Genomic DNA, 45,928 nt, shown 5'->3' with positions numbered 1-45,928 from the left:
TCTAACGGCAACCCCGCGACCGACGCCAGCTCGCCGACGCGGCCGGCGTGCCCTCCCCTACCCCGCGCGGGCTCGTGACCGCGCGGCCCGGCCGGCTGCCGGCCCACCACACCACCGGTCAAACGGTCTGTCATTCTGCGGCGGCCCTCCGGGCTTCCCCGCTCTCCGCGCCAGCCGCCGGGCGTCAGGCGTGACGGCCGCAGAGCGACAGCGGAAGCGGCCGGCGCGCGCCCAGGCGGCGGCGCGTGCGGCCCGCTCAGGGCCGCCTTGAAGACGTACAGAAACTTTGAACAACACGCCGACAGCCGGCCTGTCGGGTCTCAGGACGTCCGTGACAGAGGAGTCTCGGAACGTGGGTGACACTTCCGGCTAGCGGGGCGGTGACGGCGGTTCGGGTGGGCGTCCTCGGGCGCGGGCTGTATCGGATAGGGCGATCGCGGCCAGGACGAGAGCAGCGGCGATGGCGATCACCAGCCGCGGCGCTCGGATCATCGCGGGTGAGATTGCGGCGAGCACGAGGACGCCGATCAGCCGGTTGCGGGACACGCGGGCGAAGACCGCGTACTCGAAGATGCCGCGCCCGGCCAGGAACAGCGCGGGTCCGCCGAGGATCATGGCGATCCAGATCGGCTCTGCGTGTCCGAACGGGTGGTCGAGGACGTGATCGACGCAATTGGCGGTGATGACGATGCCGGCCACCATGATCGGGTGGGAGTAGGTCGCCGCGATGCTGAGGCGGAGCGGATCGGGGGCGGCTGCGATGGCTTCCTCCAGCAGCTGCCCAGCGCGGTAGATATAGATTCGCCACAACAGCACGGTGGTAGTGAAATACACCAAGGCTGCAACGCTGTGCTCGGCCCCGAAGCCACTGGTGCCGAACGCCAGACCCGTGACCAGGATCAACTCGCCGAGCGCAATGATGAAGAACTGCCGGAAGCGCTCGGCCAAGTGCTCGCCCAGGATCGCAAGCTCCGATCGCGAAAGGCGACCCAACCCCGGTGTGGGCAAGCGGAGTGCGGTCGCCGTGTAGTCGACGGCCACCGCGAGCGTCCACAGCGCCAGACGCGCCGTATCGTGCGCGACGGCTCCCGCGATCCATGGCACGGCGGACACGCCGTACCAGAAGAATTGCCGCAGGAAGGCGCGCTGCGCCTGGTGGCCGCGCAGCAGGAGCACGAGGACGACGCTGGCGCCAATCCGAATGGCGACGTACGCGCCCGCGAAGAATAGGCCTCGCTTGCCGAACGCCTCCGGCGTCGCGGCGGCCATCACCAGGATGCCAAACATGGACGCGATGACCAACAGCTGTATCGGCGGTCGTTGCGGATCGAACCTGTCGGTTGTCCCCGCAACGCGGGACCAGACCCACCACAGGGCCAGCAGCAACACCAGCGTCCGGAGGGTGCCGATCCACGTCAGATTCTGGAGCAGCCCCTGCGTGAGCCGGAAGAGCGCGAGGACGAACACCAGGTCGAAGAACAGTTCCAGGTACGTTGACTGCTGCGGCTGCCCGGGTCTCCGCAGCAGCCCGCCCGCCCTACTCGTCGCCATAGGCTCGCCCGCTTCTGCCGTTATTGTCGTTCTTGAAGCAGTCGTACCACGCTGCGGCTGTGGTGGATGCGGATGTGCTGCCGTGACCCGGGTCGAGTGGCGGCGTGCTGCAGGCTGGGAAGTGTCAGCCAGGTCCTGATACCGATCCGTCACGTAGGTCCTGAGACCGGACACGCCGGCAGCCGGCCTGTCCTCCGTCGACTGATGCGCAACACTCGTCCGCCGGCTGATCTGCGACACCTAGCGCGCGGATCGCGGCAGATCCGGATATCCGACCTTGATGACCGCGCGTCAGCGTTCTGCCTCCTTTACATACAGTGCACCATTGTGCAGGTACGCCGTCCACCTGTGCGCCCTGTCGAGCCAGGTCGGGTTCGCGTGCTCAAGGTCTACGCCAGTTGCATCGATGGGGAAGAGGCCACCGTCAACAGTCGGATAGAGGAGGCGTTGACCGGTGTGGCCTGGCCCGTATGATGGTCGCCATTCCGGATCTTGCCCCGGACACCCAGGCTGACCTGGGCAGACGCCTTCAAGATCATTCCGCGCATGTTCCGCGACCTACGACAAACGGCCGCATCCAATGGCCTATGGCTGCACACGCGAGTCAATCGAGCCCTGTGCGTATTGCCAGCTCAGGTGGCATTTTCGCTGATCTTTGAGGTGCCCCCGGCAGGATTCGAACCTGCGACACACGGTTTAGGAAACCGATGCTCTATCCCCTGAGCTACGAGGGCGCGAGGGCCCAGTCTAGCGACCGGCGCGTCGAGCCGGGGTGGCAGGGAGTGGCCTGTTCGCTCCCACGCTCCCTGCGCTGGCCCGGCCGGGCCACACCCGGCGGCGATCCCTCGTACCCTCCTCATGATCTTGGTCGTCCATCACGGTGCTGTCCACCCGGCACGGTCAGGTTCTTCTGATCAGGGGCGGGCACCTCGGCTTCCTGGAGTCCAAGTGCTCGTCGAGCAGACGCTCTCGGCCGATACCGCCGAGACGAGCACGATCGTGTCACTGCGGGCGGTTCTTCCCCGCTACCCGCCTCGGTTTCCCGACGATGGAGTCCACGAGTGACTACGAGAGTGAGGGGACGATCGACATGAGGCGTCAGCAGGACAGGAGACGGCAGGTCTGGCAGGCGGCGGCAATGTCGCTGACCGCGGCGGCGGTTGCGGCGGCCGTGGTGCGGGCCATGCGCCGGACTTCCGGCGACCAGGCGGGCAGCGAGAGCCCTGCCCTGCAGGATGCTGCATTCGGCGGGGGTGCCACGTACGCGTCGCCGCCCGGCGGGAGCACCGAGGCCGCCCGATCGGTAGCGGCCACCCGGTGAGGATGTCGACCGCCGGCCAGGACCGCAGCGAGGACGGCGCCACGTCGCGGTGACGAAGCGGCGGCTTCCCGGTGCGCCACGCGGTTGCCGCGCGTCGGTATTCATTCAAGGGGATGAACGTGGAGGTGAATAGGGATGGATGACGTGTCGAAGGGTGCCCGGCCAGCCGCCGGGGCTGGGGAAGAGGTTCCGGTCGCGCAGCTGGTCCAGCGTGCGATGGAGCAGATAACCCAGCTGGTGCGCGACGAGCTGACCCTGGCCCGTGCGGAGCTGACCGCGAAGGGTCGGCACGCCGGCGCCGGTGCCGCGATGTTCGCTAGCGCGGGCGGGGTGGCGGTCTACGGCGGGGCTGCCCTCGCCGCCACGGTCATTCTGATCCTCGCCGAAATCATGCCGGCGTGGGTGGCCGCGCTGGTGGTGGCGGTGATCCTGTTCGCCGTGGCCGGTCTGCTCGCGCTGTCAGGAAAGAAGCGGACCCAGCAGACCATGCCCCTCAAACCCGAGTCGACGCTTACCAGCGTGCGGGAAGACGTGGAATCGGTACGGCAGGCCGCGAAGGAGGGCAGGAAGCAATGACGGCGAACGGGAGCAGCGACCCGGACCGCGTTCGTGCGGACATCCAGAAGAGCCGGGATGACCTGGGCGCCACCGTGCAGGCGCTGGCAGCGAAGACGGATGTGAAGGCACGGAGTCAGGACAGGGCCACCGAGGTCAAGAGCCGGATCGAACAGGAGATGAAGGGAAGGACCCAGGAGACGCGAGCAAGGGCGGCAGGCGCCCTGCAAGGGGTCCGGGCAAGGACGGGCGCGAGTCTCGGCGGCGTGGCGCGGTCCGTGCGGCAGCGCGGGATGGCGCTCGGCCTGGGGACGACCCGGAGGGCGCCCGCCATCATCGGCACGATTTCCGGCAATGCGCCACATCAGGATGGATCCATCGCTGGTCGTGCCCGGCCGCGTGCGGTGGCCGCGGTGCGATCGACCATTCGCCGACGTCCTGCCATCGTCCTCGCCACGGCGGCGGCCGTTGCCGCGGTGGCGGTCGGTGCCGTCGTGGGACGTCAGGTCAGGCTGGGCCCCGGGTTCGCCATTCGACGCAGGTGCTGACGCGGGGGCGTCGCCAACCCGCGCCCGACGGAATCAGCCGCCGCCGCGCCGGATGGCCAGGCGGTGTGGGGAGCGGCTCGGACGTGGCGCCGCAGCGTCAGCGGATCGCCACGTCCGACCGCGGTTCACGGGCTGCGATGCCGTCCAGGTGGCGCAGTCCCTCCGCCCAGGAGCGACCCAGACTGGTCTCGTGGTAGTCGATGTCGTGTTCCGCGCAGAACCGCCGGATCAGTGGCCGGGCGCGGCGCAGGTTGGGGCACGGCATGCTCGGAAACAAATGGTGTTCGATCTGGTAGTTCAGGCCGCCGAGGGCGGTGTCGAGAAACCGCCCGCCGCGGACGTTGCGCGAGGTGCAGACCTGCCGCCGCAGGTAGTCGAGGTTGTTCTCGGTGCCGAGGATGGGCATGCCCTTGTGGTTGGGGGCAAAGGAGCAGCCGAGGTAGAGGCCCAGCACGGCCTGGTTGACGAGGATGAACGCGATCGCCTGCAGGGGGCTGAGCACCAGGAACACGGCGGCGAGGTAGCCGCCCAGGTGCAGGGCCAGCAGTCCGGCTTCGGCCGGTCGACGCGCGAGGCGGCGCCGGGTGAGTACCGCCCGCACGCTGAGGGCATGTAGGTGCAGGCCCTCCAGGAGCAGCAGCGGAAAGAAGAGGTACGCCTGGAGACGAACGAACACCGCGCCGAGGCCGCGCCGCCGCCGGGCCTGGTCGGTGGTGAAGGACAGGGGTGCCACGGTGATGTCGGGGTCCTTGCCTTCGGTGTTCGGGTGGGCGTGGTGCCGGTTGTGCTTGTCCACCCACCAGCCGTAGCTGATCCCGGTCAGCAGGTTGCCGTGCACCATGCCGATCAGGTCGTTCGCCCGGCGCGAGCGGGCTATCTGCCGGTGCCCGGCGTCATGGCCGACGAACCCGGCCTGCGCGATGACCACCGCGAGGGCCACCGCCACTGCGAGCTGCCACCACGACTCACCGAGTCGGGCGAAGAGGGCCCACAGGCCGGCGAAGGAACCGACGACGAGGCCGATCCGCACCGCGTAGTAGCCAATCCGCCGCTCGAGCAGACCCGCCGCGCGGACCTGACGGGACAGGTCGGCGTAGTCGCTGCCCCGCTGGTCGGCGCCGAGACCGGTGTCGCTCAAGATGACCCTCCCGCTGGTCCTGTGGCTGGTCGCTCGCCGGCCGACTCCCGCGTCACTCCCCCTTCATTTTTCGGCACTCGCCGAACCCGTGACGGTGGATTCGGTTGATTGCGCCGATCGCGGCCGCCTCAACCGGCATCATCCTTTTGGCTAGTAATTGGTCAAACTTTCGGGTAGCGTTCGCGCCATCACCCGACATGACGCGGCGGCGGGGCCCGTGGTCGTGGCCCTTGCGACAGCGCACCTGCCCGTACGTGCGCTCCGGCGGTAGCCGGTTCGGAGATCTTCCGGTCGATTCGATCGACGGGCACGTGCCGGAAGGACCATCTGATGGCCACCAACACCTTCGAGCCGACCGCCAACACCCGCTTCGGCCAGCGGACCAGCGAGCAGAGCGCCGACCGCGCCGAGGACCTGCTGGCCGCGCTGGCCGCCACCCCGGCCGACGACCCGCTCCAGCCGGCGTTGCGCGAACGCACCATCGAGGCGTGGTTGCCCCTGGCCCGCCACCTGGCGCGCCGCTACGCCGGACGTGGGGCCCAGGACGAGGACCTGGCCCAGACCGCCATGGTCGGGCTCATCAAGGCCGTCGACCACTTCGACCCCAGCCGGGGCGTCGACTTCACCGGGTACGCCATCCCGACCATCATCGGCGAGATCAAGCGGTACTTCCGCGACCGCACCCGGGCCGTGCGGGTGCCACGCCGCCTTCAGGAGCTGCGCCTATCGATCAGCGAGGCGAACAGCACGCTGACCCAGACGCTGGGTCGCTCGCCGAGCGTGGCCGACGTCGCGACCTACCTCGACGTGTCGGAGGAGACCGTCCTGGAGGGGCTGGAGGGGGCCCGGGCCTACCGGACGACCTCCCTGTCCACCCCCACCGGCGCCGACGGCAGCATGGAACTCGGTGACACCCTGGGCGCCGATGACCACGCCTTCGACCTCGTGGAGATTCGCGTCGCCCTCGGTCCGGCGCTGGCCACGCTGCCGGAGCGCGAGCGCAGGATCCTGAGCCTGCGCTTCCACGGCAACCTGACCCAGGCCCAGATCGCCGACCGGATCGGCGTCTCGCAGATGCACGTCTCCCGGCTGATCACCCGAGCGCTGGCCTCGCTGCGCCGTCACCTCTCCGGCGACCGCGAACTCGCCGAGGTCGGCAGCCGCTCCGTCCGCAACGCCTGATTCTTCCCACGCCGCCGCCTGGTCGCGGCCCAGGGACCGGAGTGGTGCGGGGGGGTGCGCCAGGGAACCGGTCCGAGCAGCGCCATCCTCAGGGGGACGGCTCGTCGGCCAGGTCGGCAGGATCGAGACGCAGGGTGGCGAGCAGCCCGGCGTGCTCAGCCGGGTTCACCCGCTCCGGCAGTTCGCGCTCGACCCAGTCGGCCCGGGCCAGCTGGCCGCGGTCGCGGAGGGCGGTAACGATCTTGTGCCTGGCGATCCTCATCGGGTACTCCCTGGTAAAGCCGTCCGGGACGGTGGCGCTCACGGAGGGCGGTGTGAACGCGCGGGTCGGTTCCCACCACCGGCTGTCGGGCGAACCCGAAGGCGCGGTGACCGGCAACTCCGTGGCCGGGACGTGGTCGGCCCTGAACCAGCACGACGAGCACGGTGGCGGCGATGGGGATGGCGATCGTTCAACGCCCCTTGTGGGCTGGTGGCGACGGCATCTGGCGACCACCGGGAACCCGGGCGACATGCTCACCGTACGCCCCCACCGCGTGGGTCTGCACCTGCACCGGTAGCCAGGCCTTCCGGAAACTGCCTGCACAGCGGTGCCGACGCAGGAGGCGTACCTGACGGTGTCGCACGAGGCCCGCGAGCATCCGCCTCCTCGGCGCGCTCGGGTCTGCGGCAGGCATGCCAGATGTGTGGATGGGGGCTTGGTGGTCCGGACGTGCGGGCCCCGCGCCGGTTCAGCGGTAGTGACCTAGGTCACTCGGAATGAACTTTCACCCGCCGGTCACGTCCGGAGCACCTGGATACCTCTCGCGTTCATCCAGGGAGAATGATGCGTTCAGTTCGCAAGATATCGGCGCTGGCACTGCTGGTGCTGGGCGTCTCGGCGGTGGCTCCGGGCGGTTCGCCGGCGTCGGCGCAGCCGCAGGCCGCCGCGAAGCCGGCGACCACACCCCCCGCGGTCGCGTCCAAGCCCCGGACGGTCACTCTGCTCACCGGCGACACCGTCCACCTCAGCACGGTGGACGGCCAGACGGCTGTCCAGGTCGTGCCGGGCAAGGGACGGGAACGGATCCCGTTCATCACTCACAGCGCCGGCGAGGACGTGCGGGTCATCCCCGCCGACGCCGTCGGCCTGCTCAACCGGGGCAAGCTCGACGAGCGGCTCTTCGACGTCTCGATGCTGGTCGGCTTCGGCTACGACGACACCCGGGCCACCCTGCCGCTCATCGTCAAGCACAGCGGCGCCGCCCCCGCCGGCCTCGCCGGTGCCCGGACCACCCGGAAGCTCTCCGGGGCGAGCGCTGTCGCGGAGAGCCGCGCGGACGCGGTGTCCTTCTGGAACAACGTCACTTCCGCCGCGAGTGGCACCGAGCGGCAACTGCGGGCCGGGTTCGACAAGATCTGGCTCGACGGGCTGCGCCGCCCCACCCTCGACGTCAGCGTCCCGCTGACCGGCGCGCCGCAGGCCTGGCAGGCCGGCTGGACGGGAACGGGGGTGAAGGTCGGCGTGATCGACACCGGCATCGACCAGACGCACCCCGACCTGGCCGACCGCGTCGCCGCCGCGGAGAACTTCACCTCGGACCCGGACACCCTTGACCGGGTCGGCCACGGCACCCACGTCGCCTCCACCATCGCCGGCACCGCGGCCGCGTCGCAGGGCCGTTACAAGGGCATGGCGCCCGGCGCGACCCTCTACAGCGCCAAGGTCTGCGTCGAAGAGGGCTGCCCGGAGTCGGCGATCCTGGCCGGCATGACCTGGGCGGCGCAGCAGGGCGTCAAGGTCGCCAACATGAGCCTCGGCGGACCGGACAGCCCGGAGACCGACCCGATCGAGGCGGCCGTGGCCGACCTCACCCACCGCTACGGCGTGCTCTTCGTCGTCGCCGCGGGCAACAGCGGCGAGGCCGGCGAGTCCACCGTGAACTCGCCCGGCAGCGTGACCGAGGCGCTGACCGTGGGCGCCGTGACCAAGACGGGATGGCTGGCCTCGTTCTCGAGCCGTGGTCCGCGCGCGAGCGACGCCGGCATCAAGCCGGACATCACCGCGCCCGGCGTCGGCATCCTCGCCGCCCGCAGCTCGACCTCCGGCCTAGAGCCGTACTACGAGAACCCGCAGTACACCAGCCTCAACGGCACCTCGATGGCCACGCCGCACGTGGCCGGCGCAGCGGCGATCCTGGCCCAGCAGCACCCGGACTGGTCGCCTGAGCAGATCAAGTCCACGCTGATGGCAGCCGCGCAGCCGAACGCCGCGACCGGCGTCTACGAGCAGGGCGCGGGCTTCGTCAACGTGAGCCGGGCGATCCAGCAGACCGTCACGACGAGCCCGGTGAGCGTCGCCTTCGACCGGACCGCCACCGCGCAGCAGCGCACGATCACGTACGCGAACAGCGGCTCCTCCGCCCTCACTCTGGCTGTGTCTCTCGACGCCAAAGACGCCGACGGCGCCCCGGCGCCGGCCGGCCTCTTCAGCCTCAGCGCCTCCTCGGTGACGGTCCCGGCCGGCGGCACGGCCACCGTGACCGTCAGCGTGCAGGCCGGAGCCGACCTGCCCGACCGCTACTTCGGCGGTGAGGTGACCGCCACCGGCGGCGACGTGCAGGTGCAGACCCCGGTCGCGCTCGACATCGCCCGCAGCGAGCTGACCCTCAAGCTCGTCGGGCCGGACGGCGGAGCGCCCACGCCCGAGCAGGGCTGGGTGACCATCCTGACCGACCTGGACCGGAATGGCATCCTGGTCTTCGACAACCCCGCGGTCACCAAGCACCGGATCCGTCCGGGCCGTTACCTGGTCCAGACCTATCTGTTGACCGGCGACCCGTACCTCCCGGACGTCGCTTCGCTGATGCGCCCGAGCCTCGACCTGACCACGGACCAGGCGCTCACCATGGACGCCCGCCTGGCGAAGCCGATCGCGGTGTCGGTGCCGAACCCGAAGGCCACCGCGGTTCATCAGGAGTTCGGCTGGACGATCCGGATTGAGCAGCCGCAGATCTGGGGCAGCAACGACCCGTTCGGCGTGCTGATGGGCATCCCCTTCGACCACCTGCGAACGGCGCAGATCGGGGCCGGCGAGACGACCGGCTTCGTCTCCTACGTGAACGGGATGTGGGGCCAGGTGCGCCAGGGCAGCCTGCACAACAGCCCGTACGTCTACCGGGTCTACCTCTATGAGCCGGAGAAGATGATGACCGGGCTGACCCGCAAGCTGGGCGCGGACGACTTCGCCACGGTCAACTCGCAGATCAGCGCGGACGTGGCCGGCGTGCCGGTTGCGCGGACCGCGGTCGCGCACGCGCCCGGCAACTCGCCGATCTACCGGGACGAGCGCAACGTCCCGCCGAGCTTCAGCTACGACGTGCCGAGCACCATCACGGAGTACTACAACCAGGACAAGCAGGCGGTGTGGCAGTCGACCTCGTCCCAGCTGAGGTACACGTACTACCAGTCGGCGTGGACCAGCTTCCAGCCCGGGCGCACGTACAACGTGAAGTGGGCCAACGCGGTGGCCGGGCCGGTCTTCCCGGAGCCGAACTTCGGCCAGCAGTTTGCCACCCGGTACTGGGGCGACCTGATCGGCGGGCCGGGGCCGCTGCACGGCGACGGCACCGGGCACATGGGCTTCCGGCATGTCCGCGGCGGTAGCGTCGAGGTGAACCTCTACCGCAACGGGGTCAAGGTCGGCGACGCGAACCAGGTGCCCTGGGTGTGGGAGGTGCCTGCGGAGCCGGGTGACTACCGATTGGCCGCGACCTTCCGCAGCGACCCGGCGTTCACCCTGTCGACGGTGGTCGACGCGGAGTGGACCTTCAAGTCCGGGCACGTGGGCGACGGCGAACTGGTGAAGCTGCCGATGACGGCGATCCGGTACACCCCGGAGCTCAACATCAACAACCGGGCGCCGGCCAACCGGCTGTTCGCGATCCCGGTCTCGCTCGACCGTCAGGTCGGGGCGGAACCGGGCCAGACCAGCGCCTTGACCGTCGAGGCATCCTTCGACGACGGCAAGACCTGGCGGCAGCTGACCGTGCAGCGGTCCGGCGAGCAGGCCGTCGCCTGGGTGCACAACCCGGCCGGCACCGGCTTCGTCTCGCTACGGGCCGCCGCGACGGACACCAGTGGTAACACGGTCAAGCAGACCGTCATCCGCGCCTACCGGTACTGAGGGTGGGCCCCGGACGCGGCGCCGACCGGCGCCGCGTCCGGGTCACCGGTGCCAGAGCAGCCGGTCGCGGATCCGCCGGGCCATCGGCGAGTCCGTCCCGTCGAGTTCGGCGAGGGCCTCGCTCCACGCCTGCCCGGCCAGGGCCGGGTCGCCGTTGGCGGAGTGGAAGTCGCCGATGGAGACCAGCACCTCCGCGGTGTGGTGGGTGGCCCGGGCGGCGCGGAAGATGTCGATCGCCTGCTGCCAGGTGGCCATCGCGTGCGGCAGGTCGTCGATCATCGAGTACGTGTGCGCCAGCCAGGCCTGGGTGGTACCCACTCCGTGCAGGTCGCCGAGGGCCTCGAACTGCCGCCGCGCCTCGACGAACATGCCCAGCGCCTCGGCGTGCCGGCCGAGCCAGCCCTGTGCCCGGGCGATGGCGAGCAGGGCGTTGGTGGCGCCCCGCACATTGCCCTCGGCGCGAAAGAGCGCCCGCGCGGCCTCGGCATGCCGGATCGCCTCGTGGTAGCGCCTCTGGTCCAGCCGGATCTCGGCGATGTTGTTCTCCACGTGGCCCTGCTCGGTGCGCCGGCCGAGTCGGTCGAAAAGCGCCCGGGCGTGCTGCAGGTGCGACAGCCCGCGGTCCAGATCGGCCAGGAAGTAGCAGGCGCCGGCGAGGCTGCGGTGCAGCAGAGCCTGGGCGGCGGGGTCGTCCCCGGTCGCGGCGAGGCCGGTGCTCACCGTTGCCGCCCACTGCTTGAACTGCGCGGTGTCCTGGAAGAAGTTCTGCAGGGCCAACGCGATCTGCCAGGCCGTGCGAGGCCGGCCGCGCTCCTTGGCCTGCGCGACGATGTCGGTCAGCACCCGCTGCTCGGCGGTGAACCAGGCCATTGCGTCGGCCCGGCTGGTGAAGCCGCGCCCGGTGACCCCGCGCTCGGACGGCTCCGGCTCCGGCAGCGGCACCTGCGGCAGTAAGGGCAGATGTGCCGCGTACGCACTGAGCAGGTAATAGTCGTAGACCCGCTCGATGGCAGCGTCCCGCTCGGCGGCGTCGTCGTGCTCCTCCCCGAGCTCCACGGCATAGGCGCGCAGCAGGTCATGCATCCGCCACCGGCCGTCGGCGGGCTGGACCAGCAGCTGCGCCCCGAGCTCGGCGAGCAGCCCGCGGGCGGAGCGCAGGGACAGGCCGCCCAGGGCGGCCGCCGCTTCCGTGCTCACCTCCCCGGCCGGGTGCAAGGGCAGCAGCCGGAAGAGCCGGGCTGCCTCGGGAGTCACGGCCCGGTAGGACCAGGAGAAGATCGCCGCCAGATCGGCGTCTGCGTCCCCGAAGCCGGCCAGCCGGCCGTCGGCCTCGGCCAGCTCACCGGCGACCGCGGGCAGGCTGAGCCCGGGCCGGCCGACGCTACGGGTGGCGACCAGCGCCAGGGCCAGCGGCAGCCGGCCGCACCGCGCGATGATCTCGTCGACGGCGGCCGGGTCGGCGGCCGCCGCGTCGCCGAGCCGGCGGGTGAGCAGCTCGCGGGCCTCGGCGCCGGTCAGCAGGTCGAGGTGCAGCGGGTGGGCGCCCCCCGGGCCGGCCACGCCGGTGATCCGGCGGCGGCTGGTGGCGATGACGAGACTGCCGCCGGTGCCGGGCAGCAGGTGCCGGATCTGGTCCCAGTCGCGGCAGTTGTCGAGCAGGATCAGCATCCGGCGCTCGGCCAGGATGCTGCGGTAGACACCGGCCTGGGCGTGCAGCTCGGCCGGGATGGCAGCCGCCGCGACCCCGAGGGACCGCAGGAAGCCGCGCAGCGCCTCCGCCGGTGTCATCACCGAGTCGCCGGAGTCGAAACCGCGCAGGTCCGCGTGCAACTGCCCGTCGGGGTAGCGGTCGGCCAGCTGATGGGCCAGGTGCACCGCGAGGGTGGTCTTCCCGACGCCGGGCATTCCGTCGATGACCAGTGCGGTGGCCCGCCGGTCTCCGGCCAGCAGCTCCTCCGCGGCGGCCAGGACGCCGCGGCGGCCGGTGAAGTAGGGGTGGTCGGCCGGCAACTGCGCCGGCGGCTCGGCCCGGGTCGACTGCGACAACTCCAGCTCGGCTGGCGGCCATAATTCGGCCTCCGCGCCGCCAGGTGGCGCTCCGGGCCGAATGAAGGCCGGTCTGACGCCGCGCCGCGACCTGGAGCCGGCGGCCGGGGCGTCGTGGTCGAGCAGGCTGTCCCGGGCCGCGCGCAGTTCGCCGCCCGGCTGGATGCCCAGCTCGTCGGCGAGCCGATGCTCGATGTCGGCATAGGCCGCGAGGGCCTCGGCCCGCCGGCCGTCCGCGGCGAGCGCGAGCAGCAGCCGCGCCTGCAGTGCCTCGTCCAGCGGCTCGTATTCGGCGGCCAGCCGGATCGCGGGCAGCACCGCGTGGACGCACCCGGCCCGCAAGGCGGCGTCGGTCGCCGCCCGGGCGGCCGCGAACCGCTCGCCGTCGACGGCGACGAACTCCGGATGGGCCCGGCCGCCGGTTTGCAGGCCCGAGGCGCACCGGTCGCGCCACAGCGCCAGCGCCTCCCGGTAGAGCTCGACGGCCGGCTCGCCGGAGCTGCCAGCGGCCTGGGCGACCAGGCGCCGGAAACGCAGCAGGTCGAGCGACTCCCCGTCGATCCGTAGCCGGTATTCGGCGCCGTCGCGGATCAGCACCGAGCCCGCTGCCCGCGTCGGCAGGCCCGGCTCGAAGCGCCGCCGGAGCATCCCGACGTGCCGGTGCACCACATTGACCGCGCTGGATGGGGGGTCGGACTCCCAGAGCAGGTCGACGAGCTCGGCGACGCTGACCGCGCCGCCGGCCCGGGCGAGCAGCAACGCCAGGATCAGTCGCTGCTGCCGGGTACCCAGGTCGATTTCGGACCGGCCGCGCCAGGCCCGCACCGGGCCGAGAAGGGCGAAAGAGAGCGGGCTCGTCATCTTGAAGCGATCCATGAACGGCTGGTTGCCACGATCGCCATAGCATCACAGGGCCCGCGCCGCGAGTTGGGCGCACGTTGCGGCAATGTGAGATTCGACTCAGCGGCCGGATCGCCGCCGGCGGAGTCGTCCCCGCTCAGGCCGCCTCGAGGCCGGTGCGCAGGGCGCGCAGCGCATAGTGGGTCCGGGACTTCACCGTGCCGATCGGCACTCCCAGCCGGCCCGCGACCTCTGCCGGTGACCGCCCGACCAGGTAGACCTCGGAGAGCAGACTGCGCTGTGCCGGGCTCAGCCGGCCGAGCGCGTGCCGGATGGCGTGCGTCGCCAGCGCGCTGCCCGTGGTGTCGTCACCGGCGGGAATCCACGTCATGTCGACGAGATGAACCTCGGCCGGGCGGCCCCGTCGCAGCCGGACGCCGTCGATGACGAGCCGCCGGGCGACGGTGCAGAGCCACCGGCGGGCGGCATCGGGCTCGGCCGGCACCGAGTCAAGGTGTCGCCAGGCCCGCAGCATCGTCTCCTGGAGCAGATCCTCGGCGGTCTGCCGCTGGCCGCGGGTCAGCACGAGCAGGAGACGCAGCACGGCACGGGAGTGGTCCGCATGCAACGCGGTCATGCGCTCGGCCCGGCCGGCCGGTGATTCGTCGGGTGCCCGCAGCACGATATCTCCCCCACACGCAGGAGCAACGGTGAATGAGGCAGGAGCCTAGGGACGATCGATGCGAATGGACTGACACGCAAGTGCGGATCGAGTGCCGTCGCCGATCGCAATCGGTCACGGACGCGATGTGACCGCCGCGAGCAGGCCGGCCAGCCGCCGGCCGGTCCGGGTCTGCGCGTACGGGATCAGGGCCAGCGCCTCCTGCCACGCCCGCACCGCGGCGTCCTGGTCGCCGGCGGCGGCGAGGGCGTCGCCGAGCAGCGCCAGCACCTCCGCGGCCGGCGCCGACGCCGAGGCCTCCTGGTAGGCGACGGCCGCCTCGCGCCAGCAGTCGACCGCCTTGCCGATCTCCCGGCGGGCGGAATGCACCTGGCCGAGCACCTCCCACGCCTCGGCGATGCCCAGCCTGTACTGCGCTCCGCGCGACAGCGCCATCGCCTGCTCGGCGCAGCGCACGGCCTCTTCCTCCCGGCCCAGTTCGGCGTTGCTCGCGGCCATGATCACCAGGGTGTCCGCGAGCAGTTTGTCGTCTCCGGCCGCCCATGGCCCCAGCGTCGCGGAAAGCGCCCGGACGACCTCCTCGTGTCGGCCCTGGGCACCCAGGATCATCGCCCGGTTGATCCCGGCCCGGATCATCTCGCCGTGCAGCCCGACCCGGGCGAGCAGCTCGAGCGCCTGGTCGAGATGCCCGACCGCGGTCTCGTGCTCACGCCGGAAGTAGGCCGCCCCGGCCAGGCTGCGGTGCATCCGGGCCTGCCCGACCAGGTCACCGCCCGCCCGGGCGGCCTCGAGGGCCATCTCGCCGGTCGTCGTCCAGTCGGCCCACCGGCCGCTGAGATCGAAGAAGTGCTGCATGCCCAGGGCGAGCTGCCAGGCCTCGGTGTGCCGGCCCTGCCGGGCGGCTCGGCCGACCAGCGCGATCAGGACCTGCCGCTCGGCGGTGAACCAGCGCATGGCGTCGCCGTGGCCGGCGAAGCGCAGCGGGGTCTCGCCCGGCCCCGGCTCGATCATCGGTTGGTACTCGGAGGTCAGCAGCCGCCGGTGCGCCTGATAGGTGGTGGCCCGGTAGACCTGCAGGCAGCGCAGCTCCGCGGCGGCGCGCTCGGCCGGGCTGTCGTTCTCCTCGCCGAGCTCCCTGGCATAGGCCAGCAGCAGGTCGTGGGTGCGGTAGCGGCCCGGCAGGTCCTCGCTGATCAGGTGCGCGCGGCTCAGCTCGCCGATCAGCGCACGCCCGCTCCGCAGCGGGACGCCGGCCAGGCCCGCCGCCCCGGCGATCGAGATGTCGGGGCCGGGATGGATCGGCAGCAGCCGGAAGAGCCGGGCCGCAGGGGCGGAGAGAGCCTGGTAGGACCAGGAGAAGACGGCACGCAGGCCGGTCTGCGGGTCGTCGCCGTCGAAGCCGTCCAGGCTCCCGGGCGCTTGGGCCAGCTCAGCGGCGATCTGCGCCGGTGGCATCCCGGGCAGGCTTGCCGCGCGGGCGGCCACCACGGCCAACGCGAGCGGCAGCCGCCCGCAGCTGGCGATGATGGCGTCGATCGCGGCCGGGTGCGCCGCGACGCGGCCGGCGCCGAGCGGCCGCAGGAGCGCTGCGCGGGCCTCGTCGACGCTCGGCAGGCCGACCGGCAACGGGTGGGCACCGGCCGTGGTCAGCAGGGTGCTGAGCCGGCTGCGGCTGGTGACGATCACCAGACAGCCGGGGCTGCCCGGCAGCAGGTGCCGGATCTGCTCGGCGTCCCGGCAGTTGTCGAGCACGATCAGCAGGCGCCGGCCGGCAAGGCTGCTGCGGTACATGCCCGCCTGGGCGTGCAGCTCGGCGGGAATGGCCTCCTGGGGCACCCCGAGCGAGCCGAGGAAGCCGCGCAGCGCCTCGGCCGGGCTCATCGCCGGCTCCCGCCCGTCGTATCCGCGCAGGTCGACATACAGCTGCCCGTCCGGGTAGCCGGCGGCGAACCCGTGGGCGAGGTGGACGGCGAGGGCGGTCTTGCCGATCCCGGGCATGCCGTCGATCGCGAGCACTGCCGGCCCGCCCGGGCGCGACACCGCAGCGCGGGCCTCGGCGATGAGGTCGTCCCGGCCGCTGAAGAAAGGCAGGTCCGGCGGCAGCTGCGCGGGCCGGGGGAGTGGCGACGGCGACTCGGTACGCGCCGGCTGGGTGCGCTGGTGCAGCAGCCGGTCGTACGCCTCCCGCAGCTCCTCGCCCGGATCGATGCCCAGGTCGTCGGCGAGCCGGCGACGCACCACCCGGTACATCTCGACGGCTTCCGCCTGGCGGCCGTCGGCGGCGAGCGCCAGCAGCAACCGGCTCTGCAGCGACTCGTCGAGCGGGTGCTGCTCGGCTGCCTGCCGCAACGGCGCCAGCACCGCGCTCAGCCGGCCGCAGCGCTCGGCGGCGTCGGCGGCCTCGCGCACGGCCTCGGCGCGTTCGGCCTCCACCGCCAGGAACGCGGGATGCAGGCGGGAGGCCGGTTCCAGGCCCGCGGCGCACCGGCCGCGCCACAGCCGCAGCCCGTCGAGGGAATGCCGCAGCGCCGATTCCGGATCGCCGTCCTGCAGGCTCCGGCCCGCCAGCCGGCTCAGCGACCGGAACTTCAGCAGGTCAAGGGACTCCTCGTCGGCGCGCAGCCGATAACCCGAGAGATCCCGGAGGATGTGCCGGCCCGCCGACCGGGTGGGCAGGCCGGGCTCGAGCAGCCGCCGGAGCACCCCGACGTGCCGGTGCACGACGTTCGCGGCGCTGGCCGGGGCCTCCTCGTCCCAGAGCAGGTCGACCAGCTCGGCCAGGGAGACCGGTGAACCGGCCCGGGCCAGCAGCAACGCAAGCACCAGTCGCTGCTGGCGGGCGCCCAGATGCAGCTCGGCGCCGGCGCGGACGACCCTGATCGAGCCGAGCACCGAGAAACCGATCGCCTCGCCCGCCTCCGCCCGCACACCGGCAACGGTAACCGGCCGATCCGCCACCGGAGCTTGCGACCACAGCCAGGTGGTCCTGGTGGCGCACGACGCGTCAGGCGCTCCACGGTCTCGTTGAGGCGGTCATGGGCGATCTGCGCCGTTCGGCCGCCGGCTCGTCCGAGCTGGTGATCAAGGTTCCGATTGAACAGCACTGACGGGGGGATGTAGCCGGGCATGAGGGTCACCTTCGTGTCAGTAGGAGCAGCCCTGGCTGTATTGACCGTGGGAGGGTGCGGCTCGGTGACCGGCCGCGGTGACGCGGCGGCTGCCGTCGCCGTGCGGATGCTGACCGCCATCACTCAGCAGGACGGAGCCGGCGCCTGCGCCGCGCTGGCCCCCGACACCGCCGCCGAGCTCGAGCAGTCCGCCGACAAGCCCTGTGTCGAGGCGATCCTCGACGAGAACCTGCCAGCACCCGGCCCGGTGTCGGCCAGCCACGTCTACGGCCAGTGGGCACAGGTCCGGCTCAGCGGCGACACCGTCTTCCTCGCCGTCTTCCCCGGCGGCTGGCGCGTGGTCGCCGCCGGCTGCACCGCTCGCGGGGACCGGCCCTACGACTGCCTGCTCCAGGGAGGCTGAGTCATGCGAGTCCAGTTCATTCTGCTGCTGCTCGTGGTCGCCGCCGGCCTCGTCTACTTCTCCACGTTGGGGGTGCTGCACCGGTGAAGAAGTTCCTACGCGAAAACTCCCTGGGTCTGGCTTTCGGTCTGTTGTTCCTGGTCGTGCTGATTGGTGAGGCGGTCGCCGGGCACGCCGACTTCAACCAGCGGCAGCTCAGCGAGGGCCTGCAACCGATCTCGTTCGACCGGTACGTCACGTCGGCGAGCTTCGCCGTCGACGTCACCGAGAACTGGCAGTCGGAGTACCTGCAGTTCTTCCTCTACATCTACCTGACCGTGTGGCTACTGCAGAAAGGCTCACCGGAGTCCAAGGAACTCCACAAGCCCGGCCGTGAATCCGACGAAAACCAGATGGTCGGCGCGTACGCCACCGACACCTCGCCAGCGTGGGCGGGCGCCAGCGGCCTGCGGCACGCGCTGTTCTCCCACTCGTTGGGCCTGGTCATGGGCGCGATCTTCCTGCTGTCATGGCTGGCCCAGTCCATCACCGGCGTCGCCGCATACAACGAGCAGCAGCTCGGCAAGCTCGAAGACCCGGTGTCCTGGGGCCAGTACCTGCTCGAGCCCGATTTCTGGAACCGCACCCTGCAGAACTGGCAGTCGGAGCTGCTGGCCGTGACCTCGATGGTGGTCCTGTCGATCTACCTGCGGCAGCGGGGATCATCACAATCCAAGCCGGTTGGCGCCGCGCACGCCGCCACCGGAGTGGAAGGCTGAGCTTGCGAAAGCCCCGTCGCTCAGCTGGCGACGCGCGCACCCGACAGGATGACATCGGGCTCGTCCGAAAGATGCCTCCAGAGGCGTTTGGGATCCTACGGTGAGTTATCTACCGAATACCCGTACGACGAGCGGGAGGAACCCGTCATGCAGACGACCGCGACCGACAACCACGCCGTCGCCCAAGCGGTCCACGACGTCGGATCGGCGTTGTGGTTCGGCGGCACCGTCATGGGCGTGGCCGGGGTGAACAAGTCCGGCAGCGACCTGACCCAGGGCATCGACCGCATCCGGGTCGCCGAGTCGGCGTGGAGCCGGTTCGGCCCCGTGCAGTGGCTCGGCATCGGCGCGACCCTGCTGGCCGGGTTGCAGCTCACCCGGGTGGGTGGCCGACGGCTGGCGTTGCAGAAGGGTTTCGCGTCCGTGGGGGCCGCGAAGGCCGGCGCGGCGGTGCTCGGTGCCGCCGCCACCGCCTACGCCGCCTACTGCGGCACCCGCATCGGCCGGCTCGCCGAGGAGAGCCAGCAGCGGGGCGAACAGCTGGAGGTCAAGGACGCCACCATCCCGACCGGGAACACCCCGGACGAGATCGCCACCTGGCAGCGCCGCCAGCGGCTCGCCCAGTACACCGTTCCCGTGCTGGCCGGCGCGAACATCGTGCTCGGCTCGTACCTTGTGCAGTCCTACCGCAGCGTCGCCACCGCCAAGGGCGTCCTGCGCCGGCTGCTGCCGGACTGAGCACTGCCGCCGGCCGTTGAAAGTGGCGGAATCACCGGACCGGCTCTACGCTCGTCCATGGGTCAAGCCACGCGCCCGCCTCGTCCACCACGGGAGGTCGGCTCGTGATTCCCCATTCATCAACGGCAGGCTCGCAGCGGTCACCTCATGCCGACATGCATGTCGTCCATGCCACGGGTGAGATCGACCTCGAGACCGCTCCCGCCTTGAGGGCGGCGCTGACGGCGGCCGTCCAGGGCCATCCCTCGGTCTGCTGCGACCTCAGCGGCGTCACCTTCTGCTGCGCCGCCGGCGTGACCGTCCTGCTCGAAGCCGCCCACGAGGCGGCCCGTGCCGGGCGTCGGTTCAGCGTCGAGGGAGCCCGCGGAGTGACCGCGCGGGTCCTGCACGCCACCGGCGTCGACCGCCTCCTGTCCGGGGACGCCGAGGCGGTGCGGGCGGCAAGGCGGGAGAAGGAAACACCGGTGAACCGGTCAGCGGCACCTGGTGGTGCGGAGAACCGACATGCCGTCACCGGTTCACCGGGGTGAGCATCACCGCGCACCACACCATCGTCCCGAGCGGCCGCGGTCGCTAACTCCACGTCCCGGCAGGGGTTTCTCCGGACGGTGTGAAGCGCCGGCGTGCGGGTACCGGTTCCGATCAGGGTCAAGACATGAGCCCTCAGGTGATCATCTGTCCGCGGCCGGATCTCGATGACCACGAAGCCGATCGATCTCCCGGAGGCGTCATGTCGGTCCCCTCTCTTACGCCTGGCTCCCCGCGGCCCTCCGCACCGTTCCGGAAGTCGGGTCCACCGATCATGTCGGTGGCGTTGAGCACCATCGACACCGCCACGTCGCAGGCGAAGTTGATCAGCGTCTGCGGCGAGGTCGACATGAGTAACGCCCACCTCCTCGTCGAGTTGGTGGAGGCCGCCGTCGACCGTCGACCCGCGTCGATACTGCTGGATCTGTCCCAGGTCACGTCCTTCGGCGCCCACGCCATGGACGCGCTGCTGCAAGCCCAGCAGACGGCGGCCAAAGCCGGTGCTGTACTCACCCTCCGAGACCCGGCACCGTGTGTCCGGTACCTCCTCGCCGGGAACGGTGTCGAGCAGCTCACCTTGATCGAGACAGGTCGGCCGGCGCCCGCGCAGCCCCGGTCTCGTTCCCGCTCGTCCACCGCGTGAATCGGGTGCCAGCTGCAGGGGGCTCTGCCCGCTGTCCGCCCCTACCGCGGCATGTCGCAGGGCCGCACCGCCCGCCCACGGGTGGCAGGATGTCCCTGACCGCTTTAAGCTTCCCTCTGGGTCAAGCCACGTGCCCGACACATTCCCGAGCCTCGGGAGGTCCGCACGTGACCGGCGATCCATCTACCGCAGGGCCGGCGAGAGTACGCCCCGAGCCCCGCTCATCGGGCAGCAGATCTTCGGGGGCCGGCAGGCCCGCCACGGTCGGCGCAAGCGACGGCATCGCCCCTCGCGCTGGCCGCGTTCCCCACGACAGCGACGACGGCGCCGGGCTGGCATGCCTCATGGCGCCGGCGCCGCCTCGGCACACCACCGGTGATCGTGGTCGCGACCTGAACACCACCCCGCAAGGAGACAGCGGAGGAACCGCATGATCACCAGCCGCACGGATCGCCCCACGTCGGCAGCCACCCACGCTGGCCGGAACAGCTCGGCCGAATCGCCGGCCAGCCACCTCCTCACGGCGTTGGCCGCCCTACCGATCGATCACCCGTCCCGGCCCGCCGCCCGGGATCGGGCCATCGAGGCCTGGCTGCCGCTGGCCAACCACCTCGCCCGGCGCTACAACGGCCGCGGCGAACCGAGCGACGACCTGGTGCAGACCGCCGCACTCGGGCTCATCAAGGCGATCGACAAGTTCGACCCGACGCGTGGGATCGACTTCGGCAGCTACGCCATCCCCACCATCGTCGGAGAGATCAAGCGTCACTTCCGGGACCGCACCTGGGACATCCGCGTGCCCCGTCGACTGCAGGAGCGGCGGATCGCCATCGGCGAGGCCAACAGCATCCTCACGCAGACACTGGGCCGTTCCCCCACCGTCGCCGACATCGCCGCCCATCTCGCCCTCACCGAGGAAGAGGTCCTCGAGGGTTTGGAAGGCGCACGCGCCTACAACGCGGTGTCCCTGTCCACCCCGGTCGGCGACGGCACCGGGTCCACGGAGTTGGGCGACATGCTCGGCGGCGAGGACAACGAGCTCGCCCTCGCCGAGCTGAGGATTGCTCTCGTCCCGGCGCTCGCCACCCTCGATGAGCGTGAGCGGAAGATCATCACGCTGCGCTTCTACGGCAACCTCACCCAGCACGAGATCGCCGAGCAGGTAGGGGTGTCGCAAATGCACGTTTCCCGGCTACTGACCCGCGCGCTGGCCAAGCTGCGGGTGCATCTGGCCGCCACCCGCTGAACGGCCGATTGCCGACGTCCTCGTCAATGTTGAAGTTGTCGCAGGACAGCCGAGGCCGTCGCCGTCAGCGGTGACCCTGGCGGGGTTGCCTCCACCAGCTGCTGGTACGCCCCGACGGGGGAGAGCAGGTCCCGGCCCATGAGGACGCCGATGGCCCGCTGGATGAGGTCCCGGGCGCGCAGGGCGCCACCCAGGCCGGCGACGAGTTGCTGGCTGCCGCGGTCCACCGGTGGCAGTGAGCCCGGGTCACCGGGCGGCCGGTAGCAGGCCTCCACGTGCCGGATCAGGGCCCTCATCGCGACGGCGTCCCGGGCGTAGAGGTTGAGCGCGGCGACGGTCTCACCGCTGCCGGCGAAGAGCGGGACGGACAACGAGGCGCGCACACCGCTGCGCCAGGCGACATCGCGGAACCGGGGCCAGACCACCGCCTGGGCGACGTCGGGTACGGCCACCGGCTCCCCGGCGCGCAGAGCCGCCAGGCAGGGGCCGTCGTCCTGCGCGTACTGGGCCAGGTCGACGGCCTCGGCGATCCGGTCGCTCGCGGCCTGGGTCAGATGGTCACCGTGGCCGTCGACCGTGACGGAGACATGGTCGACCGGGTCGAGCAGGACCGCGGTCAGCCGGACGATCCGGGTCAGCAGTTGCGGCACCGACGGTGAATCGTCCGGAAGGCCGGCCAGGGCAACGAGATCCTCCGCGAGATCGCCGGACGAGGGCTCGGGCCAGGATGAAGCTTCCACATCTCTCCCTACTCCACAGGGGCCGAGCCGACCGCTCGGGCGACGAGGGCCGCGGCGACGTCACGGACCTTGCGGTTGGTGTCCTGGGAGATCTTCGACAACAGCGCGAACGCCTCCTCCGGCGAACAGCGCCGCTCGCCCATGATGATCCCCTTGGCCTGCTCGATCACGGCCCGGTTCCGCATCGCCTCCCGCATCTGCTGCGCCAGGGTGGCGGTGGTGCCGTAGAGGTGGGCGTTGGCCAGGGCGACCGCGGCGTACGAGGCGAACTGCTCCGCGACGGCGATCGCCTCCTGGTCGAAGGCGTGGGCCTGACCGCCGTAGACGTTGAGGGCACCCACGACGGCCTCCTGAATCGGCAGACCGATCGACAGGGAGCTTCCGACACCCCTGTTCAGCGCGTACTCCGCCCACTGCGGCCACCGTGGCTCGGCCGACATGTCCGGCACGCTGACCGAGTCGCCACTGGGCGAGGCGTCCAGGCAGGGACCGAACCCCTGCTCGTACTGCCAGTCGTCGAGGTCGCGGGCGAGGTCGCTGGTGAACACCACGGTGCGTGTCTCGCCGCCCCGGACCAGTGTCACCGAGACGTCGCGGGTCCCGGGCACGGCCCGGTTGGCCAGCTCGGCGATCCGCTGCAACATCTCGTCGAGGCTGACCTCGTCCAGCCGGATCCGGCCCAGCTCGGCGAAGGCGCTCTCCGGGCTCAGTGCTGGCTGTCCCATGGTGTCTCCTTGTCATCCGGCGCATCTCGTACCCCGGGCTGACGCGACGGCATCCCCGCCACCTGGCAGCCGGAGGCGTCGACGCTCTGCCAGGCGCTCCCCGATCGCCGTACCCGCACCTCGTGGTGCTCACACCGGCGTCGTGACCGCCGCCGGATCGGGGCGGACCCGGCGGGTCACGGCCAGGACCGGCGGAGTTCAGGGCCGGTACGGTCGGGTGCCCGGTTTCGGGAGCTGTCCCGGGTATGGAGCGCCGGTGCGGGGGTAGAGGCCGGACATGCTGTCACGTGCCGTACCGCAGGGTCTGCTCGCCGGCCTCGTCGGGGCGGCGGTGATGACGCTCGGCGAGAAGGTCGAACAGCGCTGCTCCGGCCGCCCCGACTCCCACGTACCGGCCCGGGTGCTGGAACGGCTGGCCGGCCGCCCGGAGCAGCCCCGCCAGCAGCCCCGGGCGCTCAACCTCGGCATGCACTACGGCCAGGGCGCGGTGGTGGGCGTCCTGCGCGCGGTGATGGCGAACGCGGGGCTGCGCGGGCCGGTGGCATCGGCCATGTTCACCGTCGTCCGGCTCACCAGCGACCAGATCCTGGAGAACGCCACCGGAGTCGGCGCGCCACCGCAGACCTGGCCCCGCCGCGAACTCGCCGTCGACGTCCCGCACAAGGCCGTCTACGGGTTCGTCACGGGGGCGGTGGCCGACGCGCTGGCCGCCCGACACGGTCCCGGTCCCGGGCAGCGGCACGCCGCCCTGCGTCCCGGCCGGCACAGCGACGTCGGCCCCCCGCCCCGCTGACCGCCGCCCGGCAGTGCCACCGCGTCCCGCGTCACCTCGCCTGCCAAAAGTCGCTCCGCGGCCGGCACGCCGCCGCTCATCGGGTACGTACGACCGCGGACCGATCTGCTGTCGGGGGCCGGAGGGCTTCCCCGACGCAGATCGGTCCGCGGTCGATCGGCTCAGTTGACGGTCACCGGGATGGTCTTCGGCAGCTGTTGCAGCTGCCCGTAGTTGTCGACCGCTCTGATCGACACGGTGTAGGCACCCGCCGGGATCACCGGCGACGTGTATGCGAAGTTCGACCCCGGGGAACCCGGGCTGGTGAGGAAGGCCGAGATCCAGGTCGGCGTACCGAACACACCGGAGGAGTTCATTCCCTGACCCGCGCTGTTGACGATCTGGATCTCCACTCGAAGCATCCCGACGTCGTCCACGGCACGTCCGGTGACCACGATCCGCGAGTCGGTGTAGACCTGGCCGTCCTGCGGGGTGAGGCTGGGCTCCAGCCGGGGATCGAGGTCGCCCGGATACACGAGGTATCGGGCGGTGGCGCCGGAGGTGGAGCTGTCCTGCTGGCCCGACGTGTCGACGGCCCACGCCTCGACGCTGTACTCGCCCTTGGTCGGCAGGTCGATCGAGAGGGTGAACGCGGTGCTCGTCGCACCCGGCGAGGCGAGCGTGGCGTTCACCGTGGCGAAGCTCGCCGCCATGGTGCCGTTCGACTGCACGTACCGGCCGGTGTCCAGGTCACGCAGCGCCACCCGCACGCTCTGCACGCCCTTGTCGTCGGTCGCTGTGCCGGCCAGGCCGAGGTGCAGCTGCTCGACGTTCTGGTCGACACCGGTGAAGCTCAACAGACCGTTGGGGAAGGCGTCACCGGGCACCTGGGCGGTGACGGTGAGCCGGCCCAGGTTCGTGGTCGGCGTGGTCAGGCCCAGGTTGTCGGTGGCCCGTACCCGGAAGTCGTACACGCCGGGCGTGAGCGGCATGGTGGCGTAGGACCAGTTGTACGACGCGGCGCTGAGATTCGTCGGTGAGATCCGGTAGTAGGCCGCGATCGAGTCGGTGCCCCACGTGCCGTCGGCGGCCAGCGCCTCCCGGGTGGTGTTGTTGCGCAGATAGATCTCGACCGACTTCAGGGTGTCGTCGTCGCTGGCGGTCCCCGAGAACGTGATCGAGCCGCCCGGCGCGACGGTGATCGGTGCGGCAGCGGTGGGCGGTGTCATCGGCACGGGGGTGCTGATGGCCACCGCCGGCGGGACACCCGTGGCCGAGACGATCCAGTCGCGGGTGTCGCCGCGCAGGTCGCTCTGACCGGCGGTGTCGATGGCGGTGGCGGTCATCCGCCATTCGCCCTCGATGGGGAGGGTCACCTCGAACTGCCAGGTGGTCGACACCGCGCCGATGACGTCCGGCTCGCCGCGGAACGTGTTGTAGACCGGGGCGACCGTGCCGTCGTCCTGCAGGTACCGGTTGTCCGGGGTGCGCAACGAGTACGTCAGCGCGCTGACGCCCTTGTCGTCGGTGGCGGTGCCGGTGGCGATGAAGCTCTTGGTGGTGAGCAGGCCGCCGGTCGGCGAGGTGATCCGCGTCGAGGGCGGCAGATCGTCGAACCGGAAGGTCTCGATCTTCTTGACGGCCTTCGTGGGGTCGCTCGCGCCGTCCCGGCCGAACGTCTTGGCCTGGACCTGGTATTCGCCGGAGGGCAGCGACGCCGAAAGGGACCACGAGGTGGCGGGCGTGTTCAGCGCGGCGACCGTCGCGTTGATGCTGTTCGCGGCCCCCCACGTGGTCAGGTCGTCCTGCAGGTACTGCTTGGAGCCCCGGTTCTGGATCTCGACCTGGACTCGGCTGACGCCGGCCGGAGCGGTCGCCTTGCCGTCGATCACGAACGCCTCGTTGGCGGGCTTCACCGCACCCTCGATGGGCGTGACGATCGTGGTGTCGACCGGCGAGGACGCCGGCTCCCGGGTGAGGTCGAAGAATCCGACGCGTCCCACCGTCTTGCCGCCCTTGATGTTGCCGTCGCCACCGACGAAGAGACCTCGCGGGGTGGCCAGCATGGCCTTCTCCCCCTCGTACGAGTTGGAGCCCGGGTTCCACTCGAGCGCCGTGCCGGTCTTCGGGTCGAGCGCGCCGAGGTGATCCCGGCGGACCACCTGATCGCCGAGACCGTAACCGCTCAGGCCCTGGCCCGTGCCGTACCCGACGTTGTCCAGGCCGGGCCACGGGACGGGGGAGGTCGGCGATTCCTCCCAGCTGAAGTGGCCGCCGACGTACACGGCCTTCTCGGTGATGGCGACCGAGTAGATGCTGTCGAAGTGCCGGGACACCCAGAGCGGCTCGACGTTGTCGTTCCCGGTCACCGGAAAGGCGATCGCGGTGTCGTTGATCGGCGGGCGGTCGCCGCCCGAGCCGCTGGTGACGACGAAGTAGGAGTCGTCCGGCGCGATGTCACCGGCGAAGACGCGCTGGATGCCGCCGACGAAAGAGAGGTTGTCCTCCCACAGGCGGCTACGCCAGGGCAGCAGTGCCTTGGTGGCGGTGTTGACGAGACCCACGCCGTACCGGTCCTGGCCGGCGATCTGGCGACCGGTGTGGACGACCAGCAGCCTGCTGTCGTCGTGCGTCAGCTTGAGCTGCTGCACGGTGAGCAGGCCACCGACGCCGATGCCGCCGGACAGGGGCAGGTTGAATGCGCCGTCCACCGCGCCCGTGGTCGGGTTGAGCGCGGCCAGGGCGCGACGGCTCACGCCGTTCACCTTGGTGAACTGGCCACCCACGTACACCGCGGTGTTGCTCACCGCCAGCGCGGTCGCGCGGCCGTCCGCGGTGGCGGTGAACGCCGTGATCGGCGCACCGGTGAGCGGGTTGAGCCGGGCGATCTTCCGCTTCGTCACCCCGCCGACCGTGTTGAACGACCCCGCGATGTAGAGCGACGACCCGTCAGGCGAGGCTTCCACGGCCTCGACGGATCCGTCGAACGTCGGCCGGAAGCCGGTGTCGATCTTGCCCGTGTCGACGTTGTACGACGCCAGGAACCGCTGCGCGATCGGCGTCGCGCCGACGTTGGCGATCGAGGTGAAGGTGCCGGCGATGAAGACCCGGCTCCCGACCACCTCGATGTCCATGATTTCGCCGTTGGTGATCCTCGGCACGTCGGTGCGCGGCGTGCTCGGCACCAGCCGAGTGTGCCCCGGCACCGGTTGGGCCGCGATCGCGAGCGTGCCGGCGGCGGTTCGCGCCGCATCGCTGCCGACCGTGCTGGCGACGGTGTGAGCGGAGGTGCTCGCGACATTGTTGGCGAGCGTGTCAGCCACCGTGCCCGCAGCCGCCGGGAGGCCCGTCAACACCACGGCCCCGGCGACCAGACCCGCAACGGCGCGGCTCCGAACGTGCATCGAGACAACCCCCTGTACGCCTGAGTCGCGCTACCGGGTCTGCCCCCGGCACCGTCCACCCACCAGCGTGCCGGGAGTCACCGTAGGAGGCAGGGTCCCCGTGCGGTACGGAGCCAGCCGGAAATCGACCGCTCGACATCAATTCCAGCCCCACGGCCGGCCCCGCCACCTTCGGATCCAGACCCCTCCACCAATCGGATCGGTGCGAGGCCGCCGAGCAGTCAGCCGGCGCCGGCCCGCCAGGTGGCGGAGTCGAAGTCGGCGTACCCGCCGTCGGCGCCGATGTCCTGCAGCCAGAGGCCGGCGAACGCGCCGGTGAACCCCCGTCCGGTCGCCTCACCGTCGAGCGGTCCTCGAGCCGTACCACCCACCATGACCACCGTGGCGCCGCCGGGCGTCGGGCGATGTGGGCAGAGCCGGTGGGTGGTGAGGTCGGTGCACGTGCGATGGCTCCGGACGGTGTCGCGGACACTGTGGTTGGGCCTGCAACACTGCGGGGCCAGCTACAGCGGCATGATCCTGCCGCCGCCCCCCAGCGCCCCCGACCCGGCGGGCCGGGCGGACCCGGCGAGCCTCGCTCCGACGTCCGGGCACCCCGAGCGGCTCGCGGCGCACGTGCCGATGTCGCCGGTGGAGGAACGGCTCTGGGCCGAACTCGGTCATCGCCGGCAGGGATGACCCGGCGGGACGCCGCGGGTCAGCCGGTCGGCCCGTGGGGCCGGGGCTGGTAGATGTCCGGCACACCGTCGTGGTCCTCGTCGGCGGTCTCCGCCTCGTACACCCGTCGGTAGGCCCGGCCGCGGGCGCGCAGGATGACCGAGGCGACCGCCGCGGCGGCCAACGACCCGGCGAGCACCGCGACCTTCGCCCGGTCGTCGCGGACGCTGCCCAGGCCGAAGGCCAGCTCGCCGATCAGCAGCGACACGGTGAATCCGATCCCGCCCAGCAGGGCCAGGCCGAACACGTCGAGCCAGTTGAGGCCCTCGTCCAGGTTCGCGCGGGTGAAGCGGGCCACCAGCCAGGTGGCGGCCATGATGCCGATCGGCTTGCCGACCACCAGACCGACCACGATGCCGAGCGCGACCCGGTCGGTCAACGCGGTCGCCAGCCCGGCGATGCCGCCGACCGTGACCCCGGCGGAGAGGAACGCGAACACCGGCACCGCGACGCCGGCGGAGATCGGCCGGAAGCGGTGCTCGAAGTGCTCGGCCAGTCCCGGGCCGGCGTCGGGACCACCGGCGGCCGCGCTGCGGATCACCGGCACGGTGAAGGCCAGCAGCACGCCGGCGACGGTGGCGTGCACCCCGGAGGCGTGCACCAGGGCCCAGGTCACGGCGGCCAGCGGCAGCAGCAGCCACCACGACCGCACCCGCCGCTGCACCAGCCCGGCGAAGATCACCAACGGCACCAGCGCGCCGAGCAGCGGCACGACGGACAGCTGCGCGGTGTAGAAGACGGCGATGATCACGATCGCCAGCAGGTCGTCCACCACCGCCAGGGTGAGCAGGAAGGTACGCAGGGCCGAGGGCAGGAACCGGCCCACCACGGCCAGCACCGCGATGGCGAACGCGATGTCGGTCGCGGTCGGGATCGCCCAGCCCCGGGCACCGTCGGCACCGGCGATCAAGCGGTAGAGCAGGGCCGGTACCAGCACGCCGCCCACCGCCGCCGCCACCGGCACCGCCGCCCGGCGTGGATCCCGCAGGTCACCGGCGACGAACTCGCGCTTCAGCTCCAGGCCCGCCACGAAGAAGAAGATCGCCAGCAGTCCGTCGGCGGCCCAGCTGGCCAGGCTGAGGTCCAGGTGCAGCGACGCCGGGCCGACGCGCAGGTCCCGCAGCGCCTGGTAGCCGTCCGACCACGGGGAATTCGACCAGATCAGGGCCAGCAGCGCGCCGGCGAGCAGCAGGGCCCCACCGACGGTCTCCTTGCGAAGGATGGCGGAGATGCGGCGGGTCTCGCCCCAGGAGCGGCGGCCGAACAGGCTGGCACGGCGCCGGGTGGCGTCGGTCACGGACATCTCCTCGTCGGCAGGGGTCGCGTCATCCATCGCCGACCAGACTTCCCGGCACACCAGTCATCCCACGATAGCCGGCAGCCCGGGCAGCGGATCGACGAACGCGAGCAGCCCGGGTGACGGACCGCCCCGGACACCCCCGAGAGCTCTCGACCAACCCGGCGGACGGCGACCGGCGCACGCGGCCGGACCGGGCAGCGCCGGTCAGCGGCCCTGGCGGACCGCCGCGGCGACGAGTGCCTCGGCCACGTCGCGCACCTTGCGGTTGGCGTCCTGGGAGATCTTCGACAGCAGCGCGAACGCCTCCTCCGGCGAGCAGCGCCGCTCCCCCATGATGATCCCCTTGGCCTGCTCGATCACGGCCCGGCTGCGCATCGCCTCCTGCATCTGGCGGGCGAGGGCGGCCGTCGTGTCGTAGAGATGCGCGTTGGCCAGCGCCACGGCGACGTACGCGGCGAAGTTCTCCGCGACCTCGACCGCACCCCGGTCGAAGGCGTGCGGCTCGGCGCCGTAGATGTTGAGCGCGCCCACCACCGCCTCCTGGATCGGCAGTCCGACCGACAGGGAGCTGCCCACCCCGGCGGCCCGGGCCCGGGCCGCCCAGCTCGGCCACCGCTGCTCGACCGCCATGTCCGGCACGGAGAGGCTGTCGCCGCTCGCCGAGGCGTCCAGACAGGGTCCGTGGCCCTGCGCGTACTGCCACTCGTCCAGGACCAGGGCCACCTCGCCCGTGGCGACCGCGGTCTGGGCGATGCTGCCGCGGGCCAGCGTGACCGAGACGTCCCGGGTGCCGGGGATGGTCCGGTTGGCCAGGTCCGCGATCCGCTGCAGGATGTCGTCGAGGCTGACCTCGTCGAGTCTGATCCGGCCCAGCTCGGCGAAGGCCTGAGGCGGGTCCATCGGCGCTGGCACCATGTTCGGATCCTTGTCGACCGGCGCGTCCTGCCGGCGGGTGGGGTGACGCTGTCGGGAACGGTCACGGGTCAGCCACCGCCGGAATCGCCGGACGAACGCAACCGCGCCCCTCGGCCGTGGATCCCAGGCCGACGGGACCGGCCCTCAATGTACCCGTCCGGCCCCCGCCACACACCGGCCTGCGAGGCGGAAGCCCGCCCGGCTCGCCCCTGGGCACAGGGCGGCCGCCGGGCTACTCTCCTGGAACGGGTCAAGACACGCGCCCTCACCGTTCGCCGTGGCATCCGTCCGGCGGGCGCCAACCGATCGTCACGTCGGAGGGGCCGTGTCAGACCACCTGCTCTCGTTCGGTGACCGCCACCTCCCCACCGGCTCGGCGTCACTACGCCCGGACGAGGCCGTCATGTGGCTCACGTCCACCGCCGATGGGCCCACCAAACAGGTCAAGGTGTGCGGTGAGGTCGACATGAGCAACGCCCACCTGCTGGTCGAGCTGGTGGAGACGCTCACCCGCACCCCACCGCCGACGGTGGCCGTGGACCTGTCCGAGGTGACGTACTTCGGCGCCCACGGGATCAGCGCGCTGCTCCAGGCCCGCGCGCTGCTCACCGACCGGGGCGGACAGCTGACCGTGCGGGACCCGTCACCGATCGTGCTGCGCATTGTCACGGTGGCCGGCGTCCGCCACGAGCTCGGCCTGGCCGACCTGTCGACCCACGCGGAGCACCGGTCGACCCTCCCACCGCGCTGACCGGCGGAGGGCCGCGCCCCCGCCGAACCGCCGGCACGCCCCGACGCCGCCACGCCGGATGCGTCGTAAAGTATTTCTCCTGTAGCGGACGTCCCGGACCGGGGCGTCTCGAGCGAGCGTCAAGCAGCGGCGCCGGTTCCCGATCCACCCGGATCGGTACAGCGGTCCGCGATCGCGGTCCGCCCGCCACGCGCTGTCCACTCACGCCCGAGGTCGATGGCGCCGGTTCGCACAAGGACGTCAGAGCTCATGCCGCAGGCACCCCTCGATCTCGCCGAAGCCCTGATCAGACTCGGGAGGATCAAGCACGACGAAGCCGACCTCGACGTCGTGCTGTCGAACATCGCCTCGGTCGCCAAGGAGACCATCCCCGGCACCGCCGAGGTGTCGGTCACCCTGATCCAGGGTTCCGAGGCGTACACCGCGGCGCACACCGGGGACCTCGCGCTCAAGCTGGACGAGTGGCAGTACGAGCAGGGCCGCGGCCCCTGCCTGGACGCCGCCACCACCGGGACCGCCATGCTGGTGCCCGACATGACGGCCGAGAGCCGCTGGCCGGAGTGGGCCGCCCGGGCGTACGCGGCCGGCGCGGCCAGCTCGCTCTCGATCGGACTGCCGATACAGGAGGCGATGGTCGGCGCGCTCAACATCTACGGCAGCGCTCCCCGGGTCTTCGACCGGGTGATCGACCTGGCCCAGACGCTCGCGGCTCACGCCGCCATCGCGCTGGCCAACGTGCAGCTCTACGAGAGCACCGCCACCCTGGCCCAGCAGATGCAGGCGGCGATGCAGAGCCGGGCGGTGATCGAGCAGGCCAAGGGCATCATCATGGGCCAGCGCCGGTGCACGGCGGACGAGGCGTTCGCCATCCTGGCCCGGGTGTCGCAGGACTCCAACCGCAAGCTCCGGGAGGTCGCCGAGTCCCTGGTCGAGCGGGCCTCGAAGGGGCCGCGGGAGTAGCCGACCCCGGCCGGCGCGACCCGGGCACCGGCGCGGCCGGCACCGCACGTCCGGTCGGGCGTCCCGACACGGTACGTGCGGAGCCGAGCGGGGGTCGGAGGGGCGCGCTAGGCTCGTCCCACGGGAGCTACCCCGTCAGGCGCGCCACCGACATCGACAGCTGCGCCGACACCGTACCGCCCCGGCTTTCCCCGACCTCCCGGAAGGCGTGGTGGCACATGGCGGACCGGCGCCCGGCCCCGGCATCCACCCCCGACGCCGTGGGGTGGATCGGCGGCGCCGGCCCCGGGCCCCGAGTGCCCCGGGAGGAGGGCCGATGACCGCCGGCCAGATCTCGCCCACGGCGGGCCAGTTCGTGCACGCCGCACTGATCGTGGACTCGGACGAGACCCTGCGTGATCGGCTCATCCCCGCGCTGCGGCGGTCACTGGACGCCCGGGAACGGGTCCACCTGGTGGTCGGCGCGCACGTCGAACGGGTCATCCGCGACACCCTGGGCGGGCTGGCCGACCGGCTCGAATGGGGCGAACGGGCCGCCTTCCACCTCCGGCTGGGCTTCGCCTACGAGGGGCTTCGCCGGTATCTGGCCGCGCAGCACGCCGCCGGCAGCCCGGTCCACGTGATCACCGAACCCGACGTGTCCGCCGACCCGGCACCCGACGCCCCGGTGGACCGCGCCACGGCGCACCTGTCGTACGAGTCCGCCTGCGGCGACGCGTACGCCGGGTACGGCTGCGCGGTCACCTGCCTCTGGGACAGCCGGCGGCATCCCGCGGTCCTCATCGAGAGGGTCCGTGACCTGCACAATCACGAGCTCACCGCGGACGGCCGGCAACCCAACGCGGGCTACGTCCCGGCCGCCGACTACCTGCGGGTGCGCAGCGAGATCCCGCTGGACCCGGCGCCGTCGGTGGTCGACCTCGACCTGGACCTCGTCGAACTGGACCAGCTCCGCGCGCTGCGGGGCGCGCTGCACCGGTGGGCCGTGGCGAGGTCGTTCGATGCCGACGCGACGGATGACATCGCCGTCGCGGTGACCGAGGTGGCGACCAACGGCCTGGTGCACGGATCACTTCCGGTACGCCTGCGCGGCTGGCACCACCGTGACATGCTCATCGTCCAGGTCGACGACTCGGGAGGGGGGCGCATCCCGCCGACGGCCGGCTACCACCGGCCCGGCAGCGCGGACCGGATCGGCGGGCGGGGTCTCTGGCTGGTCCGGCAGCTCGCCGACGTGGTGACCATGCATTCCGGGGGAAGCAGCACCAGCGTGCGGTTGCACTTCCCGCACCCGGGCAGCCACCGCCAACCGGCCGGCTGACCGCGCCCGGGTCGGGGGCGTCGCGGTGGTCAGCGGGGCAGTTCGCGCCAGGCCGGGTCGCCGCCGCGCCACGCCCCGGCGAGGATGCTCGCCGAACCACGGCTGGGGCACTCCTGCACCTTCGACCGGCCCAGCGCGCCACCGATCTGCGCCTGGACCTCCCACCGACGCCCGTCGGTGCGGATGTACACGTCGCGGCGACCACGGGTTGTCGTGTCCCCGTTCCACCAGTGCTCCTCGACCATCACGTGGCGACGGTATCCCACCGGCCGGCCGGTACGCACTGCCGAGGAGGCCGGATCGGCGGCGCTCGACCCCGCAAGCGCCGGACAGAAGCCCCGGCGAGGTCAGCGCGGGACGAAATCCGTCACCAACCGGACGACCGAGGTCCTCGGGCGGTGGTGACCACCGGTCGCCGCCGCGCGGCGGAACCGACCGCTACCCCCACTGGGTCTCGGTCACCGCCGTCCGCTCCAGCAACGGCTCCCACCAGGCCGGGTTCCGCACGTACCAGCGGATCGTCTCCCGCACGCCGTCCTCGAACGGCACGGTCGGCGTCCAGCCCAACTCGGTGCGGATCTTGGTCCAGTCGAGCACATAGCGCCGGTCGTGACCGGGCCGGTCCGGGACCAACTGCTTGCGCGAATCCGGCAGCCCCAGCTCGCTGAGGACCAGGTCGGCCAGCTCCGCGATGCTGGCCTCCACGCCCGTGCCGACGTGGTACGTCTCGCCGACCCGCCCGTTGGCCAGCACGGACTCGATCGCGCGGCAGTGGTCGACGGCGTGGATCCATTCCCGCCGGTTCCCGGTCGACCGGTACAGCGGCAGGCTCTCCCCGCGAAGCGCCCGGGAGACGAACAGCGGCAGCACCTTCTCCGGGAACTGGTACGGCCCGTAGTTGTTGACGCAGTTCGAGATCGTCACGGGCAGCCCGTAGGTCTGGTGGTAGGCCCGGACCACATGGTCCGCGCCGGCCTTGCTCGCGCTGTACGGGGTGCGCGGCCGGTAGGGGGACTCCTCCGTGAACGACTCGTCCGAGTCGAGGCTCAGGTCGCCGTAGACCTCGCAGGTGGAGATGTGATGGAACCGCCCGACGCCGTGCCGCAGCGCGGCGTCGAGGAGCGTCTGGGTGCCGAGGACGTTGGTCTGGAAGAAGACCGAGGGGCCCAGCACCGCCCGGCTGTTGTGCGACTCGGCGGCGAAGTTGACGATCACCTCGATCCGGTGCTCGCGCAGGGTCCGCTCCATGGCCTCGCGGTCACCGATGTCGGCCTGGACGAGGATCACCTCGCCGGCGACGTCGGCCAGGGTCCGCGGGTCACCGGCGTAGGTGAGCGCGTCCACCACGACGATCCGATCACCGGGGTGCTCCGCCGCCCACCGCTTCGTGAAGTGGGAACCGATGAAGCCCGCGCCGCCGGTAATCATGATCGATGACATGGGTGCGAGTTTAGACACCGGTCCGACCGCCCCAGGGCTGGTCGGCGCGGCGGAGGCAGCACGCCGGGTCGACCTCAACCGCTCCCCTGGCCGGCCGGTCGCATAGTCTGCCAGTCGATCTCATGCCTGAACTGGAGAAGAGCACAATGCATGTCTTCGCCGTCACCGGCGGGGCGGGCTTCGTCGGCTCGCACCTCATCCGAGCACTGCTCAAAGCCTTCCCCGACGCACAGATCGTGTCCGTCGACATCTACCTGCCGGGCACGCCCGGCATCCGCATCGAGGATCCACGGGTCACCCACCTCGACGTCAGCACCGTCGACATCAACGAGGAATGGGACAAGGCGGGCCTGCCCAGCCCGACGGCCGTGTTCCACCTCGGGGAGTACGCACGCATCGTGCAGAGCTTCGACGAGCTGGACCTGTGCTGGGAGCTCAACCTCCACGGCACCAAGGAGGTCGTCCGGTTCTGCGACCGGCACGGCGCCCGGCTGGTGTACGCCGGGTCGAGCTCGAAGTTCGGCAACGACGGGCAGGACGAGAACCTGAGCCCCTACGCCTGGACGAAGGCGAAGAACGTCGAGTACATCAAGAACTTCGCCAACTGGTACGGCCTGGACTACGTCATCACGTACTTCTACAACGTGTACGGCCCGGGTCACATCAAGGACGGCAAGTACGCCACCGTCATCGGGATCTTCGAGTCGCAGTACGAGCGCGGCGAGCCGCTAAGCGTGGTCGCGCCCGGCACCCAGACCCGGGACTTCACGCACGTGGACGACATCATCGACGGCATCCTCGCCTGCTACCGCGACGGCAGCGGGGACGGTTACCTGCTGGGTTACGGCCACGAGTGGCCGCTGGCCGAGGTGGCCGGCATGTTCACCGACAACTACACCCTGGTGCCGGCCCGGCAGGGCGAGCGGGTCCGCGGGCAGGCCGACACCACGAAGGCCCGCTCGCTCGGGTGGGCGCCGAAGCGCCGGCTGCCGGACTACATCGCCGCCTTCAAGGCGGACGTCGAGGCACGTAAGGCGACGGGCGACGACGCGTCGGGGGCGTCGGAGGTCTGACGCCGGCCGTGGCGGGGCTGTCGTCATGCCGGCAGCGTGCCCGGGGCGGGGATCACCGCGGTTTCATCGCGGTTTCGCGGCCCCGGGCACCGGGCGGCTCAGCCGTCCAGCCGGCGGACCATGTTCATGATCGTCTCGACCTGGGCGCCGCCCTTGATCGGATAGTTGGTCCCACCGAGGTAACCCCACCAGTCCCAGCAGCCGTTCGGGTTCGCCCCGGACGGGATCGCCTGCGGGTAGAGCACGATGAGCCGGTTCGTGTCGGCGTACTGGTTGAGGTTGGCCCGGTCGACGAAGGCGGTGCCGACCTTGGCATAGCCCTGTAGGCAGCCGTGCAGGGCGACCAGCAGCCGGCAGGTCTGCCCGGCGGCGCACGTGCTCGGGACGTACGCGAAGCCGTTGGCGTCCATGCTCAGGCCGTTGGCCCAGCCGTTCACCGCGAAGGTGTCCTGGCTGAACCGGATCAGCGTGCCGCCGAGCGGGCCGGTGTTCCGCGCGGCCACCGAGCCGAGGAGCTTGCCGAGGAAGGCGCCCTGCGGGTCGGTGCCACAGTCGTTCAGGTACGGCGAGGCGGTCGCGGTGCAGCCCACCGTGCCGTACGGGGTGACCCAGGCGTGCCCGGCGGCGCTGCCGGCGTCGTACCGCACACTGGCGCCGAAGTCCTGGTAGTAGCGGGCCAGGTCGTCGGTGACGGACTTCTTCACCGTGCTGTCGCTGCCGCCGTGGTAGACGTACACGGGTTGGCCGGCGAGGTTGCCGGTGCCGTCGATCCAGCCGTACGACGCCCAGGTGCGGGTGTAGCTCTCCAACGTGGACAGATACGTCGGGTAGCTGTTGTCGCCGCAGCCGTAGAGCGCCTGCGCGACGTTGTTCTGCGCGCAGTAGTACGGCCCGGCGGCGAAGATCGCGGCGCCCCGGATCCGCGCCGAGTAGGCGACCTGGAGCTGAGTGGCCAGGTACCCGCCGGAGGAGACCCCGGCGACGTAGACGGCGGAGACGGGGTAGCTGCGCAGCGACCCCGCGACGGGGGTCTTCGTGTACGGCGTGCTGGCGGCCCGCGCGGCGGTGGTGGCGGGTAGGACCAGGAGCAGGGCCGCGGCAAGGGTGGTGGCGGCTTTCCACGGTGTCTTCATGGCGTTCTCCCGTTCGGAGCGCCGGCGACCAGCCGGCGTGCCAGGACGCTAGCGTGATATCGACCACAGCAGATATCCGGTCGGCCGACACCTGCGCGGCGTGGGCAATGTGGCTGGGCCACCCGAAATCCGGTTGGCGGGTGCCAGGGCGGGATTTAGCCTGTCGGCACGTCACTCCGACAGGTCGAAGAGGGTGTTTTTGTGCCGGTGCCCAGTGTGCTGATCCGAGCCGTCCGTCGTCAGCCCCGCCGCACACCGACCTCGACCTCCTGGAGTCACCGACATGGATCTGCCACGTAGTTTCGTCATCCGCGAGGGCGACCTCCGCATCCTCAACCCGTTCGACGCCGGCAAGCTGGCCACCCTCGGGCGGGCCCTCAAGCTCCGGCCCGGCACGTCGGTCCTCGACCTGTGCAGCGGGAAGGGCGAGCTGCTCTGCACCTGGGCCCGCGACCACGGCGTGGTAGGCACCGGGGTGGACATCAGCACGTCCTTCACCGCCGCGGCCCGGGGTCGGGCGGCCGAACTGGGCGTCGCCGACCGGGTCCGGTTCGCGCACGGCGATGCCGCGACCTTCGTACCCCCGGAGCCGGTCGGCCTGGCCGCCTGCGTCGGTGCCACCTGGATCGGCGGGGGTGTTCCCGGCACGATCGAGATCCTGGCGCGCAGCCTGCGACCCGGCGGAATGCTGCTCGTCGGGGAGCCCTACTGGCGGCTCGACCCGCCGGACCGGGAGACCGTCGAGGGGTGCCACGCGGAGACGAAGGAGCAGTTCCGGGACCTGCCCGGTCTGGTCGGGCTCTTCCGCGAGTGCGGGTGGGACCTGGTCGAGATGGTCCTCGCCGACCAGCACAGCTGGGACCGGTACGCGGCCGCGCACTGGCTGAACCTGCGCCGCTGGCTGGACGCCAACCCGGACGACGAGCTCGCCGGAGAGCTGCGCCAGGAGTTGACCGAGGATCCCCTCCGCCACGTCCGCTACCAGCGGGAATACCTCGGCTGGGGCGTCTTCGCACTGATCCGGCGCTGAGCGCTCGGACCGGCCCCGGCACTGCTGGCCGAGGCCGGTCCGACCACGCCCCCCGCACACCGGGAGGTGGGTTCCGGCGGTCGACCCGTCCGGTTGGCGGGTGCTACGCGGGGTAAAGCGGGATCATGGGTCAGCTCCGGACGTCACCGCCACCGCCGCAGGCCACCGAACTCGAACGGTGGGACCTCCGCACGGCCGCGGAACTACGCGCGCTGCGGGCGTCGCTGCGCGCGGCGCTGACCCGCTACGGCCTGGCCCAGAGGGAGGAACTCGACGAGGTGCCCGGCCTGGTCGTCCTGGTCGCCACCGAGCTGGCGAGCAACGCGCTGCGGCACGGCATCCCGCCGACCATCGTCACGCTGCTCGCCGCCGACGACTGCTTCATCCTCGACGTCGCCGATCACGACCTGGCCACCGTGCCCGAGCTGGCCGACACCCAGCCGCTCGACTCGGGCGGCCGCGGGCTGCTGCTGGCGCACTCGGTCTCCCTCGCCGTCGGCTGGTACGCGACCGAGGACACCAAGAACATCTGGGCGTCCTTCCCCCGCTGACCCGCCCACGAGTCAGCCGCGCTCACCGCCAGCCGTGCGTCGGCTCGTAGCCGAGCACCCGGCGGGCCTTGTCGATGGAGAGCAGCGTCTCGTTGCCGGTCAGCTCCCGGCGTAGCGGCACGTCCGGGAAGACCTCGGCGGCCAGCTCGGCGCTCGGCCGGCTCATCACCGTGTCGGCGTTGGCGATGATGAAGACGTCCATCCCGGTCGCCTCGTGCGCCAGCGCCCGGCGGACCGCCTGCGCGCCGTCCCGGGCGTCGATGTAGCCCCAGGCGTTCCATGAGCGCAGGCGCGGGTCGGCGTCGTACCCCGGGAAGGCGGCGTAGTCGGCGGGCTCCATCACGTTGGAGAAGCGCAGCCCGATCGCCTTGAGCCGGGGCTCCCAGCGGCAGAACTGGGCGACCAGCTGCTCCTCCAGGTGCTTGGCCAGCGCGTATGACGTCTCCGGTCGGGCCGGGTACTCCTCGTCCACCGGCAGGTACGGCGGCGGGGTCTCGAACGGCAGGCCGAGCAGCGTCTCACTGGACGCCCAGACCACGTTGGTGATGCCGACCGACCGGGCCGCGGAGAAGACGTGGTAGCTGGCGGTGATGTTGTTCCGGAAGGTCACCGCGTTCCCGGCCACGCCCGGGCCCGGAATGGCGGCCAGGTGCACCACCGCGTCGACTCCGGAGTAGCGCTCGTCGATGCCGGTGAACGCCTCCAGCACCTGGCCCTGGTCGGTCAGGTCGATCCGGGTGAACGGACACCGCTGTTCGGCCGGCGGGACCAGGTCCAGGTTCACCACGTCGTACCCGTGGTCGACCAACTCCGCCACGACGGCCCGGCCCAGCTTGCCGCTGCCCCCGGTGACCACGACCCGACTCATCCGGTGCCCCTCTCCGCCCGCCGCGCGGACCCGCGGTCCATCTCACCACCACCGTGGGCGCGGCGCCGAGCGGGGCGGCCCAGTCCGCGGCCGGTGGTGAGGCCGGTCACGCGTCGGTGGGCCCCGGACGCCGGTACCGTTCGGGGCGGGTGTGCACCTCGCCACCCGAGGTCGGCCGCACCGGAACGACCGTGGAGAAGGGGACCCACCGTGCCGGACGCCGACACCCTGGTCGCCGACGCCCTCGCGGCGTCGCGCGGCACCGACGTACGCGAGGCGGAGCGCGCGCTGGACCGGCTGGTGGTCGGCGACGGCCCCGCCGTGGACGCCGCCCTCCTGGCCCGCCTGGTCCGCGGCGTCGGCCGGCTCTGGCCGCGCGGCTGGCAGCCGGCCGACCTGGACCGGATCGCGGCCCGCCGGCTCGACCCGCGCGCCGCCCGGCTGGTCCGGACGGCGGTCGCGGCCCAGCGCGCCGGCCTGCCCGCGCCCGTCCCGGCCTGGTTCGACGAGCAGGTGGCGGAGCTGGACGCCGGCTGGGACAGCGCGCTCGACTGGCTGAACCGGTGGGCCGCCCGGCAGGGGGTCGACCGGATCACCGCGCTGCGCGACGCGGTGGACGCCCTCGCCCTGGTCGCGGGGCTGCCGCCGATCGCGCTGCTCCGCCCGCCGCCCGGCGGTCCGGCCGCCGTCCCGCGGGTGGCCGCCATGCCGTCGGGGTCGCGGATGCTGGACCGGGTACGCGCGCTGCTGGCCAAGGCCGAGTCGACCACCTTCCCGGCCGAGGCGGAGGCGCTGACCGGCAAGGCGCAGGAGCTGATGGCCCGGCACAGCATCGACACCGCCCTGCTCGACGCGACCGCCGAGCGGCCGGACCAGCCGGGCGGGGTACGGCTGAGCACCGACGCCCCGTACGCGGCCGCGAAGGCGCTGCTGGTGCAGGAGGTGGCGGCGGCCAACCGGTGCGAGGCGGTCTGGTCGGACGACCTGGGCTTCGCCACCGTGCTCGGCTTCCCGGCGGACCTGGCGGCGGTCGAGCTGCTGCACACCTCGCTGCTGGTGCAGGCCACCGCGGCGATGCTGCGCGGCCGGGGCGAGCGGCGGGCCAACGCCGGCAGCCGGCGCACCAAGGGCTACGACGAGTCGTTCCTCAACGCCTTCGCGCTGCGCATCGGCGAACGGCTCCGGGCCGCCACCGAGGCGGCGAACCGGGAGGTGGCCGAGGAACGCGGCGACGACCGGCTGCTGCCGGTGCTCGCCGCGCGCTCGGACGCCGTCCGGGAACGGCTCGACACGCTCTTCCCCGGGGTCACCCGGCACCGCCTCCAGGTGCGGGACGCGGAGGGCTGGTCCTCCGGCACCTCCGCCGCCGACCGGGCCTCGCTCGACGCGGGCGCGCCGCCTCGCCGGTCGGTCCGCGGCCGCGGCTGACGACTCTCCCGGATTCTTCGGGTGAGGATGTCGGGTACGGCGCCTCGGCTCCGACCCCTCACCGAGAGGCGCCGCCACCGGTGGCCCCAACCCGAGGAGTCCGTCATGAAGTACATGCTGCTGATCTGGAACCGTCCCGGCTTCGTCGAGGAGCTCTCCGAGCAGGAGCGAAACGCCATCTTCGGCGAGGTCGACGAGGTCATGAAGGAACTCACCGAGTCCGGCGAGCTGGTCGGCGGGCAGGCGCTCGCCGACCCGTCGCAGACCCGGACGGTCCGCTCCGTCGGCGGCCGCGCGGAGATCACCGACGGCCCGTTCCTGGAGAGCAAGGAGCAGTTCGCCGGCTACCTGATGGTCGACTGCGACAGCCCGGAGCGGGCCGCCGAGATCGCCGCCCGTTGGCCGGACGTCCGGCGGGGCGTCGGCGTGCTGGAGGTGCGGCCGATCATGGACGAGGCCGGGACGGAGCTGTGACCGCTGCGGACCACGCCGTCGGGGACCTGCTGCGCACCCTCGCGCCGCAGGTCCTCGCGGTCCTCGTCCGCCGGCACGGCCAGTTCTACGCCTGCGAGGACGCGGTGCAGGAAGCGCTGCTCGCCGCGGCCACCCAGTGGCCCGCGCAGGGCCTGCCCGAGCACCCCCGGGCGTGGCTGATCACCGTGGCGACCCGCCGCCTCACCGACGAGTGGCGCAGCGAGCGGGCCCGCCGGGACCGCGAGGTGGCGGTGGCCGTACGCGAGCCGGCGTACGCGGCGGTGGCGCCGCCCGCCGACGAGGAGCCGCCCAGCGGGGACGACACGCTGGCGCTGCTCTTCCTCTGCTGCCATCCGGCGCTCACCGGTTCGGCGCAGGTGGCGTTGACGCTACGCGCGGTGGGCGGCCTGAGCACCGCGCAGATCGCCCGCGCGTACCTGGTGCCCGAGGCGACCATGAGCCAGCGGATCCGCCGGGCGAAGCAGCGGATCGAGGCGGCCGGCGCCCGCTTCGCGCCGCCCTCCCCGGCCGACCGGGACGACCGGCTGCAGGCCGTGCTGCACGTGCTGTATTTGATCTTCAACGAGGGTCACACCGCCTCCAGCGGCCCGGACCTGCACCGCGCGGAGTTGACCGGAGAGGCGATCCGGCTGACCCGGGAGCTGCGGCGGCTGCTGCCCGGCGACGGCGAGGTCGCCGGGCTGCTGGCGCTGATGCTGCTCACCGACGCGCACCGGGCGGCCCGGAGCGGCCCGAGCGGCGAGCTCGTCCCGCTGGCCGAGCAGGACCGCGCGCGCTGGGACCGGGCCGAGATCGAGGAGGGGGTCGCCCTGGTGACCGAGGCGCTGACCTGGTCACCGCCCGGGCCGTACCAGCTCCAGGCGGCGATCGCCGCGGTGCACGCCGAGGCGGCGTCGGCGGCGGAGACCGACTGGCCGCAGATCGTCGCGCTCTACCGGCTGCTCGCGCGGATCGCGCCGAACCCGATGGTCACCCTCAACCAGGCCGCCGCGGTGGCCATGGTGGACGGTCCACGCGCCGGGCTGGCCCTGCTGGCGCCGCTGGACGCCGACGAGCGGACGGCCGGGCACCACCGCCTCGCCGCGGTCCGCGCCCACCTGCTCGAGCTGGCCGGCGATCGGCCGGCCGCGCGGGCCGCGTACCTGGCGGCCGCCCGGGGCACCACCAGCCTGCCCGAACGCCGCTATCTGGAGGTACGGGCCGCCCGGTTGGCGGCCGACCGATGAGTTCCGCCGCCGACGGGAGTCCACCGCACATGGGAAACGTGACGAGTCAGCTGTCGATGTCGTTGGACGGGTTCATCGCCGCCCCGGGCCAGAGCCGGCAGGACCCGCTCGGTCGGGGCGGCCTGCGGCTGCACGAGTGGTTCTTCGCCACCGAGAGTTGGCGGGACCGGCACGGGCTGGCCGGCGGCGCGCGGAACGTCGACGCCGAGGTGGTCGACGAGATGACCCGCGACCTCGGGGCGTACGTGATGGGACGCCGGATGTTCGGCGGCGGCGACGGACCGTGGGACCCGGACTGGACGGGTTGGTGGGGCGAGGACCCGCCGTTCCGGGTGCCGGTCTTCGTGCTGACCCATCACCCCCGCGAGTCGCTGGTGATGCGCGGCGGCACGGAGTTCCACTTCGTCACCGACGGCATCGAGGCGGCGCTGGAGCGGGCCCGGGCGGCGGCGGGCAGCCGGGACGTGGCCGTTGCCGGCGGCGCGAGCGCGGTGCGGCAGTACCTGACGGCGGGGCTGCTGGACACGCTCTGGCTGCACCTGGTGCCGATCGTGCTGGGTGGCGGCACGGCGCTCTTCGACGGGGTGGGGGACGTCCGGCTGGCGCCGGAGCAGGTGGTCGCCGCGCCGACGGTCACCCACATCCGCTACCGGGTGTCGCGCTGATCAAACGGGAGTCGACATTCCGATCTGGACGGTGGGGGCCGTGCGCGGCTTGCCGGCGCGGGTTCAGGACGGGCGGTGGGCCGACCGGCCGCGGTGGACGCACGGTCAGGCGTGGCACCGGTCGGTGAGTCGCGGCGGAATGCTGACGAAGGTGGAGCTGAGCCACTTCACCGGCGCGGACGATCGGGCACCGGCGTCGATCCGGTCGGCCGTGTCGGTGATCAGGGCCTTGATCTCGGGGTCCTGCGCCCGGGTGGCCTGCCCGCGTACGTCGTCGGCCAGGTCGGCGAGGTTCTCCTTGAGCTGGGCGGAGACCTGCTCCGGGGTGAGTTCCCCGCGGGTGGCCGCCGCCGAGTCGGCGGCGATCTTCCGGCTACCGGCGATGATCAGCTTGTCGACGCTGGTGCAGACGGCCAGGGTGTTCGCCGCCGTCACCGGCGAGGCCGTGGCGGTGACCGCGGGGGTGCCGGTGGGCAGGGCCGTGGCGCTGGGCGCGGCGGCCGTGCTGCCGGCCGGTGCGGCGCTCTCGCCGCCGGTGGACTGGCAGGCCCCGGCCAGCGCGGTCAGGGTCACCAGGGCGGCGGTACGGATCGCGGTGTTACCGGACATCGTTCTCCCCGTACGGTCGGCGGGCCGAGGTCGGCCCTCGGTGGACCGGGGCTCACTGTCGTGCTGCCGCCCGCGCCCCGACCGGATCGAGCGGCGACAGATCATCCTGCCAAGGAGGTGACCCAGCGGCAGAACGCACCCCCGGACGGTACGCCGACCGGGCGCGCCGCACGCCGGGCCGGCGGTCGCCGGCCCGGCGTGCGGTGAGCGTACGTCAGCTCTTGAAGGCGTCCTTGATCTTCTCGCCGGCCTGCTTGAGCTTGGCGCTGGCCTGGTCGTTGCGGCCCTCGGCCTCGAGCCGCTCGTCGTCGGTGGCTCGCCCGAGACCCTCCTTGACCTTGCCCGCGGTGTTCTCGGACGCGTTGTCAATCTTGTCGTCGATACCCATGCGAACCTCCATTCAGCGGTTGTCGCTACGCCCCTGAAGTACCCCGGCCGCCGTTCGCCCAACCCTGCGTCACCAGCGGGTGTGCGCGCCGACGGGTGCGGCCGGGTGCCGGTCAGCCGACCGGGCGGAACCGGCGCAGCCGCAGGCTGTTGGCCACCACGAACACCGACGAGAAGGCCATCGCGGCCCCGGCGATCATCGGGTTGAGCAGACCGGCGGCGGCCAGCGGCAGGGCGGCCACGTTGTAGCCGAAGGCCCAGAACAGGTTGCCCTTGATGATCCCGAGGGTGCGGCGGGAGAGCCGGATGGCGTCCGGCGCGGCCGTCAGGTCACCCCGGACCAGGGTCAGGTCGGACGCCTCGATCGCCACGTCCGTACCGGTCCCCATGGCCAGCCCCAGGTCGGCCTGGGCCAGCGCGGCGGCGTCGTTGATCCCGTCACCGACCATCGCCACCGTCCGCCCCTCGGCCTGGAGGCGCTTGACGACGGCCACCTTGTCGGCCGGCAGCACCTCGGCGATCACCTCGTCGATGCCGACCTCGGCGGCCACCGCCTTCGCCACCGTGGCGTTGTCCCCGGTGAGCAGCACCGGGGTCAGCCCCAGCCCGCGCAGCCGGGCGACCGCCGCCGCGCTGGTCGGCTTGACCACGTCGGCCACCGCGAGGACGCCCCGGGCCCGGCCGTCCCAGCCGGCCACGACGGCCGTCCGTCCGGCGGCCTCCGCGTCGGTCACCGTCCGCGCGACCTCCGCCGGTACGTCGAGACCCCGCTCGCGCAGCAGCCGGAGCCGCCCGACCACCACCTCGTGGCCGTCGACCGTGCCGGTCACGCCGAGCCCTTCGACGTTGGCGAATCCGGCCACCGCGGGCAGCGCCCCCGCCTCGGCGGCGCCGACGGCGACGGCCCGGGCGACCGGGTGCTCGCTCGCGGCCTCCAGGGCGCCGGCCAGCCGGACCAGCTCGGCGCGCTCCTGGCCGGCGGCGGGCTGCACGTCGACCAGGGTCATCTTGCCGGTGGTGACGGTGCCGGTCTTGTCCAGCACCACGGTGTCCACCTGCCGGGTGGACTCCAGCACCTCCGGGCCCTTGATCAGGATGCCGAGTTGGGCGCCCCGGCCGGTGCCGACCAGCAGCGCGGTCGGGGTGGCCAGGCCGAGGGCGCACGGGCAGGCGATGATCAGCACGGCCACCGCGGCGGTGAAGGCGGCCGTCGCCCCCGCACCGGTGCCGAGCCACCAGCCGAGGGTGCCGACGGCCAGGGCGATCACGATCGGCACGAAGACCCCGGAGATCCGGTCGGCCAGCCGCTGCACGGCCGCCTTGCCGGTCTGCGCCGCCTCGACCAGCTTCGCCATCTGGGCGAGCTGGGTGTCCCCGCCGATCCGGGTGGCCCGGACGACCAGCCGGCCACCGGCATTCACGGTGGCACCGACCACGTCGTCGCCGGGGCTCACCTCGACCGGGACGGACTCGCCGGTGAGCATGCTGGCGTCAACGGCGGAGGTGCCCTCCTCGACGACCCCGTCGGTGGCGACCTTCTCACCGGGCCGGACCAGGAACCGGTCTCCCACCGCGAGCTGGTCCACCGGGATCCGGGTCTCCTGCCCGTCGCGGAGCACCGCGACGTCCTTGGCGCCCAGCTCCAGCAGGGCGCGCAGGGCGGCGCCGGCGGTCCGCTTGGCGCGCGCCTCGAAGTACCGGCCGGCGAGGATGAAGACGGTCACCCCGGCCGCCGCCTCCAGGTAGATGTTGCCGGCGCCGTCGGAGCGGGTGATGTCGAAGCGGAACGGGTGGGTCATCCCCGGCAGCCCGGCGTCGCCGAGGAAGAGCGCCCACAGCGACCAGCCGAACGCGGCCAGCGTGCCCAGCGAGACCAGGGTGTCCATGGTCGCCGCGCCGTGCCGCAGGTTGATCAGCGCGGCCCGGTGGAACGGCAGCCCGCCGTA

General features: G+C 72.1%; 43 protein-coding genes and 1 tRNA gene (1 of these 44 only partly in view). 24 read left to right on the top strand and 20 right to left on the bottom strand.

Annotated features, from left to right (window positions below; translation table 11 throughout):
* Window positions 1-369 precede the first annotated feature (369 nt).
* Window positions 370-1,551 (bottom strand): low temperature requirement protein A, encoded by a 1,182-nt coding sequence (locus I8N68_RS22870; RefSeq protein WP_200213817.1) that lies wholly within the window; start codon window positions 1,549-1,551, stop codon window positions 370-372.
* A 661-nt stretch (window positions 1,552-2,212) separates the two neighbouring features.
* Window positions 2,213-2,285 (bottom strand) — tRNA-Arg (locus tag I8N68_RS22865).
* A 722-nt stretch (window positions 2,286-3,007) separates the two neighbouring features.
* Here I8N68_RS22865 and I8N68_RS22860 point away from each other — a divergent pair.
* A complete protein-coding gene (locus tag I8N68_RS22860) occupies window positions 3,008-3,448 on the top strand; it encodes a phage holin family protein (protein ID WP_200213815.1) in 441 nt (146 codons plus the stop codon).
* Entirely contained in the window at window positions 3,445-3,975 is a 531-nt protein-coding gene (locus I8N68_RS22855; RefSeq protein ID WP_200213813.1) for a DUF3618 domain-containing protein, read from the top strand. Before I8N68_RS22860 ends, I8N68_RS22855 begins: the two co-directional genes overlap by 4 nt.
* 97 nt (window positions 3,976-4,072) lie before the next feature.
* Here the strand turns inward: I8N68_RS22855 and I8N68_RS22850 are convergent, their stop codons facing one another.
* Window positions 4,073-5,113, bottom strand: a complete 1,041-nt coding sequence (locus I8N68_RS22850) for a fatty acid desaturase family protein (RefSeq protein ID WP_234040381.1) — start codon at window positions 5,111-5,113, stop codon at window positions 4,073-4,075.
* 330 nt (window positions 5,114-5,443) lie between these two features.
* Here I8N68_RS22850 and I8N68_RS22845 point away from each other — a divergent pair, with 330 nt between their 5' ends.
* Window positions 5,444-6,295, top strand: coding sequence for a SigB/SigF/SigG family RNA polymerase sigma factor (locus I8N68_RS22845; protein ID WP_200213811.1), 852 nt, complete (start codon window positions 5,444-5,446; stop codon window positions 6,293-6,295).
* Between the two features lie 88 nt (window positions 6,296-6,383).
* On the opposite strand, the gene I8N68_RS22840 is transcribed toward I8N68_RS22845, so the two are convergent.
* Entirely contained in the window at window positions 6,384-6,557 is a 174-nt protein-coding gene (locus I8N68_RS22840; RefSeq protein WP_200213809.1) for a hypothetical protein, read from the bottom strand.
* Between the two features lie 52 nt (window positions 6,558-6,609).
* Between I8N68_RS22840 and I8N68_RS22835 the strand changes: the two genes are divergently transcribed.
* Both I8N68_RS22835 and I8N68_RS22830 read left to right on the top strand, forming a co-directional pair.
* Window positions 6,610-6,855, top strand: a complete 246-nt coding sequence (locus I8N68_RS22835) for a hypothetical protein (RefSeq protein ID WP_200213807.1) — start codon at window positions 6,610-6,612, stop codon at window positions 6,853-6,855.
* Between the two features lie 266 nt (window positions 6,856-7,121).
* Window positions 7,122-10,460, top strand: a complete 3,339-nt coding sequence (locus I8N68_RS22830) for a S8 family peptidase (RefSeq protein WP_200213804.1) — start codon at window positions 7,122-7,124, stop codon at window positions 10,458-10,460.
* 42 nt (window positions 10,461-10,502) lie between these two features.
* Here the strand turns inward: I8N68_RS22830 and I8N68_RS22825 are convergent, their stop codons facing one another.
* From I8N68_RS22825 to I8N68_RS22815, 3 genes are all read right to left on the bottom strand, one after another.
* On the bottom strand, window positions 10,503-13,382 hold the full coding sequence (locus I8N68_RS22825) for an AfsR/SARP family transcriptional regulator (protein ID WP_200213796.1): 2,880 nt from the start codon (window positions 13,380-13,382) through the stop codon (window positions 10,503-10,505).
* 121 nt (window positions 13,383-13,503) lie between these two features.
* Entirely contained in the window at window positions 13,504-14,028 is a 525-nt protein-coding gene (locus I8N68_RS22820) for a sigma-70 family RNA polymerase sigma factor (RefSeq protein WP_200213790.1), read from the bottom strand.
* Window positions 14,029-14,142: 114 nt separating this feature from the next.
* Window positions 14,143-16,956 carry an AfsR/SARP family transcriptional regulator gene (locus tag I8N68_RS22815; RefSeq protein WP_200213787.1) on the bottom strand — a complete coding sequence of 938 codons (2,814 nt, stop codon included), beginning with the start codon at window positions 16,954-16,956 and terminating at the stop codon, window positions 14,143-14,145.
* A gap of 264 nt (window positions 16,957-17,220) precedes the next feature.
* On the opposite strand from I8N68_RS22815, the gene I8N68_RS22810 reads away from it, so the two are divergent.
* The 6 genes from I8N68_RS22810 (at window position 17,221) to I8N68_RS22785 (ending at window position 21,472) form a co-directional block, all read left to right on the top strand.
* A complete protein-coding gene (locus I8N68_RS22810; RefSeq protein WP_307812934.1) occupies window positions 17,221-17,559 on the top strand; it encodes a hypothetical protein in 339 nt (112 codons plus the stop codon).
* Window positions 17,560-17,642: 83 nt separating this feature from the next.
* On the top strand, window positions 17,643-18,317 hold the full coding sequence (locus I8N68_RS22805; RefSeq protein WP_200213776.1) for a DUF6766 family protein: 675 nt from the start codon (window positions 17,643-17,645) through the stop codon (window positions 18,315-18,317).
* Between the two features lie 147 nt (window positions 18,318-18,464).
* On the top strand, window positions 18,465-19,055 hold the full coding sequence (locus I8N68_RS22800) for a hypothetical protein (RefSeq protein ID WP_200213774.1): 591 nt from the start codon (window positions 18,465-18,467) through the stop codon (window positions 19,053-19,055).
* A 155-nt stretch (window positions 19,056-19,210) separates the two neighbouring features.
* Window positions 19,211-19,585: an STAS domain-containing protein gene (locus tag I8N68_RS22795; RefSeq protein WP_200213772.1), complete on the top strand. Its 375-nt coding sequence runs from the start codon at window positions 19,211-19,213 to the stop codon at window positions 19,583-19,585.
* Between the two features lie 284 nt (window positions 19,586-19,869).
* The gene (locus tag I8N68_RS22790) at window positions 19,870-20,226 is read left to right on the top strand and encodes an STAS domain-containing protein (protein WP_200213770.1); all 357 of its coding nucleotides are present in this window, start codon (window positions 19,870-19,872) and stop codon (window positions 20,224-20,226) included.
* Between the two features lie 430 nt (window positions 20,227-20,656).
* Window positions 20,657-21,472: a SigB/SigF/SigG family RNA polymerase sigma factor gene (locus I8N68_RS22785; RefSeq protein WP_200213768.1), complete on the top strand. Its 816-nt coding sequence runs from the start codon at window positions 20,657-20,659 to the stop codon at window positions 21,470-21,472.
* Between the two features lie 23 nt (window positions 21,473-21,495).
* Here I8N68_RS22785 and I8N68_RS22780 read toward each other — a convergent pair whose 3' ends face one another.
* Window positions 21,496-22,122 carry a GAF and ANTAR domain-containing protein gene (locus tag I8N68_RS22780; RefSeq protein WP_200213765.1) on the bottom strand — a complete coding sequence of 209 codons (627 nt, stop codon included), beginning with the start codon at window positions 22,120-22,122 and terminating at the stop codon, window positions 21,496-21,498.
* Window positions 22,123-22,220: 98 nt separating this feature from the next.
* A complete protein-coding gene (locus I8N68_RS22775) occupies window positions 22,221-22,937 on the bottom strand; it encodes a GAF and ANTAR domain-containing protein (RefSeq protein WP_200213762.1) in 717 nt (238 codons plus the stop codon).
* Window positions 22,938-23,214: 277 nt separating this feature from the next.
* Between I8N68_RS22775 and I8N68_RS22770 the strand changes: the two genes are divergently transcribed.
* Window positions 23,215-23,730 (top strand): hypothetical protein, encoded by a 516-nt coding sequence (locus I8N68_RS22770; protein ID WP_200213760.1) that lies wholly within the window; start codon window positions 23,215-23,217, stop codon window positions 23,728-23,730.
* A 161-nt stretch (window positions 23,731-23,891) separates the two neighbouring features.
* Here the strand turns inward: I8N68_RS22770 and I8N68_RS22765 are convergent, their stop codons facing one another.
* Complete coding sequence (locus I8N68_RS22765; RefSeq protein WP_234040380.1) at window positions 23,892-26,843, bottom strand: Ig-like domain-containing protein; 2,952 nt, start codon at window positions 26,841-26,843, stop codon at window positions 23,892-23,894.
* On the opposite strand from I8N68_RS22765, the gene I8N68_RS33075 reads away from it, so the two are divergent.
* Window positions 26,809-26,991 (top strand): hypothetical protein, encoded by a 183-nt coding sequence (locus I8N68_RS33075; protein ID WP_234040379.1) that lies wholly within the window; start codon window positions 26,809-26,811, stop codon window positions 26,989-26,991. The genes I8N68_RS22765 and I8N68_RS33075 overlap by 35 nt on opposite strands.
* Before the next feature lie 343 nt (window positions 26,992-27,334).
* Here I8N68_RS33075 and I8N68_RS22760 read toward each other — a convergent pair whose 3' ends face one another.
* Window positions 27,335-27,484 (bottom strand): beta-xylosidase family glycoside hydrolase, encoded by a 150-nt coding sequence (locus I8N68_RS22760; protein ID WP_200213755.1) that lies wholly within the window; start codon window positions 27,482-27,484, stop codon window positions 27,335-27,337.
* A gap of 88 nt (window positions 27,485-27,572) precedes the next feature.
* Between I8N68_RS22760 and I8N68_RS33695 the strand changes: the two genes are divergently transcribed.
* The gene (locus tag I8N68_RS33695; protein ID WP_200213753.1) at window positions 27,573-27,791 is read left to right on the top strand and encodes a DUF6059 family protein; all 219 of its coding nucleotides are present in this window, start codon (window positions 27,573-27,575) and stop codon (window positions 27,789-27,791) included.
* A 19-nt stretch (window positions 27,792-27,810) separates the two neighbouring features.
* Here I8N68_RS33695 and nhaA read toward each other — a convergent pair whose 3' ends face one another.
* Window positions 27,811-29,127, bottom strand: coding sequence for a Na+/H+ antiporter NhaA (gene nhaA, locus I8N68_RS22750; protein ID WP_307812933.1), 1,317 nt, complete (start codon window positions 29,125-29,127; stop codon window positions 27,811-27,813).
* Between the two features lie 207 nt (window positions 29,128-29,334).
* The gene (locus I8N68_RS22745) at window positions 29,335-30,045 is read right to left on the bottom strand and encodes a GAF and ANTAR domain-containing protein (RefSeq protein ID WP_200213751.1); all 711 of its coding nucleotides are present in this window, start codon (window positions 30,043-30,045) and stop codon (window positions 29,335-29,337) included.
* Between the two features lie 325 nt (window positions 30,046-30,370).
* Here I8N68_RS22745 and I8N68_RS22740 point away from each other — a divergent pair, with 325 nt between their 5' ends.
* The 3 genes from I8N68_RS22740 (at window position 30,371) to I8N68_RS22730 (ending at window position 33,077) form a co-directional block, all read left to right on the top strand.
* The gene (locus I8N68_RS22740) at window positions 30,371-30,796 is read left to right on the top strand and encodes an STAS domain-containing protein (RefSeq protein ID WP_200213749.1); all 426 of its coding nucleotides are present in this window, start codon (window positions 30,371-30,373) and stop codon (window positions 30,794-30,796) included.
* A 249-nt stretch (window positions 30,797-31,045) separates the two neighbouring features.
* Window positions 31,046-31,756, top strand: a complete 711-nt coding sequence (locus tag I8N68_RS22735; protein WP_200213746.1) for an ANTAR domain-containing protein — start codon at window positions 31,046-31,048, stop codon at window positions 31,754-31,756.
* A 316-nt stretch (window positions 31,757-32,072) separates the two neighbouring features.
* Entirely contained in the window at window positions 32,073-33,077 is a 1,005-nt protein-coding gene (locus I8N68_RS22730; RefSeq protein ID WP_200213743.1) for an ATP-binding protein, read from the top strand.
* A 29-nt stretch (window positions 33,078-33,106) separates the two neighbouring features.
* Here I8N68_RS22730 and I8N68_RS22725 read toward each other — a convergent pair whose 3' ends face one another.
* Together I8N68_RS22725 and rfbB are read right to left on the bottom strand one after the other, a co-directional pair.
* Window positions 33,107-33,343 carry a hypothetical protein gene (locus I8N68_RS22725; RefSeq protein WP_307812932.1) on the bottom strand — a complete coding sequence of 79 codons (237 nt, stop codon included), beginning with the start codon at window positions 33,341-33,343 and terminating at the stop codon, window positions 33,107-33,109.
* Window positions 33,344-33,515: 172 nt separating this feature from the next.
* On the bottom strand, window positions 33,516-34,517 hold the full coding sequence (rfbB, locus tag I8N68_RS22720) for a dTDP-glucose 4,6-dehydratase (protein ID WP_200213741.1): 1,002 nt from the start codon (window positions 34,515-34,517) through the stop codon (window positions 33,516-33,518).
* 146 nt (window positions 34,518-34,663) lie between these two features.
* Between rfbB and I8N68_RS22715 the strand changes: the two genes are divergently transcribed.
* On the top strand, window positions 34,664-35,590 hold the full coding sequence (locus I8N68_RS22715) for an NAD-dependent epimerase/dehydratase family protein (protein WP_200213738.1): 927 nt from the start codon (window positions 34,664-34,666) through the stop codon (window positions 35,588-35,590).
* Between the two features lie 98 nt (window positions 35,591-35,688).
* On the opposite strand, the gene I8N68_RS22710 is transcribed toward I8N68_RS22715, so the two are convergent.
* Complete coding sequence (locus tag I8N68_RS22710) at window positions 35,689-36,723, bottom strand: extracellular catalytic domain type 2 short-chain-length polyhydroxyalkanoate depolymerase (RefSeq protein ID WP_200213729.1); 1,035 nt, start codon at window positions 36,721-36,723, stop codon at window positions 35,689-35,691.
* A 283-nt stretch (window positions 36,724-37,006) separates the two neighbouring features.
* On the opposite strand from I8N68_RS22710, the gene I8N68_RS22705 reads away from it, so the two are divergent.
* Together I8N68_RS22705 and I8N68_RS22700 are read left to right on the top strand one after the other, a co-directional pair.
* Complete coding sequence (locus I8N68_RS22705; protein ID WP_200213727.1) at window positions 37,007-37,753, top strand: class I SAM-dependent methyltransferase; 747 nt, start codon at window positions 37,007-37,009, stop codon at window positions 37,751-37,753.
* A gap of 125 nt (window positions 37,754-37,878) precedes the next feature.
* Window positions 37,879-38,304 carry an ATP-binding protein gene (locus I8N68_RS22700; RefSeq protein ID WP_200213724.1) on the top strand — a complete coding sequence of 142 codons (426 nt, stop codon included), beginning with the start codon at window positions 37,879-37,881 and terminating at the stop codon, window positions 38,302-38,304.
* Window positions 38,305-38,326: 22 nt separating this feature from the next.
* On the opposite strand, the gene I8N68_RS22695 is transcribed toward I8N68_RS22700, so the two are convergent.
* Window positions 38,327-39,172, bottom strand: coding sequence for an NAD-dependent epimerase/dehydratase family protein (locus I8N68_RS22695; RefSeq protein ID WP_200213722.1), 846 nt, complete (start codon window positions 39,170-39,172; stop codon window positions 38,327-38,329).
* A 210-nt stretch (window positions 39,173-39,382) separates the two neighbouring features.
* On the opposite strand from I8N68_RS22695, the gene I8N68_RS22690 reads away from it, so the two are divergent.
* The 4 genes from I8N68_RS22690 to I8N68_RS22675 all read left to right on the top strand — a co-directional run bounded on the left by I8N68_RS22690 (window position 39,383) and on the right by I8N68_RS22675 (window position 42,986).
* A complete protein-coding gene (locus I8N68_RS22690) occupies window positions 39,383-40,600 on the top strand; it encodes a DUF2786 domain-containing protein (protein ID WP_200213720.1) in 1,218 nt (405 codons plus the stop codon).
* Window positions 40,601-40,705: 105 nt separating this feature from the next.
* Window positions 40,706-41,074 (top strand): YciI family protein, encoded by a 369-nt coding sequence (locus I8N68_RS22685; protein WP_200213718.1) that lies wholly within the window; start codon window positions 40,706-40,708, stop codon window positions 41,072-41,074.
* Window positions 41,071-42,321: an RNA polymerase sigma factor gene (locus tag I8N68_RS22680; protein ID WP_200213715.1), complete on the top strand. Its 1,251-nt coding sequence runs from the start codon at window positions 41,071-41,073 to the stop codon at window positions 42,319-42,321. Before I8N68_RS22685 ends, I8N68_RS22680 begins: the two co-directional genes overlap by 4 nt.
* A gap of 29 nt (window positions 42,322-42,350) precedes the next feature.
* Window positions 42,351-42,986 (top strand): dihydrofolate reductase family protein, encoded by a 636-nt coding sequence (locus I8N68_RS22675; protein ID WP_200213712.1) that lies wholly within the window; start codon window positions 42,351-42,353, stop codon window positions 42,984-42,986.
* 105 nt (window positions 42,987-43,091) lie between these two features.
* On the opposite strand, the gene I8N68_RS22670 is transcribed toward I8N68_RS22675, so the two are convergent.
* The 3 genes from I8N68_RS22670 to I8N68_RS22660 all read right to left on the bottom strand — a co-directional run.
* Window positions 43,092-43,595 carry a hypothetical protein gene (locus I8N68_RS22670; RefSeq protein WP_200213709.1) on the bottom strand — a complete coding sequence of 168 codons (504 nt, stop codon included), beginning with the start codon at window positions 43,593-43,595 and terminating at the stop codon, window positions 43,092-43,094.
* A 214-nt stretch (window positions 43,596-43,809) separates the two neighbouring features.
* Entirely contained in the window at window positions 43,810-43,983 is a 174-nt protein-coding gene (locus tag I8N68_RS22665; protein WP_200213707.1) for a CsbD family protein, read from the bottom strand.
* 112 nt (window positions 43,984-44,095) lie between these two features.
* On the bottom strand, window positions 44,096-45,928 hold the 3' portion of the coding sequence (locus I8N68_RS22660) for a heavy metal translocating P-type ATPase (RefSeq protein WP_200213705.1). Its footprint extends 423 nt past the window's final position; the window shows 1,833 of its 2,256 coding nt (coding positions 424-2,256); the start codon falls outside the window, past its right edge; the stop codon is at window positions 44,096-44,098.

Source organism: Micromonospora coerulea, from assembly GCF_016598485.1.
Taxonomy (GTDB): domain Bacteria; phylum Actinomycetota; class Actinomycetes; order Mycobacteriales; family Micromonosporaceae; genus Micromonospora; species Micromonospora coerulea.
Note: the sequence above shows the minus strand (reverse complement) of the source record. Positions and strands in the feature narration are given on the sequence as shown.

Bases quoted from the DNA above. Each gene is read 5' to 3' on its own strand.
- I8N68_RS22870 (WP_200213817.1), bottom strand. From the start codon at position 1,551: ATGGCGACGAGTAGGGCGGGCGGGCTGCTGCGGAGACCCGGGCAGCCG.
- I8N68_RS22860 (WP_200213815.1), top strand. From the start codon at position 3,008: ATGGATGACGTGTCGAAGGGTGCCCGGCCAGCCGCCGGGGCTGGGGAA.
- I8N68_RS22855 (WP_200213813.1), top strand. From the start codon at position 3,445: ATGACGGCGAACGGGAGCAGCGACCCGGACCGCGTTCGTGCGGACATC.
- I8N68_RS22845 (WP_200213811.1), top strand. From the start codon at position 5,444: ATGGCCACCAACACCTTCGAGCCGACCGCCAACACCCGCTTCGGCCAG.
- I8N68_RS22840 (WP_200213809.1), bottom strand. From the start codon at position 6,557: ATGAGGATCGCCAGGCACAAGATCGTTACCGCCCTCCGCGACCGCGGC.
- I8N68_RS22830 (WP_200213804.1), top strand. From the start codon at position 7,122: ATGCGTTCAGTTCGCAAGATATCGGCGCTGGCACTGCTGGTGCTGGGC.
- I8N68_RS22825 (WP_200213796.1), bottom strand. From the start codon at position 13,382: ATGGATCGCTTCAAGATGACGAGCCCGCTCTCTTTCGCCCTTCTCGGC.
- I8N68_RS22800 (WP_200213774.1), top strand. From the start codon at position 18,465: ATGCAGACGACCGCGACCGACAACCACGCCGTCGCCCAAGCGGTCCAC.
- I8N68_RS22795 (WP_200213772.1), top strand. From the start codon at position 19,211: ATGCATGTCGTCCATGCCACGGGTGAGATCGACCTCGAGACCGCTCCC.
- I8N68_RS22785 (WP_200213768.1), top strand. From the start codon at position 20,657: ATGATCACCAGCCGCACGGATCGCCCCACGTCGGCAGCCACCCACGCT.
- I8N68_RS22775 (WP_200213762.1), bottom strand. From the start codon at position 22,937: ATGGGACAGCCAGCACTGAGCCCGGAGAGCGCCTTCGCCGAGCTGGGC.
- I8N68_RS22770 (WP_200213760.1), top strand. From the start codon at position 23,215: ATGCTGTCACGTGCCGTACCGCAGGGTCTGCTCGCCGGCCTCGTCGGG.
- I8N68_RS33075 (WP_234040379.1), top strand. From the start codon at position 26,809: ATGAAGACCCGGCTCCCGACCACCTCGATGTCCATGATTTCGCCGTTG.
- I8N68_RS22765 (WP_234040380.1), bottom strand. From the start codon at position 26,843: ATGGACATCGAGGTGGTCGGGAGCCGGGTCTTCATCGCCGGCACCTTC.
- I8N68_RS22745 (WP_200213751.1), bottom strand. From the start codon at position 30,045: ATGGTGCCAGCGCCGATGGACCCGCCTCAGGCCTTCGCCGAGCTGGGC.
- I8N68_RS22735 (WP_200213746.1), top strand. From the start codon at position 31,046: ATGCCGCAGGCACCCCTCGATCTCGCCGAAGCCCTGATCAGACTCGGG.
- I8N68_RS22730 (WP_200213743.1), top strand. From the start codon at position 32,073: ATGACCGCCGGCCAGATCTCGCCCACGGCGGGCCAGTTCGTGCACGCC.
- rfbB (WP_200213741.1), bottom strand. From the start codon at position 34,517: ATGTCATCGATCATGATTACCGGCGGCGCGGGCTTCATCGGTTCCCAC.
- I8N68_RS22715 (WP_200213738.1), top strand. From the start codon at position 34,664: ATGCATGTCTTCGCCGTCACCGGCGGGGCGGGCTTCGTCGGCTCGCAC.
- I8N68_RS22710 (WP_200213729.1), bottom strand. From the start codon at position 36,723: ATGAAGACACCGTGGAAAGCCGCCACCACCCTTGCCGCGGCCCTGCTC.
- I8N68_RS22705 (WP_200213727.1), top strand. From the start codon at position 37,007: ATGGATCTGCCACGTAGTTTCGTCATCCGCGAGGGCGACCTCCGCATC.
- I8N68_RS22700 (WP_200213724.1), top strand. From the start codon at position 37,879: ATGGGTCAGCTCCGGACGTCACCGCCACCGCCGCAGGCCACCGAACTC.
- I8N68_RS22695 (WP_200213722.1), bottom strand. From the start codon at position 39,172: ATGAGTCGGGTCGTGGTCACCGGGGGCAGCGGCAAGCTGGGCCGGGCC.
- I8N68_RS22685 (WP_200213718.1), top strand. From the start codon at position 40,706: ATGAAGTACATGCTGCTGATCTGGAACCGTCCCGGCTTCGTCGAGGAG.
- I8N68_RS22675 (WP_200213712.1), top strand. From the start codon at position 42,351: ATGGGAAACGTGACGAGTCAGCTGTCGATGTCGTTGGACGGGTTCATC.
- I8N68_RS22670 (WP_200213709.1), bottom strand. From the start codon at position 43,595: ATGTCCGGTAACACCGCGATCCGTACCGCCGCCCTGGTGACCCTGACC.
- I8N68_RS22665 (WP_200213707.1), bottom strand. From the start codon at position 43,983: ATGGGTATCGACGACAAGATTGACAACGCGTCCGAGAACACCGCGGGC.